Here is a 57,671-nt window from a genome sequence, read left to right as displayed (position 1 = left end):
AATCGCTGCCGGAAGGTGTGGTCATCGAACCATTCCTTGACCGTACCAAATTGGTTAACAACGCCATTCATACCGTTTCAAAAAACCTGATAGAAGGTGCTTTGATCGTCATTTTTGTGCTTATCCTTCTTTTAGGAAACCTAAGGGCGGGGCTCGTTGTGGCATCGGTCATCCCGCTAGCAATGCTGTTTGCTGTCAGTATGATGAACCTTTTTGGTGTTTCCGGTAATTTGATGAGTTTGGGTGCGATTGACTTTGGGCTTATCGTTGACGGGGCGGTGATCATTGTGGAAGCAACGCTTCACCATATTGTAGGAAAGAAATACACCCACCGGCTTTCACAGAACGAAATGGACCGGGAAGTTTACGAGTCTGCCTCCAAGATCAGGAATTCAGCAGCATTCGGTGAAATTATTATTTTGATTGTTTACCTGCCAATCCTGGCACTGGTGGGCATAGAAGGTAAAATGTTCCGGCCTATGGCGCAGACCGTAAGTTTTGCGATCCTGGGCGCATTTATCCTGTCTCTGACTTATGTCCCGATGGTTTCGGCGCTGTTTCTGAGCAAAAAGAATGAGCATAAGGCAAACATTTCTGATAAGATCATTGCTTTTTTCCATAGGTTGTATGTGCCTGCGCTGGCTTTTGCCCTGCGTCAGAGGTTTATTATTGTAGCGAGTGCCTTTGGCCTTTTTGGGATCAGCCTTTGGATCTTTTTAAATATGGGCGGCGAGTTCATACCGCAACTTGACGAAGGTGATTTTGCCATTGAGATGCGGGTTCTGACCGGGAGCTCGCTTTCTGAAACCGTGGACGCTGCCCAGAAAGCCGCGGGCGTACTCAAGAAGAATTTTCCTGACGAGGTTGTGGAAGTAGTAGGAAAAATAGGATCCTCGGAAATTCCGACAGACCCTATGCCGGTAGAGGCGGCGGATGTGATGGTCATTTTAAAGGAGAGATCAGAATGGACAAAGGCCGCTGGCCGTGAAGAGCTGGCAGAAAAGATGCAAGAAACCCTTACCCAGACCATTCCAGGGGTAACATTTGGATTTCAGCAGCCCATCCAAATGCGTTTTAACGAGCTAATGACCGGGGTCAAGCAGGATGTTGCCATCAAGATTTTCGGAGAGGACCTGGATGTGCTGGCTGAGCAGGCGGCCAAACTTGGAAAACTGGTTGGTTCTGTCGAAGGGGCAGAAGATTTATATGTGGAAGCGGTAAGTGGGCTTCCACAGATCGTAGTCGGTTTTGACCGTGACCGCTTGTCCAAATTCGGTATTACCATCGAAGATGCCAACCGGACACTGAACACAGCCTTTGCCGGAAGCAGCGCAGGGTTGGTATATGAAGGAGAAAGAAGGTTTGACCTGGTAGTAAGGCTCAATAATGCGAGCCGCCGTACATTAGATGATGTCAGCGCCTTATTTATTACTTCCCCGACGGGTCAGCAGGTTCCTTTGGATCAGGTAGCCACCGTGGAAATGAAAAATGGCGCAAACCAGATCCAGCGTGAGGATGCTAAACGCAGGATCACGATCGCCTTTAATGTACGCGGCCGCGATGTGGAAAGTATTGTAAAGGAAATCCAGGCCAAAGTAGACAGCCAGTTAAAGCTTCCAACCGGCTACTATGCAACTTATGGTGGGCAATTCCAAAATTTGCAAGAAGCAAGCACGCGTTTGAGTATTGCGGTCCCAATTGCTCTGTTGCTGATTTTTGTGCTGCTGTTCTTTACATTTAACTCACTTAGACAAAGCCTGTTGATATTGACTGCCATCCCACTGTCAGCGATTGGCGGAATATTTGCGTTGTGGCTCAGGGACATGCCTTTCAGTATATCGGCGGGTATTGGCTTTATTGCCCTTTTTGGAGTAGCGGTACTCAACGGGATTGTGTTGATCGGTGAGTTTAATTTTTTAAGGAAGGAAGGGGAAACCGATCTTCGAAAGGTTATCTTCCAGGGCACTGAAACCAGGCTACGCCCGGTATTGATGACGGCCCTTGTTGCATCCCTTGGTTTTTTGCCTATGGCTCTTTCTTCCAGTTCTGGGGCCGAGGTACAACGTCCCCTTGCAACCGTGGTAATTGGAGGATTGGTTTCGGCGACCCTTTTGACACTGCTTGTGCTGCCGGTACTTTATCTGATTTTTGAAAAACGGTTTGGTAAAGCTGCCTTGATCAAGCCCGTCTCATTGATTCTTTTAGCGGCAGTTGCCAGTATATGCGCACCATCAGCCAAGGCACAGGATTCCACGGGTTCAGTTAGAAAGATTTCGTTGTCCACAGCTATTGAGGAAGCGTCCGCTAAAAACCTTGAAATAAAATCAGGTGTTTACCAGATTGATGTCCAAAGGGCATTGCTGGGAACGGCCAGGGACCTTGCCAAAACCGACGTTTCATGGATGGGTGGGCAGTATAACAGCAGAAAGTTTGATAATCAGTTTAATGTAAACCAGACACTTTCCCATCCAGGGGTGACTGCCAAACGACGGGCCTTATTGTCCGAGCAGGTAAATGGTATCCAGACCAGGCTGGAAGTAACAAAAAACGAACTTGTCCGTCAGGTTAAAAGTACCTATTACAGTTTGTTACTGATTGAAAAGCAGCGCGACCTTTTGTTGCAGGAAAGATTGCGCGCACAGCGCTTTGTGAAAGCCGCAGAGCTCCGCTTTAAAACCGGGGAGGCCAATCAGCTCGAGTCTTCGGTAGCGCAGAGCGAGCTTGGCGATATCGAGTCCCGCATCATACAGAATCAGGGGGATAAGCTAAACCTGCAAAAACAGTTACAGACACTGATTTTTAGTTCTGACGCCGTTGCACCCGATGTGGATACGCTGACAAGGCGAACCCTGGCAGGCCTGACACTGGACACTTCCGGGATCAACAGCAATCCATATCTAAAATTTTTACAGCAGCAGATTATTATTGATCAGCGTACAACCGCATTTCAACGCACAAGTCTTCTGCCGGATTTCAATATCGGTTATTCCAACCAGTCCTTGATTGGAACACAGACATTCAATGGCAATGATGTGTATTACGGGAGTGGAAAACGTTTTCATGCCTTTCAATTTGGGGTTTCCATACCGATTTTCAACGGAGCTTCCCGCGCACGCATCAAAGCTTCCGAGCTTAACGAAAAAGTGAGCCGGAACCAACTTGATCTGACCAGCTTACAGTTGACCAGTTCACTCCAGCAGGCCATACAGACTTATCAAAGCGCAAATCAAAGCCTTGACTTGTATGAGCGGAACACATTGGTTTTGGCTGACGTGATCCGCAATAATGCAACCAGGGCCTATGAAGGCGGGGATATCGGCTATGTGGAATTTGCCCAGTCACTTAACAGGGCGTTGAATATCAAATCTACGTATTTGAACCTTCTGGACTCCTATAACCAATCGGTGATTGAGATAGAGTTCCTGTTAAACAGACAATAAAATCAGTGCATTAATTAGATCGTAAATCATGGTTTATATAGAAAAGGTAATTAAAATGAAAAATATCATCGTTGTTTTATTTCTTCTGGCAGCTTTATCTTCCTGTGGCAAATCTGAGGGGGAAAAAGCTGAAACCGCTGAAAAAACGCCCACGGCAGAAGAAAAACCGGCAGAGACCAATACGGTAGCGCTTACAAAAGCACAATATGAAACGGCTGGGGTAGAAATCGGAACGACAACGACCCGGAACATCAGCGAAGTGGTGACTGCTAATGGTAAAATTGACATCCCACCTCAAAATCTGGTCAGCATTTCAGCGCCAATGGGTGGTTTTGTCAGAAAGACCGACCTGTTGCAGGGAACGAAGGTTAAAAAAGGCCAGATTCTGGCCACCATTGAAAATCCGGATTTTATCCAGATACAGCAGGACTACCTGGAAACCCAGAGCAGGCTTGAATATGCGCAGCTCGAATTCAATCGTCAAACTGAGTTGAGCAAGGAAAATATCAATGCCCAAAAAATCCTGCAACAGGCCGGTTCTGAGGTAAAAAGTCAAAAGGCGAGATTGGAAGGATTGACAGAAAGGCTTAAAACGGCTGGCATCAGTCTAAAAACCTTAAATAGCGGAACGATCGTTAACAGCGCTTCGATTTATTCCCCGATCAGCGGGTCAGTTACCGCAGTAAATGTCAATATAGGTAAATATGTCAACCCGACCGATGTCATGTTTGAGATCGTTGACACAGATCACTTGCACGTGGAGCTTTCTGTTTTTGAACAGGATATCCCAAAGATCAGGCTGGGCCAGTTGGTCCATTTTACGGTCAGCAATAATGCAGATAAAGAATATACAGCCAAAGTGTATCTGATCAATCAAAAAATCAACGAAGACCGCACCGTTAGGGTGCATTGCCATCTTAGTAAAGAGGAACCAGGGCTTCTCCCTGAAAACTTTGTAAAAGCAATTATTGAGACCGGGGCTAGCCCTGTAACTGCGCTTCCTGAACAGGCTATTGTCGACTTTGAAGGTAAATCTTACATATTTATCCAAAATGCTGCCGTAAAGGATTCGGCTGGAACTGAAATGGCGTTCGAAATGACAGAAGTCGTCAGGGGCGCGTCAGAAAACGGGTACTCGCAGGTTAAGTTTCAGGAGGGCTTTGATGGTAAATCGGCCAGGATTGTTTTGAAAGGGGCTTATGCCTTGCTGGCAAAACTTAAAAATGCAGAGGAAGAAGAATAGATTTTAGTTATGTATGCATTGATCAGAACGCTAATTCTTAAAAACATGGAGGAAGATAAAAATAACGAGAAGAATAAAGCGGCCGCCACAAAAGGCAGCACGCTGGATCCAAACCAGGCCCAGGATCATCAGGGTGATGCCCATGAAGGTCATGAACATGAAAGTCACAAGGAAGGGGAAAGTAAGGAGCATACGCATGAACACGGGGGTATTTTTGGAAAAAATACCGAGCTTATTTTCGCGTTGCTCTGCGGGGCTTGCCTGGGAATAGGGTTTGGTCTTTCCTATGTTGATTCCATCCCGGATTGGGTTAGTTTGGCATTTTATATTGTGGCCTACTTTTTCGGAGGGTTTTTCACCGCCAAAGAGGCGGTTGAAACGATTGCGAAAGGAGGTTTTGAGATTGATTTTTTAATGCTGGTAGCAGCCATTGGGGCCGCTATTCTGGGAGAGTGGGCGGAAGGGGCCCTTTTGCTATTCCTGTTTAGTTTAGGACATGCGCTGGAACACTTTGCGATGGGCAAGGCCAGAAAATCCATTGAGGCCCTGACAAGCCTGGCACCTGCGGTTGCACTGGTTTTAAGGGATGGAAAACAACAAGAGGTACGTATCGAAGAGTTGAAGCTTGGAGAAATAATCATCATCAAACCCAACAGCAAAATCCCCGCAGACGGGGTGGTCGTTAAAGGGGAGGGTAGTGTCAACCAGGCCCCGATTACCGGAGAAAGTGTTCCTGTAGATAAATCGCCTGTTGCCGATGCGGGCAAAGATTACAGCCAAGAGAAGAACATTGAAGCCCAGTTCCGGGTTTTTGCCGGAACTATTAATGGTGGGTCGGTTCTGGAAGTGAAGGTGATCAAGGAAGCCAAAGATTCGACCATTTCCCGTTTGGTGAAAATGGTCAATGAAGCAGAAAAGCAAAAATCGCCTACCCAGCTGTTTACAGACAAGTTCGAAAAGTATTTTGTACCTGCTGTTTTGGTACTTGTCACGTTGTTATGCTTTGCATTTCTTGTTATTGACGAGCCTTTTAGCAAAAGCTTTTACAGGGCCATGTCTGTGCTGGTAGCAGCAAGCCCGTGCGCGCTCGCCATATCTACACCCAGTGCTGTTCTGAGCGGAATTGCCCGTGCAGCCCGTGGGGGCGTACTGATTAAAGGAGGAGGGCCACTCGAAGACCTTGGAGAGCTTAATGCGATTGCCTTTGATAAAACGGGTACACTCACAGAGGGAAAACCCAAATTGACCAATGTAATCCCGCTTAACAATATCAGCGAGGAAGAACTTTTAAAAATTGCCATTGGGGTAGAGAAGCTTAGTGATCATCCACTGGCAGCAGCCATAGTGAAGGGGGCGGAAGAAAAAATAAAAGGGATCCAGGCAGATGAAGCCAGAAATGTTCAGGCTGTTACCGGCAAAGGAGTGAAAGCAGAAGTGGGTGGGAAGCAGGTCTGGATTGGAAACAAGGCCTTGTTTGAAAACGAAAAAGACGGTATCCCCAAGGATTTGGTCAGCCAGGTGGAAGAATTGGAAAAAGGGGGACATACTTCGATGCTTGTTAAAAGAGAGGCCGACTTTATCGGTATACTTTCCCTGATGGACGTCCCGCGCAAAGAGGCGCAGCATGTGCTGAAAGAGCTGAGCTCTTTGGGTATCAAAAAAATGATCATGCTTACCGGGGACAACCAACAGGTGGCAGAAGCGATCGCCAAACAGATCGGTATTACAGATGCCTGGGGGAATTTGATGCCTGAAAACAAAGTCGAAGCTGTTTCAAAGCTTGCAGAATCAGAGAAAAAGGTAGCAATGGTTGGTGATGGGGTCAATGATGCACCGGCGATGGCTAAAAGCACAGTGGGAATAGCCATGGGTGCTGCCGGGTCCGATGTGGCGCTGGAAACCGCCGATATTGCGCTGATGGGGGATAAGCTGGAAAGCCTGCCGTTTGCCATCGGCCTTAGTCGTAAAGCAAGGGGCATTATCAAACAAAACCTATGGATCAGTTTGGGCGTTGTAGCGGTCTTAATTCCGCTTACCATTTTGGGCATTGCCTCCATTGGGCCTGCCGTAATTGCCCATGAGGGATCGACTTTGATCGTTGTTTTTAATGCATTAAGGCTTTTAGCTTATAAAAATGACTAAGGACATTTTATCGGAATAATAGATCTGTAAAGAAAACAATTCGCTGATATGGTCTCTTCGAAAGAAATTGTTTTTACTTTAATTCCTGTACTGCTGTGGTATATCGGCGGAATGATCGCCTATTTCAAGCCGCCAGGTGCGGCATTGAAAAGCATTATCCTTCATTTTGCGGCCGGGGTTGTATTTTCCGTAGTTGCCGTAGAGCTCCTGCCGGATATGATCAAGATACACGATGCGAAATCAATCATTATTGGCTTTTCGTCCGGAGTGGCAGCCATGCTGCTCATCAAATATTTTACCGGGAAAATCCAGCCAGCTGTAAAAGTAGCAGAAGTAAACGGTTTGCCATGGGGTGTACTTATAGCCATGGGTATTGATCTGCTGATTGACGGGATACTGCTGGGCATTGGCTTTGCAGCAGGGGAGAAGGAAGGGGTGCTGCTTGCGGTTGCCCTTGCCTTAGAATGTTTATCGCTTGGAATTGCCACAGTAACATCTCTGTCGGGATCATCGCCCTCTAAAAAGGTCATTCATCTTACCCTTCTGGCTATGGCTTTGGTATTCATTTCAGGCTCAGCGCTGGGACTGCTATTACTGCACAATACCTCTGACAACGTGCTAGAGTTAATACTTTCTTTTGGGTCAGCGGCTTTGTTGTTTCTGGTCACCGAGGAGCTGCTCGTGGAAGCCCATGAAGAAAAGGAAACTGCTTTTTATACGGCCTCCTTCTTTACGGGTTTTCTCATTTTTATGATCCTGGGAATGATGCTTTGAGTTTATGCCACCTTTTTAACCCGCTGTACCTCAATGAAATTCATAAATCGTCTGGATGCACACCATAAATTGTACATAGCCCTTGCAGCTGGATTGATTGCATTTCTACTGGCTATTGGAGCGTTTTCAAAGCCCGTCCATATCATGGTTACCTGGCTTGCTTATTGTCTTACCAGTCTGTCGCTATCGTGGATAACCATTTTGTCATCTCATCCGGCTGAGGTCAAACATGAGGTCCATGCCCAGGATTCAAGCCGGACGCTGATTTTCTTATTTGCTGTTGCTGCGGCGTTTGTAAGTCTTTTTGCCATTTTAATTCTCTTACAAGGTACTGGCCAGCAGTCAAAATCGGATCTGACGGCTCACATTTTACTTTCACTGGCCAGTGTCATCAGCTCATGGTGGCTAGTTCATACCACATTTACTCTGAGGTACGCCCATTTGTATTACTGCAATATTGAACACGACCTAAAAGGTAAAAATCAAAAGCCAGAGGGACTTGAATTTCCGAATGAGAAAGAGCCCGACTACCTTGATTTCACCTATTTTTCATTTGTGATCGGAATGACCTTTCAGGTTTCAGATGTACAGATCACATCAAAAAGAATTCGAAGGCTGGCATTGATGCATGGTGTTCTGGCTTTTGCTTTTAACACGGTTATTGTTGCATTAAGTATCAATATCGTTGCCGGACTGATGCAAAAATAAGGTTCAACTGCTGCAACGATTTAGAAATTACGCTATCCCTACTAGCCATGAAGATCATATATTTCCTCTTTTATTTAACTATTTCAGCCGCTGTTCAGGCGCAGCAATCCTGGTTTAAAACCGATACGGTTACCAGAGTAAGGGTAAAAAACGTGCAGCTACTAAATCCCTGGGCAGGAGGCCTTAATGCTTCACAATTCACTAAAATGCATCTGGATGGGGATGGCATTGAAGATCTGGTGGTTTTTGACCGTACCAATAGCAAGGTGACCACATTTGTTGCTGCACCTAACCCGTCAGAGGCATCGGGTAAAGTTTTTTTACATGCACCGTCTTATGAACAACTATTTCCTGCCATCTACAACTGGATGGTACTGGCAGATTACGATCGGGACGGTCATAAAGATCTTTTTACCAGCTCACCCTTAGGTATCAGCGTTTATAGGCAGCTGAAAACAGAAGGCAGCTGGTCATGGCAACTGGTCAGGGAAGGTGTAAGCACCAAAGGTTTTTCTTCCAATCTTAATTTACAGGTATCCGGTGAGGATATCCCTGCAATCGTCGATATAGATGATGACGGGGATTTGGATGTGCTTACTTTTGACTATTCAGGAACCTTTATAGAGCTGCACCAGAATCTGAGCATGGAGCGGTTCGGCAGGCCCGATAGCTTGGGCACGCAGGCTGATCCTGTCTATTTCCGCAATGGTGATTGCTGGGGAAATTTTCATAAGGACGCCAATCTGGACTTTGTATTCGGGGCAGATTGTGGTGTGGTGGATTATTCAGGCGGACGTATTATGCATGCAGGAAATTCCATCCTTGCTAGTGACTTAAACGGGGATAGTACCAAAGACTTGTTAATCGGTCATGTAAGCAGTGATTATATTTCCTTTGTCAGCAACTCCAATGCAGGTCTTATTGCCAACTACACATCGTCCACTAATTCCTATCCTGCAAAGGATCCAGTTTCCATTTCCATGTTTCCGGCAGCCTATTTGGAAGATGTTGATTTCGACGGATTGAAAGACCTTATTGTTTCAACCAATGTTGGATCCTCAGACAACAATTCGACCGATTTTAAAGCTTCGAACTGGTATTATAAAAACACGGGTACCCAGCAAAAGCCAGAGTTCAGCCTTATGCAAAAGAACTTCTTGCAGGATCAAATGATTGATGTGGGTGAAAATGCGGCTCCATCTTTTTTTGATATAGATGGCGATGGAGACCTTGACCTGATCATAGGTACAGGAGGAAATCCAGCAAGCACTGGCTTCCGTGGGAGCCTGTGGCTGCTTAGGAACACCGGCACTGCCACAGAGCCGATCTATGAAATGGAGTCCGAAAACTATTTGGGGTTGTATGATGCTTTCGCCCTCTATAACATCAAGCCTAAATGGGCTGATTTCAATGGAGACGGGACCATAGACCTTGGGTTTTCATCCGTTTCGTCTGGCGGCTTAAAGCCTGAATTCAGGTATATACCCAACCGGGGAAGGACGGCAGCGGCCCTGCTAAACATACAAGATGCCATCTTGCTACCCATGCCAACTGATCTACGGATCGGTGATGTCCCTTTTTTCTATGACAGTGACGGGGATGGCGATCTGGACCTATTGATAGGAAAAACACAAGGCAATATCTATTACTATATCAATACCGCGTCAAGGGGTCGTTTTGAATTCAAACTACAAACCGAAGCTTTCGCAGGAGTCTCACTTAATTTTCAGGGACGTTTCGCGCAGGTATCAGTAGCGGACTTTGACCTGGACGGGCTAGCAGATCTGATGACTGCCGATCATACCGGGACAATCCGTATTTTTCATAGTGCGCGTTGGGGGCAGTGGACACAGAGAGAGAGCCTGCTGGTTGAAAATAATGGTACGGCAACGGCACCCGTTTATGGGAATTACCTTTTTGCCCATGCGGGCGATTATAATGGGGACCGAAAACCAGATATCGCAATAGGCACTAACGCCGGGGGGATAATATTGCTTAACAATATATTACCTGTTACCCCTCCATTGATAGGGGTGGGCGAGCATCAGGTAGTGGTTTATCCCAACCCGGCTAGCCAGTATATTAAGATTGTTTCATCTGAAAATTCACTATTAAAAATAGTGAATGTGAAGGGGAGCGTTATTGCAGAAAATATTGTCGTGATGGCAAATGTTGAAAAGGAAATATCTTCTTCATTTTGGCCATCCGGATTGTATTTATTGGAATTTGTCGGTAAAGCCAGCAGCGTGACAAAAAAAATAGTGGTTCAATAGCCAATATGCTGATAGCTGTTATAATGAGCTGATTGATTCCATTCGTATGAAGACTATATGGTTCACCGTTTTAATGGCTGTTTTACCATTGGTTCTCGCCGACAGATCACGCTCATTGGCCTGGGCATCTTAGACTTATTGTAGAAATTAAAAGGAACTATATCATGGAAAAAAGCCGGAACAACGAGCCTGAAAAGCAGGAGCCAATTGATACAGAATTAGCAAAAAAACAACAACACGAAGGCCATGACTATGCGGAAGGGGAAGATCATGATCAGGAAGATGATGATGACCACGACCATAGCGAAGGCGACGGGCACGATCATAGCGGTCAAGGGGGTAGCGAGAGCCTGATCAAAAGCCGGTGGGCATTATGGCTGAGCCTTGTGATCCTGCTTGGTTTTTTGCTGGTAAGCAAAGTGCTCGAAATCCAGGTGGCAAAGCCCGTCGAGATTGGGTTAATGGTGGCAGCCTATGTGCTGGCAGGCTACAAAACAATTCAAATTGCGTTCAGAAGGGTCAAGCGCGCAGATTTTTTCAACGAGTTCACCTTGATGACAACTGCCACGCTGGGGGCGTTCTATATTGGCGAGTTTGCCGAAGGCGTTGCTGTGATGATCTTTTACGAGCTGGGCGAGCTCTTTCAGGACCTGGCGGTTAACCGCTCAAAACGTTCTATTAAAGCCCTGCTGGACGTTCGTCCCGATAAGGTGACTGTCAAGAGAAGCGGGGGTAATAAGGTCATTAACCCCGCTGATGCTGTAATTGGCGATATCATTATGGTCAAACCAGGTGAGAAAGTCGCCCTGGACAGTGAATTGCTAACGGAATCGGCCAGTTTCAATACCGCTGCGTTGACGGGTGAGTCCAAGCCCGATACCAAAGAAAAGGGAAGCGCAGTGCTAGCCGGGATGATCAACCTGGACAGGCCGATTGAGCTAAAAGTGACGACTGCTTTTAAGGATTCGAAGCTTTCCAGGATACTGGAAATGGTGCAGGATGCTACGGCCAGAAAAGCACCGACACAGCTTTTTATCAGCAAGTTTGCCAAGATTTATACGCCTATTGTTTTCTTTTTGGCTCTGGCTATTACGGTGCTACCGTACTTTTTTGTTGATGACTATGTGTTCAATCAATGGCTTTACCGCGGGATGGTGTTTCTGGTTATTTCCTGCCCATGCGCGCTGACGATTTCTATTCCCCTGGGCTATTTTGGCGGCATCGGCCTGGCTTCCCGTAATGGGATTTTGTTTAAAGGCTCCAACTTCCTGGATGTAATGACCAAGGTGGATACCATTGTCATGGATAAGACGGGCACGCTTACCAAAGGGGTATTCAAAGTACAGCAGGTTGTTAGTGATATGGAAAAGGAAGAATTCCTAAGATTGACCGCATCCTTGGAGAATGTATCCACGCACCCGGTGGCAAGGGCGGTTATCGAGTACCAGCAAGGTAAAAAATTGGAAGATCCTACCGATGTAGAAGAGATAGCAGGGCATGGCTTGAAAGGCAAGGTTGCAGGTAGGGAGCTGCTAGCCGGTAATCTGAAACTGCTGGATAAATTTTCAATCTCTTACCCCGATGATATCAAGCAGATCCAAGAGACAATCGTCGTTGTAGCCGTTGACGGCAAATATTCTGGCTACATTACCATTGCCGATGAAATCAAGGAAGATGCCGCGCAGGCCATCAAGGATATGCATGCCCTGGGTATCAAGACGGTAATGCTTTCTGGCGACAAGAATGCTGTTGCCCAAAAAGTGGCCAAAGAACTGGGCATCGATGAAGCATATGGGGATTTGTTGCCGGAAGGGAAGGTTGAGAAAGTGCAGGCCTTCAAGGATGCGGGTAAACGTTTGGCCTTTGTCGGGGACGGAGTCAATGATGCCCCCGTTGTCGCCCTTGCCGATGCAGGCATTGCAATGGGCGGGCTGGGATCTGATGCGACTATTGAAACAGCGGATGTAGTTATCCAGAATGATCAGCCGTCCAGGATTGTTTCCGCCATCCGGGCTGGTAAGATCACACGCTCCATTGTCTGGCAAAACATTATCCTTGCCATGTCTGTAAAAGCAATTGTCCTTCTGTTAGGTGCAGGCGGGATCGCAACTTTGTGGGAAGCTGTTTTCGCCGATGTTGGCGTAGCGCTACTGGCTATCTTAAATGCTTTCCGAATTCAAAGAAAAAATATCTAACCTACTCTGATGCAATAGCAAACCTCCGGGCTACAACCGGAGGTTTTTTTATGCCAAATATTTGCTTTATAAAAATTTAAACTACCTTTATATAAATTTTAGGCTTATCTAAAACTTTGTTAAGAAGAATCTAAATGAATAGACGGTTACTTATTTTTGCTATCATTCTCGAAGCCATCTTGATCGTGTCGTGTGAGCGTATTACGCCACGGGTACCGGCTGACGACCAAATCCTGGATGGTCCTATCGATGGGCTTTCATCAGCGGAGAAGACCCGGTTTTTAGCAGGTGATGTGGCTTTCAATGATGAGATATTTACCAGGGAAACCGGTTTAGGTTCTGTCTTTGTAGCCACGAGCTGCGGAAGCTGCCATGCCGGTGATGGAAAAGGGACACTATTTACGACCCTGACCCGGTTCGGGCAAACGGATGAAACAGGCAATAAATTCCTGCACCTGGGAGGGCCACAGCTACAAAACAGGGCGATTCCTGGCTATACACCTGAGTCGATCCCGGCCGGTGCTACTTTTTCCAGATTTACGCCCCCTTCCAATACGGGGCTTGGGTTTATCGAGCTGGTTTCCGATGAAGATATTTTGGCGATGGCCGATCCATCTGACTTGGATAAAGACGGGATATCGGGCGTGCCCAATTATGGTGCCCTGCCTTCATTCATCAATGCCTTACCCAATGCAATCCCTAAAAATGGCAAATACATCCATCGTTTCGGAAAAAAAGCGGCCGCTTATAGCCTGCTTCACCAGACGGTGAATGCATACAGCCAGGACATTGGGATCAGCTCTGCTTTTGCACCCAAGGATGTCTACTCAGGCCAAGAGATAGATCCAGAGATTTCAAACCTGACGATTAACAATGTGGTCTTTTATTTACAAACCTTAAAAGCGCCTATCCAAAGGGACCAAAACGACACGCAGGTACAGCGGGGCAAGCAAACGTTTATAGACTTGGGTTGCCAGGGCTGTCACAAGCAAACCTTGAAAACAAGTCTTTCCCCAATAGCTGCCCTTTCCAATAAAACCTTTCATCCCTATACCGATTTGCTGCTCCATGATATGGGTAGCGGACTCGATGATGGTTACACCGAAGGGAGCGCGAAGACCTCTGAATGGAGAACGCCGCCCCTGTGGGGGCTTGGTCTGTCGCCCAACTCCCAAGGCGGCCAGTACTTTTTGATGCATGATGGCCGGGCAAGAAGTATTGAGCAGGCGATCCAGATGCACGGTGGGGAAGCCGGTGCGAGCCGGGACCGTTTCAAAAAGCTGGCTCAGGGTGAGCAGGCAGATCTTATCAAATTTTTAAAATCCTTGTAAAATGGACAGAAAACAATTCATTAAGGCGTGCGGCATTTCTTGCCTTGGATTCTCAACTGCAACGCTTTCGCTGACCGGCTGTGCCAGCGTCTATTCGGTTCAAGGCACAGTTTCGGACAAGACGATTTATTTTCCCAAGGATTCGTTTTTTCAAACAAAAAAATCAGGGGAGAAAATAGCGCGTCAGGTTGTGGTCGTCAATGTGGAAAACCTGAAATTCCCTGTGGCCGTCTATGATGATGGTAATGACAAATACACCGCAGTTTGGCTTAAATGCAGCCATCAGGGCAATGAAGTCAGCGTGCACGGTGACTCGCTTTCATGCTCTGCACACGGCAGTGAATACGACCGCAGTGGAAAAGTGACCAAGGGTCCTGCAAAAGAGGATTTACGAAAATTCAACGTCCGCAGTGATGAAAACTCGGTATACATTCTATTGGCATGAAGAAACAATTATTTTCCCTTTATCTGCTCTTTTTTTGCCAGGTCCTTTACGGGCAAACCGATACAAGTTTTTTCTTTACCCGTGTCAAGCAGGATTCCAGTAAGCTGAAACTGAATATGGATGCTGTTTACAACCGGCCGTTCTTGCAAATGGGAAAGTTGCCGGTTTCACTGGGCGGGTACCTGGAAGCCAATAGCAGCTATTTTAGCACCGATGGGATAAGTGATGGCCTTTCTTTTCAATTGCCACGGCTAACGATGTTTATGTCGGCAAGTATCCGGCAGCGCATCAAGTTCATGACTGAAATTGAATTTGAAGAAGGAGGCCGGGAAATCAATATCGAATTTGCTGCATTAGACCTGGAATTCAATCCGCTATTTAATTTGCGTGGCGGGGTGATCATGAACCCGATCGGCTCTTTCAACCAAAACCATGATGGCCCCAAATGGGAATTTGTCAGCCGGCCTGTTTCATCGACAACCATCATTCCCAGTACGTGGAGCAATGTGGGCTTTGGGGTGTTCGGCAAGTATTCCCGAAAGGACTGGGTTTGGGCCTATGAGGCTTATCTTTCCAACGGGTTCGATGACAATATTATTAATAATAATCAGAACCGGACCTGGTTTCCGGCCAGTAAGGCCAATGGGGACAGGTTCGAAGAAAGCTTTAATGGTGTCCCATTGAAGACCGTCAAAATGGCCGTTAAACATAGAAAGGTCGCCGAAATTGGGCTGTCGTGGATGGGGGGCGTCTATAACAAGTTTAAAGACGACGGGATTATCCTTGACAAGAAAAGGCAACTTAACTTTATTGCCCTGGATATCAATTCAACTATTCTGAAAGACACCTACCTGAACGGTGAATGGGTTTGGGCATATGTGGATGTTCCCGATACCTATATCCAGCAATTTGGCAACCGCCAGCAAGGCGGTTTTTTGGATATCGTCCAGCCCATAAAAAAAGGCAAAATGCTCGGCTGGTCTGAAAGTGTGCTCAATGTTGCGCTCCGCCTGGAATATGCCGATTACAATGTTGGGAATTTTCAGGAGCTTGGGCTCAGGATAGCGGATCATATGTATGCGTTGGTCCCGGCGATCAGCTTCAGGCCATCTGCGCAAACAGTCATCAGGGCAAATTACCGGTATGAACGGCATACAGATTTATTAAGAAATCCGGCCTCGCAAACTGCGGGTTTCCAGTTTGGTTTTTCGACGTATTTTTAGCTTTGCATCCAAGAAAAAATCAGCTGCAATTCCATCAGAAAAATGACGATGGTATAGAGCTGACTTTAAGGGTAAGTACTTGAATAGTTAAGTGAAGATATTGATTATAGCTAGTTTAGCAAATAATTTAATTATCAGCTTATAATTAGGTCCATTCAACTATCGATTTAGTGTCTGAACAGTAAAAAAACTACCATTGATAGACTTACTACGATAGTGAGCTAAATGGGTCAATGGGAGCATTGGCGCCTTTGCCAGCTTACCTGCTGTCAAAAAAAGCAGATAAGCCGGTCAAAGGACTTAAAATTTTAAGGTTTATAATTGACCTGCTTTAATGTCTGACAAAAATAGGAAATAGTTTTGTGCTATGGTTAATTTGAATTGCATGATCATATTATTATTATCTGGAATGCCTTCATCACTGTTTTGAATTATAAAAGGGAAGATCAGACAACCCAAACGGCCTTATACCCTAAATGATCATCTGGCCTGGGTTATAACTTGATCTGTAATTTTATGCAGATAGTTAGTGCTTTACATGACAAAAAAAGATGTAGGAGCCTCTTGGGTCGGTAAGTTTTTATCGCCTATTAGCTCTTTGATATTGATTTCAATGGTTGTGGCAATAGTTGTTACCGGCGTGTCGGTTGGTACATTTTCAAAAGGGTCCTGGAGTATAATAGCTGTACGCTCAATTGCTATAAATATGATGGGAATCAATGCAGTTACAAAAATCTCAACAAGATAATATTTGTCATCCAGGCCAAATGGTAATAGTGTTGCAAAAACATAGATTAAAAAATGGACTAGCAAACTATATGATTTCGGAAATATTGTATTTTTAATTCGCTCACATTTTCCCATGGCATCGCACAGGCGGCTTAAAGTCGAATCAAGTTGTACTTGTTTGTAATCCCCGATCTGTAGCTGTGAAAGTTCGATACTGTGCCGGTTTAGAATACCATTTGGGATATTAATTTCTACAATGTTCTGCTCAGTCAAGTATTGCTGCACCTTTTGGGAGAAAGGCAATCGGCGTAGCGACTCACCTAGCGCATAACACCAAATGATCTGGCGGTACGCAAATGATTCCACAGACTTTTTCCCATCCGGGTTATCTGTGACAAACTGCTTTACTTGTCTGATCAATGTTCTTGAATCATTTACAATTGCTCCCCAGACTATTCTGGCCTCCCACCATCTTTCATATGCCTGGGCTGTTCTGAATGCAAGCAGCAGCGATAGTGCTGTACCAATGATGGCTGAAACTCCCAAGGGTACAGATATTTGGGCAAGTACTCCGTATTGGTCAGCAGTTGCAACCAGTATAGCATAGAAAAGTATTACGGAAATATCAAAGCTAATTTGTTTAATAAAGGAGAAAACCGATATTTTTTTATTTAGAAGCATTTTTAGAACAATCGTCGTTTTTATGGTTTATACCTATGGTGCGGACGCTGCCAAGCCGTTTTTGTACCTGATTTAAAGGTTAACAAAAAAGTCTGTATACCGAGCTAGTTGAATACCGGAATGTATCTCACCGATAGCCAAACCCCGGTTGTCGTTAAATTGATTTTTCCGTAACCAACTTTTTTTACAGGGATTCTCGCATAAGGTTCTGCAATTAAGAAAAGTTTTTTGGAAAGCCTATATTGATAACCGACTGATACATTAGCATGGCTCAGCAAATACCATCCGGTCTTTACTTGATAATCATACCATTTAATATTTGTACTGTAAGGAGGGTAGTTGTATACATATTTTTCGTTAGCCATATAATAAGATGAAACGCCCGCTGTAACAAACCATCGTGAAAGTTTTTTTTGGGTAATGTCAAATCTCAGGTTAAAAGGGATTTCCAGCATTTTGCATGTTCCATCTACACTGGTAGGCAAGATTTTTTGCTTCCAATTGGAAGGCCAGGTATATTCACCAGCCTGGGCATTGTATATTTTTTTACTTCTTGCCAATCCTAGCTGAAAATACATTCGATTTGAGATAGAATACTCGGCCATCAAAAAAACGGCGAAGCCAGGCTTTGCAAGGTTTTTGATCTTCACCGCACTAAGATCCGGAGAGTAGCCAAAATAAAAAGCCAGCCTATTTACGAATTGGCTAGTTGGTGCCGGGCCAGCTTCCTGCTCGAATTCCTCGCTTTTTGGATGTTCTATTGATGGAAAATTTAATCTAACGTTGCTAATAGAGAGGTGGTTATCTATGATACTTATAGGTATTGAAGGTTTGGGCCTTTCTTGATTTTGTATAGTGAATACGGTATCATTTACGCTGATGCCCATCTTTGGTTGATCAGTTTTAGGCAAGTCTTGGTTGGCCGTATAAATAGTAACCGCTTCCACTTGCTGGACAATAGGCTTTTGGTTGTATGCCAGCTTGATTAGCGGTTTTGGTTGTAAATTATGCAATAATCTTTTTTTGGCAACACTGGGGATTGGTACTGTAAAATTTTCACCAGGGACGTTTGAGTCAATAACTTTGGATTCAGCGGCTAATATATCTGCCGCATCAATATCACTTCTTCTTACTGATCTGGATACTAACGTGTCTTTTGTTACCAACTTTGAGTTGCGACTTATGGCATTATTAGACTTCTGAAAACCCTTATTGGTTTTTGGATCTTTTTTATCTGCTTTGGATGACGCTAAGCTATTTGCAGAAACTTTGGCGGGCTTCGGAGGGTCACGTTTTTCATCGCTATACGAGTAATACAGTGCCCCTATAATAACCAGCACTGTAAAAATTCTAAGCAGCGGCCATTTAAAAATGCGATGGAGATCGGTTTTTCGGTTTGCATCATCCAAGCGCTTGCTTAAAGCGTTCCAGTTGTCTTGCTCAAAATTAGGATTTAGCTCGTTCATTGACTTCCTGAAGAGCTTATCCAATTCGTCATCTGGTAACTCTGTCATATTGTGTGGATATTTTCGAAAGGTCCTCAGAGTTTTTCTTGCTTGATCCAACCACTGTTCCGGAGCCTGTCATGATGCCGGTTTTTCAGCAAGCTCAGTGTGCAAACACCCATCAATCACTTATCAGTTAATATTGAATTTATCAAGCTCACCCGTATTTTGACCTGTACCTGTTATCGATTGATAAAGACTGTTCGACTTTGGGTTGTTTAAATCAGAGATAGATAGCTCTTAACCTTGCCTGATGTGTGGTTTCACACCAAAGGCATATGTCCATAGATTAGTTACAAACTGTTTGAACAACAGATTTTAAATCTTACGGCCTCTTTGGGCCCTGCGGGCAACCGCAGAGTCGGCAGATTAAACTCGCGCATACCATTCATTTTAGCTTTCTACGAGTATTTATGGTAAAGAGTTGCGTATAAAGTAATAAAATTACAGGCGAGATCCTTCGGGGATAAGCCTGTAAGTGTCAAGCACGAAAACGGTGAAGATTAAAAGGTTCACCTGAAATTTTAAGAATTTTATTGGATATAGTTGAAAAATGAGTTTTACTAACTGTTCAAAAATTATACGTTGTGGCTTGGTGATGTCTGTGATGCTTTTTATCCTGGTCTTACCAATCGTGAATGCCCAGGCCGAAAAGGTTCATGATGAAGGTGATAGCACAAAAAGGCCAAATTATGTTTTATTGCGTGCAATATTTGCAGGTCAATCGGCTGTCTATGCCGGCAGTATTTATGGACTTAGTAAATCATGGTATAAAGACCCGCTTACCAAATTTAGAATCCAGGATGATAGCCGTGACTGGCTGCAGATTGACAAAGTTGGTCACTTTTATACATCCTATCAGATTGCACGCCACACAGCTGCACTTTACCAAAAGGCTGGATTGAGTAAAAAGCAGATTTTGATTTATGGGGCAATATCCGGGGTGCTTTTTCAGACACCAATAGAAATCCTGGACGGATTTTCGCCCGAATACGGCTTTTCGCCCGGGGATATGGTTGCCAATGTTTTTGGCTCAGTTGTATATCTGGGCCAGATAGCGCTGTGGGATGAAATCCGTATTCAACCCAAATTCTCATTTCAATATACTTCACTGGCAGCCATGCGACCGGAACTTTTAGGTTCTACTTACTCCCAACGATGGCTTAAGGATTATAATGGTCAAACATACTGGCTTTCATTTAGCCCCCGATCTTTTGGAGCAAATACATCATGGCCTGCCTGGCTTTGTTTTTCAGTCGGTTATGGTATTAATAATATGGTATCTGCGCAAAAAAACCGTAGTCAGCAGCTGGGCTTTGATCCCTATCGGCAATACTATGTATCTATGGATATTGACCTGACCAAAATTAAAACACGCAGCAAAATTTTAAGGACACTTTGTTTTATGGCCAATTCGGTTAAAATTCCTTCCCCATCTCTTCAAATGGATAAAACCGGAGTCCGCTTAAAGCCTTTGTTCTTTTAATATGGAAATGCTTTTTTGCCATTTTGTGATCAGTTTTAGGGGCTGATTTTTTAGATTTCGAACCCTGTCTGTGTATTTCTTAAAATGCAGGGTATGCCCATCATGCATATATGGACTGTTAAGCCAAGGTTGCGAAGGTTGAATTTATATTGATCATCCTGTTTTCCGGCTATTGCTGCTCTTCCCAAATTATTAATCTTGACGAGAGTCAGGCCATACTGAGCTATCATCTGTGAAGAGTTCACCCTGATGGCAGGAGTTCTGTTTGCTCACTCACCCAATAGTTTTTATTGCGGGTTTCTCTCACTACCAAAGTTCCTTGGAGGCAGCTTCCACCGAATATTATTTTTAAACTTTTGAACAGTCATACCCGTGAAATTGCGTTTACTGCCAAATGTTATTTTGCTACCACTTCAAGCTAAGTTACGGCAATAGAGATTCTTTGTTTGGGCATAGTTTTTTAGCTACAGCCTTAAAACTTATATCTCATGGAACATAATCATCATAAAGAAGCAGCTTACCATTTTGGTGAGGCTGCCAAGCACCATCAAAAGGCTCAACAGCTGCATGAATCGGGGGAGCACGAGCAAGAAGCACATGAAGCTTATTTGGCTTTTGGTCACCATACTTTGGCAGACCACCATGCAAACGCTGCAGCCGAACATCATATTCAAAGTCATGAGCAAGGTCATAGTGATCCAATTTCATGATTTTTTAATTTCAGAAAAATGGGGGTGTGTCTTGTAGACACTCTCATTTTTTTTACCTCATTCTGTATTTCGATAAACTTGTTGCAAGTTTTTTGATCTGGTCAAAGATTGTAAACTGCACCTTGCATTGTTGGTAGCAGTTAACTAAGATTTTATGACAGCATTATGCTTTCGTTTTGTCATTTATTGGTATGAAAATAACGCCAGCCCAATAATTACAGCAACTGTGTACTCTGGTCAATTTAGCCAAATTACATAGTCGCTGTATTTACTATTTTCCAGTACTTTAAACTGACGTAGCCATTTTTTCACAAGCCTGGGCGCAGTTCCGGCAAGCTTCTGCACACTCACGGCAATGATCCATACCCATCTCTGCGTGTTTTTCACATTCATCGGCACACGCATTACAAGCGTCTGCACAAACCCGGCATAGATGCGCACTAAAACTGCTACCAAGGCTCATCACTTCAGCTGCACTTCGGCAGATAGCAGCGCACTCTAAATCAAGCTGGATGCACCTTGCCATATGTTCTACCTGCTCTTCTTTTAAACATTCAGTCGCGCAGTGGCTGCAAGCAATAGCGCATGCCACGCAGGCATCGATACATTCTTTAAATTGTTGATGTGCCATAAAATTTAAGGTTAGATTGGTGATTAGTTATTTCTGTTAGCCAATAGCCAGGTCTGGAAATCGGCTATTTCTTTGTTCTGCTCCTGGATGATCATAGAAGACATTTCTTTAAGATCTGCGTTCTTGCCCATCGATAAGTGCATCTGTGCCATCTCAGTGGCGCTTTTGTGATGTTCTATCATCAATGTGGCAAAGTCCTGATCTATGTTGCCGTTGATGATTTGCAGATCAGATTGTTTTCCCATCCGGTCCATTCCCTCCATCATTTTCATATGGAAGTCCATGTTCATGGTTGTAGGTGTAGCCTTGGTCAAAAACGAATCTAGCTGAGCTATTTCTTTTTGTTGTGCATCGATGATCGCTTGTGCTTTGGCTTTCATTTCGCTGTTGCTTCCAGATGCTAATTCCAGTTTGGCCATATCAATGGCACCCATATGATGCATTTTCATCATGGCAGCAAAATCAATATCAGGATCCTGGGTGGGCTTCATGGTTTGCATCTCATCCATCATGTCGTGCATAACGGTCATCATTTGATTATCGTCATGAGCCTGGATGGCAATTTTGTTGTCATCATCGTCATCGGAGCATGCAGTTGAAAAGGCCATCATGGCCGCAAGCCCTAGAATTTTGTACGCTGGTTTCATGGGTTTGTCATTTTAAATTAAGAGTTAATATAGTTTCCGATCAGCCCCATAACTTTAAAACAACTATGCCAACAGCGCCTGGATATTGATAATAGGGTTAGTCGATCTTCTCAATCACAAAACCCGCATCCTTCACAGCTGAGATGATTTGATCTCCGTTACCGTCACTATTTACAGTCAGGATTTTTTCCGGATTGTTGATATCCACTTCCCATTGATCGACCCCGGCGGTTTCATTTAAGCCTGGTGTGACTTTTGCTACACATCCACCACATTTGATATTAGTTTTAAATTTTAAAGATTCCATTGGTTGTTATTTGAATTATATAATCACACTACTAAACTTGCTTATAAATACTAAAGTTTTGCTGCTTTCAATCTCAAACTATTGCTTACAACAGAAACTGAACTAAGCGCCATTGCTGCTCCTGCAATCATTGGATCCAGTAAGAAGCCGTTGACAGGATACAACAGACCTGCTGCAAGAGGTATACCGATCAGGTTGTAGATAAAGGCCCAGAAAAGATTCTGTTTTATAGTTTTAACTGTTTTAGCTGAAAGCCGTAATGCTTTGGGCACCATGTTCAAATCAGATGTAATTAGTGTCATCTTTGCTACGTCCATAGCAATGTCTGATCCTTTGCCCATGGCAATGCTAACATCTGCCTGCGCCAGGGCATGACTGTCATTGATCCCGTCGCCAACCATGGCTACAATTTTTCCTTCTGCTTGCAGCTGTTTTACGAACTCTGCTTTTTGTGAAGGCATTACGTCTGCTCTGTAGTGTTTCAAACCTACCTGCTCTGCTACCGCAGCTGCCGTTTGTTTATTGTCACCAGTAAGCATATAAACCTGAATGCCGCGGTTTTGCAGCGTTTCAATGGCCTGACGTGAAGTAAGTTTGATTTTATCGGCAATGGCTATGATGGCTAGTACCTGCTTGGAGTCTGCAAAGAAAATTACCGTTTTGGCCTGGTGCTGCCATTGTTCTGCTTCAAGGGAAAGTTGATTGTTTATGCTGATTGTATTTAGCTCCATTAGTTTGCGATTGCCGATAAAATACCGGGTCCCCTGATAAAATGAGCTTACTCCCAAACCGGTTATACTTTCAAATTTCTCCAAACGCAGGGCTTCGAAACTATCTTCTTTGAGGCTAACAACTACCGCTTCTGCTAATGGATGCTCAGATTGAGCCTCCATAGCATGCAAGATTTGTTTGTATAACCTTTGATCACCGTTTATTACATTCCAAGAAATGTCTGTGACAATGGGCTTGCCCTCAGTAATTGTGCCTGTTTTATCCAGAATAACCGCATTTACCTTATGGCCTAGCTCAAGACTTTCGGCATCTTTAATTAGGATGTTATTTTCTGCGCCTTTTCCAATACCTACCATGATTGCGGTAGGTGTTGCAAGCCCAAGGGCGCACGGGCACGCAATTACCAGCACTGTCACAGAAGTAAGTAATGCATGTGTAAAAGCGTTTTCTGATCCAACCAGCATCCAGGTCAGAAAAGTCAGCGCAGCAACACCGATCACGACTGGCACGAATATACCGGCTATCTTGTCCACAAGCTTTTGAACCGGAGCTTTACTTCCCTGAGCGTCCTGGACCATCCTGATAATCTGGGCAAGGATTGTATCACCCCCTACTTTCTGGGCTTTAAATTGAAAGCTACCCTTCTGATTAATTGTCCCTGCAAATACTTGTTCTCCCTGGCTTTTTTCCACTGCCACGGGCTCCCCGCTGATCATGCTTTCATCCACAAATGAGCTTCCATCTGTCACAACTCCATCAACCGGGATTTTTTCGCCAGGCCTGACCAGCAGGATATCACCAACCTTTACTGCCGCGATTGATATTTCCTGCTCTACACCATTGACAATAGCCCTGACCGTTTTAGGTTGCAAGCCTATCAATTTCTTTATCGCAGACGAAGTATTGGACTTTGCCTTTTCTTCCAATAGTTTTCCAAGGGAAATAAATGCAATGACAACAGCTGCTGCTTCATAATATACGTGAGCATGCAAGCCCCTGTTATGCCAGAATTCAGGATAGATGGTGTTAAAGGCACTAAACACAAAAGCAATCCCAGTACTTAGCGCCACCAGGGTATCCATATTGGCTTTTCCATGCGTGGCCTGCTTGAAGGCATTCATAAAAAAGCTTCGTCCAAGATAAAATACCACTGGCGCTGAAAGGGCCATCATAATCCAGTTGCCGTAAGGCAGCGCGTCCATAAAGAACATCCCAATTACGACAATCGGAAAAGAAAGAAGGGCAGCCCAGAGCGTACGTCTTTTTAACTGCTTATAGTGACTGAGCTGAGCATCTTGCTGCTCTTGCTGTGGGTCTTGCGAATCAACAATCAGATCGTAACCAACAGAGCGGATTAGATTCTGTAAGTCAACAGGCTTAACGGTCTGGTCATATTCAGCCCAAGCTGTCTGATTGGCATAATTAACGCCAGCATCGTGGACTCCCTTGGCGGATTTAAGCATGCTTTCCACACTTACCGCGCAGGCCGCGCAGGTCATTCCAAGGACCGGAAAGGTTTTCTTTATATATTTATCCGAAGCTTTTTTAATGCTTGAATTATCTGAAATAAGTGCTTCCATTGTCTTGATTTATTTATACAAAACTAAGCTGAAGCACATAAGATTTTATTACACAATTAGCTATTAGGTGTGCATATTTTTGTGAATTCAACTTCATCAGAAGACGTTTAGTGCAGCCAACTTACTGAGAAAGTGGTGGCTGATCTTATCTTGACCGATTGCGTTTATTTCGACCGGCTGTATAAAAAGACTTTTGGTATTTTGTTCCTTCTTTCCAGCCGCTCATTTAAATCAAGCCAGTCCCTACACAGGTAAACAGGCCGGAAAGATTCCAGCCTGTTCTTAACAAACTCATCAAATTGTTGATTTGTCATAACCATAGCATTTAATTTACCCTAAGTAGCTTTGCATTAATGGCAACCACGATCGTGGATGCACTCATCAGGACTGCTCCCATCGCAGGGCTTAACATAAAAGAGGGATATAGCACACCGGCAGCCAACGGGATTGCTATGACGTTATAACCGATTGCCCAAGCCAGGTTTTGTACCATTTTTCTGTAAGTAGCCCTACCGAAGGTGATCATTTGTACTACATCCATAGGGTCGCTGTTTACCAGGATAATATCGGCGGTTTCAGCTGCCACATCGGTCCCCGAACCAACGGCAATGCCAACATCGGCCTGTGCGAGTGCGGGCGCATCATTTACACCATCACCAGTCATGGCAACAATCTCTCCCTTATCTTGAAATTCCTTAACCTTATCCTGCTTTTGATGGGGCAACACATTAGCCAGATACCCATCCATGTTCAGCTTTCTACTGACCGCTTCCGCTATTTTCTCATTATCACCGGTCAAAAGAAAGGTTTTAATATTCATCTTTTTTAGCTCAGCAACGGCCTGTGCTGCGCTTTCCCTGATACTATCCGCAAATGTGATCAGGCCTACCGGTTTACCGTCGATAAGAATAAAGTTTACTGTGTCGGTCGCCTGGTCTACCTGATCCGGAATAGCAGGCACAGGGTTGTTTTCCTGTTCAAAATAATTGGGGCCGGCAGCCACTACTTTTTTTCCGTTTACTGTACCTGTTACGCCAATACCCTGCATGTAGTTGAAATCGGTAGAAGCCCACAGCTCTAATCCTTTCTCTTTTAGCTTGCGCATGACCCCATGTGCAATATGGTGTTCGGAGTTTTGCTGAATTGCCGCCGCATATTGCAATATCTGATCGGATGAAAACTGATCTCCAATGGGTATGATCTGCTGAATTTCATGGGAGCCTTTGGTAAGTGTGCCGGTTTTATCAAAAATAATAGTTGTAAGCTTGCGGGCATTCTCAAAAGCGGTACGGTTCCGGATTAAAAGGCCATGCGTTGCTGAAAGCGTTGTTGAAATAGCAATAACCAATGGGATCGCAACCCCTAGTGCATGCGGGCAGGAAGTCACCATAACCGTAACCATTCGTTCCAAAGCAAATGCCAGATCCTGGCCGTTTGTATACCAGACAATAAAAGTGACCACCCCAACAGTAATGGAAACCAACGTTAACCATTTGGCAACCTTATCAGCCAGGTTCTGCGTATTGGATTTGGTACTTTGCGCCGTCTTGACCATGCTGATTACCTTTTGCAGGTAGGTGTCATCCCCTGCACCGGTAACATGGATTTTTAGGACTCCATCGCTATTAATCGCGCCTCCAATTGCTTTATCATCTTTCTTTTTCTGCACCGGAACGCTTTCCCCGGTCAGCATACTCTCATTCACATAGGAACTGCCTTCCAAAATCACACCATCGGCTGGTATCTTTTCTCCGGGTTTAACAAGCAATACATCACCACTGCGAAGGTCTTTTAAAGGGATGTCTGTTACCTGGTTGTCTTTTTCGAGATGCACCATTGAAGGCAGCAAAGCGACCAGCGATTCCAGGGCTTGCGAAGCAGCCATCTGGGATTTCATTTCCAGCCAATGACCAATCAGCATGATATCAATCAGGGTGGCAAGCTCCCAAAAGAAGTCCATCCCTTCCAGTCCGAAAACCACGGCCACACTGTACACATAAGCAGTTGTTATAGCTACTGCAACCAGGGTCATCATGCCCAAATTTTTACTTTTAAGCTCCCTGATAAGGCCTGTCAGAAACGGCCAACCTCCATAAAAGTAGATGACAGTGCTAAGTGCCAAAAGCACATACTGGTCACCGGGAAAGGTCCAGTCGATTCCGGCCATCTGCTGGATCATATGCGATAACAACAAAATAGGCACAGTGATGGCCATACAGATCCAGAAGCGTTTTAAAAAATCTTCTGTGTGATGCCCTGCATGTTTGTCATGGCCTGCATGCTCATCATTTTGCGGTGTAGGGGCATGCTGCTGATCAGCAGATTCCGGTATAGAATGCATGCTTTCCGCCGGCTTCTTCGGATGATGCTCGTGGTTATGGTGATTTTCCATCGGTTTAATTTTGTTTTAAAACTGGCATAAAAACGCACTTTGAGCCAACAGCAAACATCTTATGGTCAGCTCCTTAAAATCTTGGCATCGTAGTGTAGATTTTGAAAAAAACCATGACACAATGAAATATTACGTATTCCATTTGATTAGAACCTTAGTAGCAAGCCCCCACCCAGTTTGTACCTGGAATCATAGCCTCCGGATAGGGAAATGTATTTACCAAGCATATATTCCAGATCCAAATGGTATTCTCTATCTGTATTGATACGCCAGTTAAAAAAAAGTTTGGGCAGCAGCCATTCTTCCCCTTCAAGTGCAAACCTTACACGTCCTTTTGAATTTACACGCAGATCAGCATCGATGAAAAATGGCAGGGTATACCGGACTCCAATCACAGGCAAGTCAAAATCCTGCGCAAATGTTTGCTCCCCGTTGAATATATTGTAATACCGCTGTTTTACAGCACCAAAGCCAATATAAGGCCGCAGCCAGTCTCCAATGTACCGTTCATAACTGATATTGGCCTCATATTGCGACCCGTAGTTATAATTTCCTTCAAAGCGGATGGCATTGCTTTTATTAATAAAATTGGCACGGGCTTCGGCCATGTGTGATTTGGCGGCAATGCTTCCGTAAAAAAACCACATCTTGTCCTCTTTCAGTAACTTGTTGAGAGGGTATCTGGCCAGTGAAGTATCACGGGTACTTCCCTGATATTCTACGATACGCGCCATGCCACTCATCATGTGATAAAGTATGTGGCAGTGAAAAAACCAATCCTTCTCTTCAGTTGCATCGAACTCTATCGTAATGCTTGTCATTGGAGGAACATCCAGTGTATGTTTTAAAGGAGAAAAATCGCCGTTTTTATTAAGCACCCTGAAATAATGGCCATGCAAGTGCATAGGGTGGTTCATCATTGTGGTATTTTCGAGCTCAAACCTGACAACTTCGCCCTTTTTGATACCAATCTTATCTGCCTGGGAGAGTACCTTGTTATTTATAGACCACACATAACGGTACATACTGCCAGTCAGTTTTAAATGGACAGTCCTAACAGGCTTGGAGCTGTCAAAGGTTGTTTTCTGTTGGGCGCTCAATAAATCATAATTGAATATGGTCAGCGAGTCGGCTTTACCCATGTCCATGCCTTTCATGTTGCTGTGATCCATTTTGCTCATGTCCATGCCCTCCTGCCCTTTTTCTGGTTTTGCCGCAGGCTCCTTCTTCTGGGAAGGCTGCATGTTCATTTTGCTGTGGTCCATTTTGTTCATGTCCATGCCTTCATCCTTTTTTTCTGGTTTTGCCGCAGGCTCCTTCTTTTGGGAAGGCTCCATGTTCATTTTGCTATGGTCCATTTTGCTCATGTCCATACCTTCATGACCTTTCTCTGGTTTGGTAGCAGGTTCCTTCTTTTGGGAAGGCTCCATGTTCATTTTGCTGTGATCCATTTTATTCATGTCCATGCCATCACCCCCCTTTTCAGGTTTAGTAGCAGGCTCCTTCTTTTGGGAAGGTTCCATGTTCATTTTGCTATGGTCCATTTTGCTCATGTCCATGCCATCACCCCCCTTTTCAGGTTTAGTAGCAGGCTCCTTCTTTTGGGAAGGTTCCATGTTCATTTTGCTATGGTCCATTTTATTCATGTCCATGCCTTCATGCCCTTTTTCTGGTTTCCCAGTAGGTTCCTTCTTTTTTGAAGGCTCCATGTTCATCTTGCTGTGATCCGTTTCACCCATTGCTGAATGGTTCATTCTATTAGGAAAATTAACAGCCATGCTCATCATCATTTCATCCATATTCCAAACGTTTGGCCTGGGGATCGGTGCCGCAGACAGGGTGTCACCTTTCCCTAAATACAAGGAAGCAAATCCAGAGACATCTTGCGCAGTTGCCCTGAACTCCATCGTTTTATCTTTTGGTACAGTCAGCAGAAAATCGTAGGTCTCTGCAATCCCCATTAGCAGCCGGTCAACTTTAATCGGCTTTACGTCAATGCCGTCCGCGGAGATCAGTTCGAGTTTTCCTGCCCCGCCGTGCAGATAAAAATAGGTTGAAGCCGAGCCGTTAATGACACGTAACCGGACTTTATCACCCGGTTTTAAACCCGGAATACTTTCTTTGCGTTTTCCATTTGCCAGAAATGCGGCATAGTAAACATCAGACAGGTCCATGGGCGGCATACGCTTCCAGCCGTTTTTTAGCCTGTTGCCCAGTCCTTTATGCTGTATTAACTTATCAAGGCTTTGGGCATACCCTTTTTTAATTGAATACCACTCACTAGCCGGGTCATTCCTTTTTAAGGCATTCAGCACACGCCGGGGGTTTTCATCGGTCCAGTCCGACAACAAAAGCACAAACTCCCTCTCTACTTCATAAGTTTTCTTTCTAGGCTGGATTACGATTGAACCATACAAGCCACTTTGCTCCTGGAGCATGGTATGGGAATGGTACCAAAACGTTCCGCTTTGAATAAGGGGAAAGGTAAATGTGTACTGCCCGCCCGGCTCGACCGGGGCTGTTGTCAGATAAGGAACACCATCCTCCTTATTGGGCAGCAGCAGACCATGCCAATGGATCGATGTTTCATGGCGCATCAGATTATGAACATGGATTACGGCGGTGTCCCCTTCGGTGAAATTTAAGGTTGGTGCAGGGATTTGCCCATTCATAGCGAGCGCAGAAACCTTGCGTTTGCCGCTAATATTGGCAGTTGTGTCATTTACATATAAATGGTATTCGATCCTTCCCCCTTTTGAGCTTGCCAAAAAGGGTTTTTTAGCCAACGCTGGCTTGGATGATTCAGCACCACCATGCTGGTGTTGTGCGAAAACACCCACCAGGGGCATTATTGATAGTAGTATAGTGATTAGTTTCATCGGAAGTGTTGTTAGGTGCATTAAAATTGGTTCAGGGCAATGCCCTGAACCTGGTATGGTAGACTTTAAACATTCCGGTTAATTCACCGTCTCTTTTACTTCTCCGCAGGAAATCATCTTATCCCCCATATATGGATTTTTAATCTCTTTTTGAGCAGACAGCCAATATCCGCCTTTATCTTTATTAGCCATCGGGCAAAAATCCACATACAGTTCTCCACTGCTCAATCCGGATTTTTTAACCAGGGGAATAAATTCGTCACTCAGGGTGGAATACAAAACCCTTTGGGCTTCAATACCTTTAGCCTCTGTAATTTGGGAAGCTATTTTGGCCGTCGCACCCCCTTGTGAGACCTGACCCATACCCGCTTCGATGGCGCTGGAAGCAATTTTTGCTTCTGCTGCATCCGAATTGATTAGGGCCGTGGTCAGGTGTATGTAATGCTGGTAGACTGCATTAAGCTTATCATCTTTCAATATAACTTTACTTGTTTCTTTACCGCCCATATCCATGCCTTCATGATGCGCATGGGCCGTTGAATCCTGATGGGAACCGGTATTACTTTCTTCATTTTTACCGCCGCATGCGGAGAGTACAATTACTATGGCTACTGGCAATGCCCATTTGGTTACGTTTTTCATCTTAATAAAATTTATAGTTAATAAAATTGGTTACTCATGTTGATGTAGGGCCATTGGGTCAGATCCTTTTTTTAATACATATTCACTGTATAAAAGATAAGCACCTGTAACAACCACCTTTTCATTTTTGGCAATGCCTTCCTTGATTTCAACCAGGTCAGCATTCTGCATGCCGATTAAAACCATGCGTGCCTGGAAAGTGCCAGGCTTCGTTTCAATCCATACATGCGTTCCTTTTGCGTCACGGATCACCGCATCGACAGGCAAAGTCATTGCATTAATCATATCACTGGTTTGCAGGATTATATTAGCCTGCAATCCTGGCTGCCACCGGTTCGCTGGGTTTGGAATAGTGCCCCGGACCTGCATCAGCTGGCTGCCACTCTGAATGGCAGGTGTAATGAAATCGATCCTTATTTGCTGGGGTTTGTCTTCCCAGCCTGCAACCTGGACCTGGACCTTTTGCCCTGTACGGATGCCTGCCGCTTCTGCTGGATAGATATCGGCTTCGACCCATAAAGAAGAGTAGTCTTCAAGGCGCAGCACCGCGCTGCCCTCAGACACATACTGCCCTTCCGTTACTGATAACTCTGAGACAGTGCCATTCATTGGTGCCCTGTAGGTGATAAAAGGGTCTTGCTTCTGCATTGCCGCTAGGCCCTGGATATCTTCTTCACTTTGGTCATACAACCGGAGCTTCTGCCGGGCCGCTTTTTCAATAGCTATGAAGCGAGCATCAGCAGGAAACTGCTGCACTTGGGCATGTGCCAACAGATATTCCTGCTGAAGTGCAGAAAGTTGCTCGGAGTATATTTTGTAAAGCGGCTGTCCTTTCAATACAGCTACACCGGTTTCTTTGACATACAACACCTGGATACGGCCAGCTGCACGGCTGGATACAACAGCGGTTTGATCTGGGTTCACAGCAAGGCGGCCATTAAGTCTTTTGGAATTCGACAAAAGGCCGCTGCCAACTGTCATCGTCGTTATATTGGCCAATGCTATTTGGCTCTCACCCAATATGATAGCGGCATCCTTACTGCTTTTATCAAAAATGACCAGGTCCATGCCACATATGGGGCAGCTGCCTGGTTTGTCCTGGATTATTTGCGGATGCATAGGACAGGTATAAGTCTTCTGCCCAGCTGTGGCGGCTTGCTTTTTTTTATCATCTTGGCATGCCGTCAGAAACATCCCCGGAGCAAAAGAGGCGACAGTAGCAAGCCTCAAAAATTCTTTTCTTTTCATATCCTTAATTTTCAACGATACTGTTATCCTTAATAAAGCTCTCACTGTCGATCAGATAGGATACGTTTGACGCGACTTTCCAATCCTGGATATCAGAGAGGATCTGTACCATACCATCTATAACTGCGCCGGATTTAACGTGCATGGGTAGCAGCACTTTACCTTGTTGCTTGAATACAATAGCCTTGCTGCCGGTTTGCCAGACCGCTTTTTTGTCGAGCCATAACCCATTTTGAAAAACGATGGGAATACTTGCGGTCAGAAGTTGCCCGGGCGTCAGATTTTTGCCTCTGAGATAGACCCTGGCCAAGGTGAAACTCTCACCACTTCGAAGAACCGGCTGGATCAATCCAATCTTGCCACTGACCATATTTTCCTTCTCATTGCCCGCATAAAAGAGCAGCTTTTGTTGTGGCTTGATGCGGGAAGAAATAGCAGGCGATAGCGCAAATTCTGCAATCAGCCCTTGGGATGTATAAATCGTAAATAAGGACTGCCCGGCAGTAATATATTGCCCAGGGCGCAGCAGCACCGGTGAAGACACTGCTGATGGTGAAGTAGGGGTCGATGAAGCAGCTGTGCTGCCACCCATTTCATCCATTGCCGTACCACCATTGCCAGAAGGTGCAGCCATAGGTGCGCTAGCTTGTGTCAAACTGGCTGATTGTTCCAGGATATATCCATTGGCCGGGCTGTAAACGGGTACCCTATATAACACATTTCCTGACTTGATAATGTCTTCGATTTGCCTAAGGCTTATTCCCAGCAGCATCAGGCGCTGTTTGGCTTTTTGCAGTAAATCCGGGCTGCTTCCGTCACTACTGAGCATCAAAAGCTCTCTTTGGGCAGATGCCAGGTCCGGAGAATAGACCTCCATTACCAATTGCCCTTTTCGGACAGGCTGATAGTTATATTTAATCAGTAACCTTTCAATGCGGCCACCCACCCGTGATGATAGCGAAACCTGGCTGCGGCTATCATAAGTTACCACTCCTTGCGCCTGTACAGAAAAAATACGCATGCCACTTTCCGCATTAATCAAAGGGATACTGGCAATCACCTGCGCGTTTACTGGCTTTAACAAAGCATTGAAACTACTGTCAACAACCAACTCATTATTTGTTTCTTTTACCACCAGGTCCATGCCACAAATCGGGCACTTGCCTGGTTTTTCCTGGATTACCTGTGGGTGCATCGGGCAGGTATACAGCTCTGTATCCCCGTGGGCCACATGCCCACTTTTTTCGGATTTATTTTCACAGCCCATCAAAACCACACTGGCCAATAACAGTACCGTTAAAAGGCTACCGATATAGTTCTTTCTCATAGTCCACGATCATTTCGTACAATTTCAATTTCTCGTCAAGCACATTCATTTGCATCATTGTCAAGGCTTCCCAGGCGTCTATCACAACAGGCAGCTGCGCTTTATTTTCCTGATAATTGGCAAAGTAAGCGTCCATCGCCTTTTGAAGGGCCGGGATGATTTTTTCTTGCATCGTGCTGACCCTGGTCTGCATAGACTCGATCTCTGATTGCATGCCATAAAGCATTCCCTGGGTTTCTACCAGCATCGCCGAACGCTCCTTTTGCATTCCTTGGATGCTGAGCTGCATGCCTTTGATATCGGATTTGTACATTTTAGATGACCAGGGGGCAATAGGGATACTAAGCATTCCCATCACGCTGTAAGCATTAGGCATCATTGCGTCGAGCGGGTACATATGGTCAAAGCGGATTTTAAAATCCGGCTTTTTCTGTTGTTTCATGCTTTCAATATTCAGCTGCATTGATTTGATACTTTCATTCATTTTAAAGACGTCCATTCGCAGCTCAGCAAGTGAAGCGGTATCGTAGTGCATGGCTGCCCGAAAGGAGGGGATGTACGTGGTGTCAATCTCAAAGTATTGGTTGCCAGCTACATTCATGAGGCTATTAAGCCATCCTCTTGCCTTCCCAATAGTACCTTCCTGCATACGGATCATATTCTGGTTTTCCAGGATTTTCGATTCTGCCCGGTAAACCCCTCCGAGTTGTGACTGGTTATAGGGATACCTGACTTCTTCAATCTTCTTCATCATTACCATGATTTTCTCATTCTCTTCTAGTACACCTACACGCTGCCGGGCAATAAGCCAGTTGAAATAAAGCCGCTTTGCCTGGGCCTTATAAGCATTGAGGGTAATATCTCGGTTGGCCCTTTCGACATTGCCTTGGGAAGCGATATATCTTCTTTTTGCATTCAGCTTGGACAGGTTAGGTATATCCTGCTCAATCTGCAGCATCAGGTTTCCCTTATCACGCGATTCCATGATCATTTGATTGGGGTAGGGGGTCATAAAAGTCCCCAGCCCAATCATGGGAGGCATCCATGCCGTAGCTGCATCACCGCTATGTTTGTAACTGTCCGCTTTGAGTCCATAAGACTGAAGCATTAGGTTATTGTTATCAATGCGTTGTAAAATCGTATCTAGCCTAAGTACCGGTTGCTGCTGTGCCCAGGTAGTAAGCGGCAGCAGAAACACGATTAACCATTTCACATAATTAGTGTTGTGTATCATGGATTTGTAGTTTTCCGTATTTACGTAGCTCATACTCCTTTGTCATTAAAAATATCAGTGGTGTTACCAGTAAGATGTGCGTAGATGATGTAAGCACGCCTCCGATCATCGGCAGCACGATAGGCTGCATCACATCCGTTCCAACTCCATTCGCCCAAAGTACGGGCACCAATCCAAAAAGCGATACACACACGGTCATCAGCTTGGGGCGCAGACGTTTTACGGCCCCATGGATTACATACTCGCGCAGGTCCTCTTTAGTAATTGATTCACCAGAGTTTCCTTTTTTATTGACTAGCTGCTGCATGGCATCATTTAGATAGATGACCATAACGATACCGGTTTCTACGGCAATGCCAAACAGGGCAATGAAGCCCACCGCTACTGCCACAGAGAGGTTGACTCCCCAGAAATAAATCATATAAGCCCCACCAATCAAAGCAAAAGGGACTGTGATCAGGCTTAAAAATGCTTCCCGAAGGGAATGAAAAGCAAAATACAGCGAAAAGAAAATGATCAGCAGCACGATTGGCGCAATCCACAGAAGCGTCTGCTGCCCACGGATCAGGTTTTCATACTGCCCGCTCCATTCCAAATAATAACCCGGTGGAAGTACGCCATTTGTTTTACTGATCTTTTCTATGGCTTCCTGGACAGTCCCCCCAAGGTCCCGGTCGCGAACATTGAACAATACCGCGCCACGAAGCATCGCGTTCTCCGAAGCGATCATTGGAGGGCCGTTCTCGAAGACGACATCAGCTACGGCTGACAAGGGTACTTCCCCCATGGAGGCAGACATCAACGGAAGCCTTTTGATGGTTTCTACACTGTTACGGTAATTCTGGGCGAGCCTGACGCTGATAGAAAACCGCTTTCTACCTTCGATCGTGTTCCCGATCGGAGAGCCCCCTAACGCGAATTCAACAGCCTGGTTTACATCATCAACGCTGAGCCCGTAACGGCTAAGATCTTCCCTTCTTGGGTTGATAGCCAGGTATTTACCACCTGTTACTGGCTCTACGTAAAGATCACTGATACCTGCTGTGCCTTCCAGTGTTTTTTTGACCCTTTCAGATACATTAGCGATGGTGTCCAGATTCTGGCCATAGACTTTTATTCCTACATCTGTACGAATTCCAGTTGAAAGCATATTGATCCGGTTGACAATAGGCTGTGTCCAGCCGTTGATCACGCCCGGTATCTGAAGCTTGGCATCAAGCTCGGTAATAATATCTTTTTTTGTAATCCCGGCTCGCCACTCTGACTTTGGTTTCAGTTTGATGATCGTCTCAATCATGCTGATCGGGGAATTGTCAGTGGCAGTACTTGCCCTTCCCGCCTTACCTAATACCTTATCAACCTCAGGTACTGATTTAATGATTTTATCCTGAACCTGCAGGATTCTTTTGGCTTCCGAATTTGAGATATCTGGCAGCGTTATAGGCATAAAAAGGATACTTTGTTCATCCAGCGGCGGCATAAACTCCGATCCTAGACTGGCTAGCAGCGGTATAGTAATCAAAAGTGCCATGATGTTAATAGCCAGGGTGGTTTTACGCCATTTCAAAACACCCCTTATGACCGGCTCATAAACACGCTCAAGGATCCTGTTTACAGGGTTAGCATGATCGGGCCGGAACTTGCCTTTCATGATAAAAGATATTAATACCGGCGCCAGGGTAATAACCAGCAGAGCGTCCACGATCAAAATAAACGTTTTCGTATAAGCTAGGGGGTGGAATAGCTTACCTTCCTGCCCTGTCAGCATAAATACGGGAAGAAATGAGGTAATAATAATGACCGTTGCAAAAAACACCCCCCGGGATACCTGCTTACTTGATTTTTCAATAATTGCCAGGCGCTCCTGTTCAGAGATCCACTCAGGCCGTTTATCTTTTCTTTTCTTAAACCATTTCATAATGATGTTGTTTTCTGCTCCTGCTGCCACTGCTCATACCGCTGAGAAAGATGCTTATAGGCATTTTCGCTCATAATGATGCCGTTGTCGACGATTACGCCGATAGCCAGGGCAATTCCTGTTAAGGACATGATGTTGGATGAGATACCAAAGGCATTCAGTAAAATGAAACTGGCAGCAAGGGTAATGGGAATCTGGATGATGATGCTCAATGCACTGCGCCAGTGAAAAAGAAAAATAATTACCACCAGTGATACTACGATCATTTCCTCTATTAAGGTGTGCTTGATAGAATCAACCGATTCCTGGATCAGCTCTCCACGGTCATAAACAATATCAAATTTTACACCTTTCGGAAACCCTTTGGCAGCTTCGCTCATTTTTGCTTTCACTTTCTCAATGACAGCTGCTGCATTTTCACCGTAACGCATCACTACAATGCCGCCTACCCGTTCGCCTTCCCCATCCTGGTCAAAAATACCCAGCCGGGTTTCACCCGTCATCTGCACAGAAGCTATATCAGAAACCCTGATGGGTATACTGCCTTGGTTTTTGATTGGTATATTCTCAATTTCCTCGATGGATTGGAGGTACCCAGACGTCTTGATGATGTAGCCTATATCACTTAATTCAAATTTCCTTCCTCCGGATTCATTGTTGTTCAAGCGGACCGCGCTCATTACCTGTGGTATAGATAAGCGGTAGTAAAGGAGCTTATTAGGATCTACCGTGATTTGGTATTGTTTCTGGAAACCACCAAAGGAAGCAATTTCGCTTACCCCTTCCACATTTTGCAAAGCGAATTTGATATACCAGTCCTGCAAAGCCCTTTGTTCGCCTAAATCCATTTCAGGGGCATCCAGCGTGTACCAAAGGATATGTCCTACGCCTGTTCCATCAGGACCAAGCTGTGGGCTGACACCCGTTGGCAGCGATCTGGATACCGTACTCAGCCGCTCCAGAACGCGCTCACGTCCCCAATATACGTCTACATCATCATTGAAGATGACATAGATAAAACTCATCCCAAACATGGAAGTCCCGCGTACATATTTAATCTTGGGAAGCCCTTGAAGATTGGTAACCAATGGGTACGTAATTTGATCTTCAATTAATTGCGGCCCCCGCCCCATCCACTCGGTAAAAACAATTACCTGGTTTTCCGATAAATCAGGAATGGCGTCAATCGGGTTTTTCTTAACGGCAAACACGCCCCATATGAGCAGTGCTGCCGATAAGACCAGTACAATGAACCGGTTATGTAGCGACCATCCTATAATGCGATGTACCATACAATTTCTGTATTTTACCCTTAACAGGCCCTGATTTAATGATTATGTTGTTCGAGTAAATAGCCTTTTGCCCCAATACCGTGCTTATGGACCAGTTCCGCACCATGATGACCGGTATAGGCCACAAAGAATGCGGCTGCACTCATGACGATGGCCATAGAAACGTTAACCCACAGATTTCTTTTCAGGAAAAATATGTTGACAGACTGTACCAGCAGGGCTATCCCTGACAGCCACTGTGTGTAAGATGCATACTTCTCATGCTCTTCGAGTATAGCTTGAATAGCTGGTGCCAGCTGCGCGGTATGCGCATGAAACCAGGTCGATGATGCGTAAGCGCCGATAAAGCCAAGCAGTAAAAGTGCCCATGCCACTGTTGTGATCTCTTTTTTATAAAAAAAAAGGCCTACCCATTGTAGAAGTGCTGCAACAATCAAAAGAACGATTGGAAAGTGGACCACTAAGGGGTGCAGTGTCGGAAACTCGCCAAGGCCATGCTGATGATCACTATCCGGGCTCATAGCCGCTTGCATGGCTGTGCTATCATGCGCACCATGCTCGTGTTGCAGTGTAGGTGTAGCCGACTGGACCGAGTCGACCTTAGCCTTACCGTGCTTTTTTCCATTGTGGGCGAATAAAGATGCACCAGCCAGCAGCAACAAGCATGTCAGCAGAAGGGCTACTTTTGTAATTGACTTCATTAGAAATATCTGTTAAAATGAATGTATCTCAGATCCTACTTTTTGACCAGCTTCATATGGCATTTTGAGCAGGTTTCCCCTTCTTTTCCAGTGACCTCCGGGTGCATTGGGCAGGCATAGGCTGCTGCCGTCGAGACAGGCTTTTTCTTCATGTTGGCATCCAGGCCATTTTCAAAACAATGCAGCGAGCAAGCCATGCCTTTATAACTGGAATGTACATCCCCGATCTTCTTCCCTGATGCGTCGTAAATCTCACAGGTTTCACCTTTGTCTTTTACGGTAAGGTATATCTCACCATTTGCATTGTAATAGGTTTTCCCATCTTTACCCATCCGTCCCATTTTTTTATTGGTATGGGCATCAACCAAATTGCCTTCTCCATCCACGAATGCCACTTTATGACCCTGGTAGTCCTTTACAATCTTGTCTTTTGTAACTGAGCCGATGGTAGCCCCGCCTGCATCAGTGATCATACCGTCTCTGGCAATGCTCATCGGCTGCTTGTAATTGGATTGGGCAAGCAGCATAGCAGGGAAGGCAAAGATTGCTACAAAGAGCAGAGCGGATATTTTATTAAATGGTTTCATTGTTTTATTTAGTTATGGTTAAAATATATTTGATCATTGCTTCAATACGATTCCGTTCGGCTTTTTGCCCACAGCGATATCCTTGATCTTGGTATGGCTGAGCGTATTGATAACTGAAACACTTTGTGCCATTTGATTGGTTACGTAAGCCGTATTGCCATCCGCGGTAAAGCCAACAGCATGTGCGCCAGCCGCAGTATCAAAGACCCCGGCATGCATCCATTCTTTCATAGCGCCGTCCCATTTCCAGAAATGCACCTTTCCATTGTCCGGATCGGTGACCCATAATTCTTCTTTTTTAGCTAGATGTGCGGCACTGCCCGGCATAAAACCAAGCGCGATCGTCTGAATAACCTTATCTGTTGCAATATCAATGACACTGATGCTTTGGCCTTCTTCGTTGTCCACATACATTTTCCTGTCGTAACCTATCCATGCAGCGACCGGGTTGTCGCCAACTGAGATCGTTGCTGTTACGGCTTTGCTGGAAGGATTGATCACTGAGACATTATCATCGCCACTATTGGCTACGTAGACCTTGGAACCATCTGAAGAAAATGTCACTTCTGCGGGCTCCATACCCACAGGGATTGTATTTTTCAAGGAGTAGGTAGCTGCGTCGTAGACAAGCACTTTTCCTTCCATTTCCATTTGGGAAGTCCAGATCTCTTTGCCATCAGGAGAATATACTGCGTTGTGGTTCATGACGGGTACTTCCAGATCTTTCAAAACAGTACCCTTTACCGCATCCAAAACAAGCACCCTCCCTGTCATGCCTTCCATGCCTCCTGCATGGCCAGCGCTCAAATCCATTCCAGGAACTGCAACAGTCAGCCTATGCTCACCTAAACTTTGCAGGTGATAGATGTGATGTGGCCACATTGCCATTCCCATAGAACCGGTCATCAGATCCAAAGTCTCGGAAACTTTTTGATCCGATAGCCGGATCACAGAAACCGTGGCATCTTCTCCATTGACCACATAAGCAGCGGGATAATCGATATTCTCTTCCATGGGCATATCATCCATAACATGTTTACGACAGGCAGAAAATGAGGTGATAGCAAGCAGCAGCACTGCGCCATAGGTAATGCGTAGCATAGACTTTGTGTGTTAATAAATTGAAAGAAAGATTAATCAGTGCTGACAGGAGTGCAACACAAAGAGCCCGGCAAATAGATTTGCCTGGCACAGAAAGGACACGAAATTTTAAATCAGATAACTGCAGTGCAGAATATAAACCGGGACTGGTTTACTTCGGGGAGGGGCATTACTTTGATTGCTCGTCCCAAAAACATTCGGGTAAGATGCTGCCAGAAAATCATATGTTACCCCTTTATTTAACATTGCCACAGAAAGCAATGGGTTACTGAGCGTATTATCTGTCAGTTTGTAGGAATCGTCGGTCTTTACTTTTTTAAACTCGTCTTTGCAGCACCCGTTTTTTGTGGACTTGTTTTTATCCATCCCACAATTTTCACAGTGCCCCTGATCTGCTTTTGTAACCTCCAAATTGACCACTTCCCCCATGCAGTAATGCAGGTGTAAGGTAACACCGGTTGCAGTACCCAGGTATAGAAAGGTCAAGAAAAGTACAGTAAGCTTTTTCATGATGGACTCAAAGTGCAAAGCTTGAAAATATTTATCTTACTTCATTATACAATTGTGGGTCAGACTTACATAATTTTTGGATTGACAAGCATTAACCAATATCACCTGTAAGTTCTTACTAATTTAGGTAAAAATTAAGCAAATATCAACCATGAATATATTTTTAGCAAAGCTCGGACTTTTGATTGCCCTTCCCGTCTTTCTGATTTTTCAAACAGATCTGCCCGAACCTGGGCGGGCGGATGCTGAATATAATTTAGGTATGGGCAGTCAGCCAGAAATAGCTATTGATCAAAATGGAACGGTCCGGATTGTATATGGAGTCAAAAATGGGGATCAGCGGGACCTGTATTTTGTATCATCAAATGATGGGGGAAAATCCTTTTCCAAACCTACCCAGTTAGGCAGCTTTTCCAAAATGGGCCTTGGGATGGGCAGGGGACCGCAGATCACAACAACAAATGACTATACAGTTGTTACAGTTGGTGACCATCATGGTGATTTATTTGCAATGCGACTTTCCAATTCAGATAATCAATGGTCTGCCCCGGTGAAAATCAATGATGCGGATACAACCGCCAAGGAAGCTCTTTCTGGACTAGGTGCCGGTAAGGGCAACGATGTATATACTGTCTGGCTGGATACGCGGCTGGGCAACAATAATCTATATGGATCACTTTCCGAAGATGGCGGATTAACCTGGGAAAAAAATCAATTAATTTATCAGGGAGAGCAGAAAGGCATTTGTGACTGCTGTAAGCCATCCGTTTCTTTTGATCAAAACGGCAGTATGTACGTTATGTTCCGAAATAAGCTCGATGGGGCCCGAAACATGTACCTGATCAGCTCAAAGGACAATGGCAAGCATTTTGGTAAAGCCCAAAAACTTGGAACAGGGGACTTTATGATTGATGGCTGTCCTATGGATGGCGGCGACTTGGCAGCTGATGAGAATGGGAGAGTTACCACGGTCTGGAGGCGCCAACTGGAAGTCTATGTAGCCGAGCCTGAAAAGCCGGAAGTAAAACTGGGAGTTGGCCGTACCCCTGTAATTTTGCAAACTGGCAAAGGGCCTGCGATTGCCTGGCAACAGGATGGGGCTATTCAATTTCGCGCCACCGATGGGCAAAAAGCCGTTTCGATAGGTAAGGGTCAATATCCCAAACTTGCCATGATGGCTGATAAAAAGACCTCACTTTGTGTTTTTGAACGTGATGGCCAGATTTTGGTAAAGCCCATTGTATTATAAATTATGATTGTAGAGAATCAGTAGAGAATCATTGGCATACTTATTGAGCACTATTCCAATATAAATTTTAACCACCGAAAACAATGAAAAAATTACTTGCCTTAATGGTAGCAGTTCTTTTTTCCTTTAGTGTATATGCACAGGATAAAGAAAAGAAAATGGACAAGATGCATGCATCTATGAAAGATTGTGTAATGATGCACGATGGAAAAATGATGGTTATGAAAGGCGGTGAGATGACTGCAATGACTGAGGATATGACGTTGAAAAACGGAACAATGATTATGAAAGATGGCACCGTAATGATGAAGGATGGTACCAACAAGCCGCTAAAAGAAGGAGAAATGGTCGATATGGATGGGAAAATGGGTAAGATGGACATGGACATGAAAAAACACAAGCCAAAAAAATCAGGAACCAGGTAAATGCCTGTTCATTTCGATAAATGAATGCTCCGTTGAACACCTGATTATGGTTATACAGCGGAGCATTTTTGCGTATTGTCCGTATTTCATAGTTGTTAAAACCCGATAGGGTTAAAACAGTTGCCTATGATTTAGAAAAGGCCGTGGGCAAGGCTTTGTAGCAGTTCCAACATATAGGAAGGCAAAGAAATCTTAAAACCGTATTTAATCATTTGCTTAAATACTTAATTAGTCTGTATCTTAGCTGTCTAATTGATGTATATGAGAGATCAGCAAAGTTGTATCCGGGTTTTTGAAGATCAAGAAAAAATTCAGCAGTACACGGAAAAGATAAATGACTTTCAGCCATTTTTTGGGCGATTGGCCCAGGTGATGGATTTAGCAGGAAATGAAAATCGTTTAAAAATCATTTATCTTCTGAGAGAAGAGAACAATCTATGTGTCTGTGATCTATCCGACATTTTAAGTATGAGTATTCCTGCCGTTTCCCAGCACTTACGTAAGCTTAAAGATGCACAACTGATCCAAGCCAGAAAGGTTGGGCAAACCGTGTTTTATTCCCTTCGGGAAGAATCCTCAGATATTTTGCATTTGATTTTAGCACATCTCACCACTTTACAAAAGTCGTCAGAGCTAGCGGTTAGTCTAAGTTAAAAATTGAACTATGAAAACGACAGGATTGATCGGACTCTTCACCGCATTTGCTTCTTCTCTCTGTTGCACGGTTCCGCTGTTGGCGGTGACATTTGGTGCTTCTGGTTCAACCAGTGGGCTTGTCTGGCTTGAAACATTTCGTCCGTTTAGCATTGCCCTGACGATTGGGGCATTAGGTTGGGCCTGGTATAATCAATTAAGAAATAATAAAATGAAAGATTGTGCGTGCGAACCGAGCAAAACCTCCTTCTGGCAAACGAAGGGGTTCCTAGGCATGGTAACAGCAATAGCGCTGTTACTGCTTGCCTTTCCGTCCTATTCAAATCTGCTTTACCAAGAGAAGGGACAGGAAGTTTTACAACCTGCACAGGATGGGCCGAAAAAAGTGGTTTATGTAACCATAAAAGGGATGTCTTGTGAAAGCTGTGAACATCACGTCAAAAAGGAGGTTGCTAAATTGAAAGGCGTTTCACAGGTTGATGTCTCGTACTCAAAAGGGGCGGCCACCGTCAAATTTGACAGTAAGAAAACCTCAATTGCTGATATCAAAAAAGCGGTCGATGCGACCGGTTATAAAGCGACAAGCACAAAAACACTATAAAAATGGTTGACATACTTGAGTCTGTAATTACGTGCCCGAATTGTGGGCATCAAGAGACAGAAATCATGCCCACGGACGCATGTATGTATTTTTATGAGTGTACTTCTTGTAAGCTCGTCTTGAAGCCTCTAAGCGGCGACTGCTGTGTCTTTTGTTCTTATGGGACTGCAAAGTGCCCACCAGTTCAACAGCAAAGAAGCTGTTGCAATTAAGCCTCTATATGAACTACATTGATACACGTGACCCTATTGCCGTTGCAGTAGTCAACGCTATTCAAACAGGGGATATACCAAAACTTACACAATTACTGGCCGATAATCCTGGGTTATCAAAAGCGAGGCTTGGTGATAATGACCCTTGTGGCATGTCGCGTACGTTACTACACGTTGCCACAGACTGGCCTGGCCACTTCCCTAATGTAGCTCAGACAATCAAAACGCTTGTTGAAGCCGGAAGCGACGTGAATGCACAATTCACCGGTCCACATATTGAAACTCCCCTGCATTGGGCGGCCAGCAGCAATGACATCGAGGCGCTTGATGCTTTGATTGATGCCGGAGCCAATATAGAAGCCGAAGGCGCAGTCATTGCCGGGGGAACCCCGCTTACTCTGCAAGAGCTTTTGGACAATGGAAAGCTGCACACAGGCTTGTCGAGCTCGGCGCACGAACTAATTTAACGGATGCCGCTACCCTTGGCTTAATGGATCGATTAGAGGGTTATTTTACTGAAAATTCAAGACCCGAAAAGGAAGAGATCGACCGCGCTTTTTGGGGCTGTTGTCATGGTGGACAGAACACAGCAGCTGCTTTCTTACTTGAACAAGGAGCCAATGTAAACTGGATACCCGACTGGGAAAATCTATCACCCCTGGATGCTGCACAGCGGGAAGGAGCAGACGAACTGGTTGAGTGGCTACATAGGCAAGGGCAAAATCAGCGAGCGAGTTAGCATAGATTCCTGCCTGCCTTTCACAGATGACGCATGCAATTCTCGGCGAGCAAAGCAATATCCTTCAAGTCCCTGTTTCCAGGAAATTTAGCTCAAATCGCAGTCTTGCGGCATCCAGTCCTATTTAGGGTAATGAAATACTTATTACCTTTTTACTTTTGAAAAGACATACAGTGTTTCAGTTGCGATCTGTTTGCAACGCTCGTCGTATTTGGCGGTCTCCTGCGCGCTGCCATCAAAGGCTTTTGGGTCATCATAAGGAACGGCAACCCTGGCAGCTGCTCCTTTCACCACAGGGCACGCTTCATCAGCCTGGGAGCAAGTCATGATAGCGCAGAAATTACTTTGAGGGTTGCTGGCATCGTCATATTTCTTTGAAAATGCTTTCAAAGGTTCAGTTCCGGCGCCGTAGCTGACATGATAAACCGGGTTTTTGCCTTCTGATGTTTTCGTTACATCAAAACCGGCCCGCTTGCAAGCAGCAACCGCCCGCTCATTGAACGCGCTGGCCTCAGTACCACCAGAATATGTTTTCACATTAGGGATACCGTAATATGCAGCAGCAGTTGCGCCCCAAATTTGGCCGAAATGACTGCGGCGCGAATTGTGGGTACAGATGTAGGTAAGCTGCACAGGCTGGTCGGCTTTAACCTGCTTTTGGATAAAGCTGGCGATTTTATCGAGCTCTTCTCTTCGCTCGTCCGGAATTTTTGAAATATCGTCTTTAATCGTGTTGATGTAGGAAGACAGCTTGGGATTTAGTGCTTTTTTATTGTCGGGGTTGCTAGCTGGCATGATTGCGGCAGTGGTAAAAAAGGTTATTAGTAAAAGATGGAGCAGGCTCATATTTATAAGGTAAGTTGTAGTCAATCGTAAAGATACGATAGAATTTATCAGACAATTGCAATATTAATCGTAATATTGCAATTGTCTGAATGCTATCTATATTTGCAGCATGGGAGTAACTAAAACCGAAATATTCACAGAGCAGCAGAACCGTATCGCGGATCTGGCCAAGGCGTTTTCTCACCCGGCCAGGGTTGCGATCCTGCAACTGCTAATTTCCAGAAAAGCCTGCGTTTGTGGTGATTTGGTAGATGAGCTCGAACTTGCCCAGGCAACCGTTTCCCAGCATTTGAAGGAGCTTAAAAGGATTGGGATCATCCATGGCGAAATCAATCCACCAAGGGTATGCTATTGTATAAATCCGGTCGTGTGGGCCGAAGCACAGCAAACATTTGGTTCGTTGCTAGATACATTTGCCCTTAGTGAATCCTGCTGCAATTAGCAGGGTATTTTTTTGAAAATATCAATCGTAATAATACATTTAACCAATAGAAGCTATGAGCCAATCAAATCCATTAACCTGGGGTGATTTCAAAAATGCCCTTAAACAAAATCCTGATCTGCACCTGCAATTCCAATATGAGGAAGGCAAGTTTGTGGACAGCTCTTACCACATTACCGAGATCAAACAAGCACCGATTGTTTCAGTTGATTGCGGCGGGGTAATGAACAGCTGGACAGAAGTGATCGTGCAGCTATGGGAACCCTCAGAGAAAGAAGTAGACCGTTCAATGAAAGTTGACAAAGCGCTGAAAATTGTTGACCTGGTTGAAAAATACCTTCCCCTGAACCCAAGTGCAACCGTTAAAATTGAATTTGGCAATTCCAGGTTTGATACACGCCAGATGTACCCCGGAGAGTTTGCGTCCGATGGTGAAACATTCACTGTTAACCTAGTTACTGACTTTACCCAATGCAAGGCACTTACCCGAAACGAAAGCTGCGGCACGTCGCCCGCTGAAGCTTCATGCTGCGCGCCTGCCCCTGTTAAACAGGAATTGGAACTGGTCACTTCCGATGGTGACAGCTGCAAGCCTGGCTCAGGGTGCTGCTAATCAAAACAACCACCTATGAAACTACAAATTGATAAAGCAGGGCCTGCAGACAAAGAACTCGTAATCAGCCTGCTTAAAGAAGCAGACCTTCTTACTGATGACTTGCCTGCTGGTTTGGAACATTTTCTTTTAGCCAGACAGGAAGGGTCACTTGTTGGTGTCGCTGGAATGGAGCTGTATGGAGAAGTTGCACTATTACGCTCCATTGCAGTTCGTCCTAATCATCAGGGTAAGGGCATTGCCCGTAAATTGGTCGAGCAGCTTCTGACACGTGCTGACACGCAAAAAATTGAAGTGGTATATCTTATCACAACCACAGCTGACCATTATTTTGACCGTTATCATTTTGCGGGCGTAAACCGTGAGCAAGTTCCAGATCCAATTCAGCAAACCAGGCAGTTTAGCGGCCTTTGCCCAACATCCGCTATCGTTATGAAAAGAGATTTAAAGCATCCAACCGCATGAATAACCCACGTCTTTCTTTCTTAGACCGCTACCTGACCCTGTGGATCTTCTTAGCCATGCTGATCGGCGTTTCAATTGGCTATTTCTTGCCCGGCACACCTGATTTCATCAACCAGTTTAATTCAGGATCAGGTGTGAATGTTCCGTTGGCCATTGGCCTTGTGCTGATGATGTACCCGCCACTGGCCAAGGTGCGTTATGCAGAGCTGCCAAAGGTGTTTAACAACACCAAGATCCTGGGGCTTTCGCTGCTTCAAAACTGGATCATTGGCCCGCTGCTCATGTTTGGCCTGGCCGTTATCCTCCTTCCTGATAAGCCCGAGTACATGACCGGCCTGATCATGATCGGCATTGCCCGCTGCATTGCCATGGTCATTGTCTGGAATGACCTCGCCAATGGCGACCGCTTGTATGCAGCAGGACTAGTGGCTTTCAACAGCATTTTTCAGGTCTTGTTTTATTCGGTGTATGCCTATGTTTTCGTAACGGTATTACCGCCGCTTTTCACCTTGAAAGGATTTGAAGTGAATATTACCATCGGCGAAGTTGCTCAAAGTGTTTTCATTTATCTGGGCATTCCTTTTTTGGCAGGTATTATTTCCCGGATAGTACTAACAAAGGTGTTTAGCAAAGAATGGTATGAGACAAAATTCCTTCCGGCCATCAGCCCGATCACATTAATTGCCCTGCTCTTTACGATTGTGGTCATGTTTAGCTTGAAGGGCCAGCTGATTGTCAGTATCCCTTTTGATGTACTGCGCATTGCGCTGCCGCTTACGATCTATTTTGCGATTATGTTTTTCTCCGCTTTTTACCTGTCCAAACGTGCGGGGGCTGATTACGCCAAATCAACATCGCTGGCCTTCACTGCCGCAGGTAACAACTTCGAGCTAGGGATCGCGGTCGCTATCGCTGTATTCGGGATTGATTCAGGAGCTGCATTCGCTGCTGTGATCGGCCCACTAATCGAAGTGCCGGTATTGATCCTAATGGTCAATTTTGCTCTCAAACAACAGCACAAGTTTTCCAATTAACAACTTTTTAAATGAGAATTGCCCTTTTTTCAGACATTCACGCCAACCTTCCGGCTTTGGATGCGTTTTTCAAAGATGTTGAAACCAGAGACATTGATGCTATTTATTGCCTGGGTGATTTGGTTGGTTATAACATTTGGCCTAATGAAGTTATTGACGAAATCAGAAAGCGTGGTATTCCTACTATTGCCGGTAATTACGATTTTGGCATCGGAAGGAGCAGCGATGATTGTGGCTGCGCTTACAAAACAGACGAAGAAAAAGAAAACGGAAAAGTGTCGATTGCTTACACAAACGAAATTGTCAAAGACGAGCAGCGGGCTTATTTAAGAACCTTGCCGGCACACATCCGTCTGGAATTTCAACTTAATGAGAAACCGTTATCAGTTCTTCTGGTGCATGGCAGCCCGCGACGGATCAATGAATACTTGTTTGAGGACCGCGATGAAAAAAGCATGCTGCGGATTATGGAACAGGCCAGCGCAGATGTGATGCTTTTCGGGCATACCCACAAACCTTATCACAGGATCCTGGGCTCAGTCCAGCCAGACGGTACAGATCATTTCCGGCATGCAATCAATATTGGTTCTGTCGGTAAGCCAAAAGATGGTGACCCAAGAGGCGGCTATGTAATCCTGCATATTAATGCAGATGCACTGGCATCAAGTAAGGAAAGCATTACGGTAGAGTTTATACGTTTTAACTACGATGTTGAAACAGCAGCCAAGGCCGTAGAAGGCAGCATCCTTCCCAATGCCTATGCAGAATCATTACGTCTGGGGAAATGAAAATAGCACTACTCTCTGATATCCATGCCAATCTTCCTGCTTTTGAGTCGGTGTTAGAAGATCTGGAAAAACAACAACCTGATGCGGTTTACTGCCTGGGCGATCTTGTTGGCTATAATGTATGGCCTAACCAGGTAATTGGTTTGGTGCGCAAACATGGCATTGCGACCATTGCAGGAAACCACGATCTGAAAGTTTCTAAGATAATGCCTTCCGAGAGTGATTGCAGCAAAGAAGAAAGCAGTGAGTACGCCTACAAGCTGGTTGGCAGAAAGGAAAGGGACTACCTGTTAACACTTCCCAGGCATTTGCGAATAGAGTTTCAGCTTAATGATCAGCCATTGAACATGCTGCTTGTCCATGGAAGCCCAAGGAGCATCAATGAATATCTTTTCCAGGATCTGCCTGACCAGTACATGCAGGAACTTGTCAGGGAATATAAAGCGGATATCCTATGCTTTGGGCACTCGCATAAACCTTATCACCGCGTCATTAATTCTGGTAAGAACAGCAGTGAGCATTTTCATCACCTGATTAACACTGGTTCTGTCGGTAAACCCAAGGATGGCGATGCGCGTGCTTGTTATGTACTAGTCACGATTGATCAGACAGCCGGTAAAATAGATCAGGACGCTGTTCAGGTTGAATTTGTAAGAATCAAATATGATGTAGAAAAGGCAGCGCAGGCCGTAGAGCTGAGCCTTCTTCCTGATGCTTTTGCAGATAATCTCAGAAAAGCATATTAACCTTCAGCAAAAGTAAAGGCTAAATAAACCGGCTGGGAAAGAATGAGAAAGCATATTGCCGAAATGAAATTGCCCATGTATGCGTCTTTCAGCTTGAGCTTCGCTTTAATGGGTGATGCATTTCTATATTCTTTTCTGCCAATAAATGCTTCCAGCATCCACGTTCCAATCATTTGGATAGGAACCATCTTGTCAATCAACCGCTTTACACGGATTTTGCTTAACCCACTTATTTTGCGCGTTTTCAGTCTTGTGGGCTTTCGTATACCTATAATCGTTGCGGCAACGGTATCCGTATTGGCCACAGCTGGCTATGGTGCAGGTTTTGGCATAGCGATTTTAATACTGCTTAGGGTCTTGTGGGGCATATCGTATTCTGTCCTTCGCGTTGGGGCAATTACCTATGCTATGGATTATCCTAAGAAAGGCTTGGCACTGGGAATGAGCCAAAGCATCATCGAATCAGGCCCACTACTAGCATTGTTGGTTGGGCCGCTGCTTTTTGAAGTAATCAGCCCTGGCTGGATCTTTTTAGTGATTGCGCTCCTTTCGACACCAGGAGTTTACTTCGCATTCAAACTCAGAGAAAGGGACAGCCCTCCAGCTTGCCCATTAAACTTCAAAATATCATTGCCATCCGTCTTTAACCGGTTAGCATTCTTAGGGGCTTTTGCAGCGGAAGGTATGCTCGTGGTTTTAATTGGAGCTCTGTTAATGAATGCGCATCCCTATTGGTCGGCAGTTGAAATTACTGCCGCTGCTGCGGGATTTCTTATTTTCCGACGGATCTGCTCGCTTTTAATTTCACCTTTTGCGGGTTGGTCCGCTGACCGGTATGGGCTTGCTAACATCTACTCAGGTTCAATTCTCTTGATCTGCATGGGTTTGCTGCTGGCAACAAGCGGCTGGGTAATGCCGGGATTGATCCTTGTATTCACGTTTTATAATGTCAATGCATCACTAGCAGCTGGCGCGGCATCCGCCGGGCAAGACGATGTGACGCGCGCAGTATCAATCAATGCCACTTTCCGAGATGCGGGTTCCGCGTTTGGTGCATTAGCGGGCGGCTTTTTATTGACTAATAATCATTTGAGCCTGATCTTTACGGCTATCACTTTGTTAATTATATTTCTTACTTGGATGTATTACCGAAAGGCATTGGCACTCCGTATATAACGCTGCCTTACAGCTATTGTCGATATTGAATACCTTCTAGATTTAATGGTGGTCAAAGCATACTAATTCAGACATCAGGATGCCCAGCTTTTTCCGAAATCAAGTGACGACACAGATTCAGAAGGCTATCCATGTTAGATGGCTTTATATAATAGTCGAGGGCACCTAATTTTTTAGCAAAGTCAATCATGTCTGGATTCCCAGATGTCGAAAGCATAACTGTTGGTAAGGAAGCTAAGCGAGGAATGATTCGCAAATTCGATAAAGTTTCCAAGCCGTTCATTTTCGGCATGTTCATGTCCAGAATGATAAGACATCTATCTAATACTGTTTGCGACTGCAGAACCGTGAGAAGTTCCTGCCCATTCTCTGATTCCACAATTTCGATGCTTGGATCTATGGCTTTGATTGCCTCTTTCATTAGTAGGCGATCATCAGCATCGTCGTCGGCCAAAAACAAAGTTGTACATCTCCTCATATGCAAAGATAAATATTTTCATCAAATCACTATTTCTACCGAATTGGCTATGAACAAGGTAATTCAAGACTCATTATGTAACCGCCGGAAGTGGCCAAATTAATCGGTGGTTATTTCTGCTAATCTGGTTTTCATTCCCTTGTAGGTTATTTTTCGCTAATTCGGGCTTTTAAGATTACAGGTTAGCGGTTCGTGAAAACTAATTACAGAATATTATGACATAGCACGATAAACTGTAAAATGTTCGCGCGGAGATTAAAGTCTTAATTTGGTATGATTATTAATTTTGCAACTTCTGGTTCCTGAAAAGCATTAGATCTGATCAAATGATTTTCTATGGTTGTTTGGTCTTCGCCATAAACGTATGAACTGAATTCGAAGCTTCTCAAAAGCATGCGAATATAGGCAGTTGGATCATGTTGCCTGGTAAGTTTTCGCAGCGCGCCCATATAGTCTTCACGATATACAGTAGGAATAATTATCTTGGAAACCCCTTTTGAAGAAAGTTCAGCATTCATCATTACCCTGGCAATTCTGCCGTTTCCGTCAAGAAACGGATGAACTTCGCTAATCATAAACATCATGTAAGCTGCTTTGGCAAAAGGGTCTTCTAGTAGCGAATACCAATCAAACCCCTTTTTTAAAGTACCGGCCACCAACTGCCAGTCTACAAACTCCGTATTGCCAGCCCGATTATTTTTGTCCTTGAACTGTCCGGGCTTTTTAGATAGTCGTGCTCGTAGCAATGTGGCGTGCCTGCTTCGCAACAGTTGTAAAAGTTCATTGGGTGAACTGGGAGTTATCGCCATTTCGTGCCGATCTGAAACGATTTGATAAGTGCCCAATATATCGTGAGAGTCTTCATCGCGTTCAGGCAACGGTGTTTCAGTCTGGATAATCTGCTGAGCTTCATTAACAGCAAATTCTGTCCCTTCGATATAGTTTGAGAAATAGCTTTCAAAAAAGCCAAAGTTTCTATAAGCTTTTAATGAGAAGTTTTTGTCAGGATAAGCCGGGAATGTTCGGCCGCTCAAAGCTGCATACAATATTTCGAATAATGTAATTCTTGTAGGGTCAAAAGGATCTCCTAATGACCGTGCTATGGCGATGGGGGAATGAAGACTTTTAGAATCACCCGTTGTCAAAAGCGTCCCTACCAAATTGTTAAGTTTAATAAATTCTTTTTCCATCCCCAAGGCTGGGGCCAAGCTTCTAGCATTGTCTCGTATAACATTGACAGCATCTTCCCCCCTGGATCTAATAATCAGGTCAAGCCTTTCCTCAATTTCTGAGATTGAAAGAGTTTTTGAAAGATCCTCTCTAGTTCGGGTTTCCTGCATATTTTCTAAAAATGCCCGTGCTTCCTGCGAAGCGTATAAATTTTCAAAAAATACATTGTCATTTTCCTGCCGGGGAGGGCCTTGCTGAAAGTGGATTGTAAGACCAGGTAACCGATTCTTACGTGTATAGGTATACGTCACAAATATATGCTCACCATTAGCTGGAACAAATTCCAATGCGCTACGATGACTTAGGATTACACCTGGAAATTGGTTGGATAGTATTCTGAACCAATTTCTTTTTATAATAACTTCGGGCTGCTCTTCTAGGTTTGACGTATAAATGCGAGGAGCTATTTTACGGATAACTCCCTTTTTCTCCAAAGCGCTGATTTTGGCAGATTCTGTCTTGTTTGAAGACCCAAAAAGTACTTCCTGTAATCTTATCATCGGAATTCTTTCTATTAATTGCGCAATATAAAGCTCCTACTTGGAAATTTTTCTATTAAGCGAGATATTCAATAGAAATTTTTCTATTAGTGTACGGTGGACTTAAATGATTTTGGTTATGGTCCAGAACTTGCGTTGCCAAACCACTTTTTCCCTATCATTATTAATACTCTGCCGATTGCTACACTTTCTATATGTGGTGCAAGGTATTTCGCAATTAAAATAGCTGCTACAACAACTGCTAATATTACGAATACAGCAAAAAGAAGGAATATCCTGAAATCCTTCCGGTGAATACGGCTAGCTTTTAGGGAAGGGTTACGTAAATTGACTTCTATATTCTCAATTATTTCTGAGCTTACCAATCTCTCTGGTTCCATGACTTCTTAGTTTAAACTTCTGAGATGAAATTACTGCCGGCCTGTTTTAATCCGTAGGACAGGCAATGCGCACCCATTGACCGAACCAGCAAGCAAAGTAGTCGTAGGGTATGCTAAGTATTTTCGACAATGCGAACAACCACGATTCAAAGCTCAGAAGACACATTCAAAGACTTTTAGGAAAGTTGCACACCCCCGTGGGTAAATTCTTGAATTGTTTTGTCCACATACATACGTCCGTATACATGTGGACAAAATGCCAATAAATCACTACTTTTAACCGTATGAAAAGAGCCGTTGCCTATTTTCGAGTATCAACAGATCGCCAGGGAAAGAGTGGCTTGGGCCTGGAAGCGCAGCATGAAGCAGTGCACCTGTTCGCACAACATCAAGGCTACCAAGTCACAGCAGAATTTACTGAAATCGAGAGCGGGAAGAAGAATGAGCGGCCAGAGTTAATGGCTGCCTTATCGTTGTGCAAAAAAGAGAAAGCGATGCTGATCATTGCGAAGTTGGACCGACTGGGCCGGAATGTGGCTTTCATTGCCAACTTAATGGAGAGCAAGGTTGAGTTTCTGGCAGTCGATAACCCACATGCAAATCCCTTAATGATACATTTACTAGCAGCATTTGCTGAGCATGAGCGGAAGCAGATTAGTACTCGGACGAAAGAGGCATTGCAGGCTGCGAAGCGCCGCGGTGTGCAGTTGGGTAAACACGGCCGGGAAATCGAGAGCAAAAAGAATTCGAAAGCGGCTGATCAGTTTGCGGAAACGATGCAGCCGATCATTAACAAATTGAAGACAGAGGGTTTTATAACCGTTCGAGGAATCTCCGACGAGTTGAACCGGCGAGGTGTTGAGACGTTTCGAAACGATGGTGAGCAATGGCACCGAACCACAGTGCATCGCTTGCTTAAACGTCTTCATATTTGAAACATTAGCTGTATCACAAAGTCAGCCAACGGCGTGAACTACCAAATTCACTTCGAAACTGTAAACTTTTTTTAGGACGCTACATAAATATGAGACGTTGATTTGTGAGATGACAATTTGAGAAGTTTTCAATTTTTCAGAGTGCAAAATGCTCTTCACAAGATAAGTTTCCCCTACCCCATTATGGTTTAGATCTGTCGCTCCGATCGGACGTTTTAAGCGACTACATTATAAATCGAATTATTAGTTAATATGGACTCAATTGGAAAACTGGTATTTCAATGAGAGAATTCCCTGGAAATAGCCGATAAATGGATCTGATTGAGCAGATCCTGCGCCAGGTTGGTAATTACGGTCCCTTCTCCCCAGATAATTGTTCTCTCGAAGAACAAACGATTTTTGGACCCCCCAATCCAGTATAAGAAATCGGGTTAAGTTATGTTGAAATCCAATGGTGGCAGCAGGGAATAAGACTGTTCCTTTCCTTGAAACGGGCGTATAAGTGTCTGTAAACTCCGAATCTGAAAACTCTCGCTGTAAAGCTGTCTGCCGGTACTGTGACAACACAAAGAATGCACCTACGAAAAAATGGTTTCTTTTCTGTTTTCCCGAAATCGATGTGGGATAGAGTCTTGCCCCGGCTTTAAGAAAAGTCCCTGATGTTTGTCTCTGGCTAACCCCATCGTACACTTTATAATCTATCAACCCAATATGGCTAGTTTTGAAAGTACGGCCTAAATTCAGGTTCAATGAATATCCTGGATGATGTCTAAATTCCGAACTGATCTCGGCGGACTTGGCTATAATAGGTGGAATGTTAATGCCTACACTGGTTTTCCATTGAGCATGACATGTCGCGGATGTCAAAAAGAACACTGATAAGAATAGAAGCCTCATAGCGTAGAGTTGATTTTTTACAACTATGACACTAATAAGTTCAATTTCGTTGCTGTGCGCATAAAAAAGTCCCATCTCCTTGTACTATACCAAGAACTTCGTCAAAAGTCGAGAAGCCCTCTTGTTCTGTGTTCCGTCACTTAACATAAAAAGTGTTATACAAACACCAGGAGCCATTTCTGGGGTTAATGCTGTTTTTTCCCACTCCACAGTCAGTATAATAAGTTGCATTTTTCTCTGAAAATGTGCCTAATGGTCGTCAGTTTACAACATTTGGGAGCCCTTTCGTATCTAAAGGTTTCGACAGCTACTAAACCGATAAATAAATAGTCAAATATTTTAACAAATTATTTATATAAAATATTGACTGTTTGTAACCAATATTTTACATTTATATAATAATATTCCTACATAAACTATGGAAACCTCTCAACGTTATCTTAGTGGGTAATAGGGCCTCTTCAATCTTTGTTTGACTTAAGCTGAAATTCGCCTTCCTTCCATTAAGTGAGTTATGTCAGGTTCTAGTAAAATGAACATTGTCATTTATAATAATATGTTCAAAATCATTACGATCCTTGTATTACTTCTGTTTATGGATTCATTTGCAATAGCGCAGAATTTCCTTTTAGACAAAAATCAAAGCGGGTCTTTTTTAGCTGGACAAATAGCTAAAAGTGATAATAAATTTTCAAAAGCATTGTCTATTGGATACACTATTGACGGCAGAATCGATCTCTCATTGTCTGCGTCGCATGTGAATGGTCCCCACATTGGGACACATCTTATTGTCAATCCAATGGTTAGTTTTATAATTATTAAACAGAATCATATTCCACTCAGCCTGAGTGTTTATTCGGAATATCAAACGAAAAAATATACGCGTACAGACGCAATTAAAGACCAGACGTGGGCGGTTGGGAGTGGTTTATATCATAAGTGGCTTATCGGGAAGACCTTTTCTATCAATCCTGGTATCTATTTCCACCGAAGTTTTACAAATCGATCTCTTGATACATATAAAGAACATTTGAATTCAAATGGCTTTGGGTTACAAACTAGTTTTTTGATTAAGAATTTTCAAGTCACTCCTAAGGTTTCCCATTTTCGGGAGGAAACTGTCTTTTCGATTGAGATTGGTGTTATATTCTTTGGAGCTAAAAGTATTGAATCTCTTAACTAATATAAACTTAATATGTATGAAAAAAGCTCTTCTTTTTCTACTTGCACTTTCGTTTTCTGCTTCGATTCAAGCTGCCAGAGGTATTATTATTAATGGAGCAATCTATAACAGCGGAGAAACTGCCTACATTGGATGTGGTGAAAATCAAAATGTTCAAATTAATGCTTGGACATCCACAACAAATTCGCCTCTTACTATTCTTGCGGGTATTACATTACCATCGGGATGGACTTCAAGTTATTGCGGTAATAACTGCTCAAACCTGACAACTAATGCCTCATCAGGAGGTCTACTTAAATTTCAATACCTAAGCACATCAGGCGAACAGGAATGGGTTCAAGTGACGATCTCACGAACACCGTTGAATCATCTCATTAATGGCCCAGCTACTGTTTGCTCATCGACAGCAACCTATACCTTTTCCGGTTCTTTTTATACCGGTAGTCCTTCCTGGTCTAGCAGCAATACATCGGTTCTGACGATCAACTCATCTACTGGGGTAGCAACAGTCCATGGATCTGGTCCGGTCACAATTACAGCAACTGTTAATACAGCATGCGGCCCTTTTCCGACATCAAGAGCTGTACATGTTGGAAAGCCTACTATCACAGCACTGCAAGTGAGTACATTTATGTGTAACGGAGCTGCTCAAGAGCTTACTGCAACAATATCAGGTAGTCCGACTTTTCGACAATGGGCTGTGACTAGCGGAAATGCATCTAATGCATACCTTACCGACTACGGGAACGGAAGGTGTTATTTCAATTCTTATGTAAACGATTGTTATGGCTTACAGATACAAATGACAAATGCATGTGGCTCTTCACTTGATGGAGTAACAATTTGTGTCGATAACTGCGGTGCGCGGTACACCGTTTTTCCTAATCCAGCTAACGATTTTATTGATCTCAAGATCGAAAATTTTCGAAATTCCAAAGCTATGCCCAACCAAATTAATCTGTATAGCGAAGGATCGCAAGCTTCAATTAAAGCCCTCACCAACGAGCAAATAGCAAAAAATATTAATAATATAGGGGTGCTTCGTATTCCAGTCAATGGTGTACCGAAGGGAACCTATTACTTGCATATTCTATCAAGTGACCAGAACGGGAATAAAATTGAAAAAGTAAGGGTAGCAATTGACTAGTTATGGTAATTACTGTTAAACTAGATGCATTCTACTTGGCATCAATCGTACTTGAACTTTATCGAATATCTTTTATTTATAAATCGATTTGACTATGCGAACACGAAATGGGCCAAAAGATTCTGCTTAACTTTAAAAGTTCGACAACTTATCTAGTTCTAAAAATAATTTGTTGTCGGACATAGTTGTTGCAAAACCTGAATTAACTAAACATGACTTAGATATGAAACCAACATTTCGAACTCTGTCGAGCGTTTTGGCAATAATTAGTATGTCCACACTGTCTTGTGATGATCGCGTAAAGCACATAGATGTTTG

The 57,671-nt window shown here is 44.3% G+C and carries 51 protein-coding genes (1 of these 51 running past the window's edge); 29 read left to right on the top strand and 22 right to left on the bottom strand.

The genetic code is table 11. The annotated features are described in order from the left end of the window. From FEN17_RS26630 to FEN17_RS26585, 10 genes are all read left to right on the top strand, one after another. A protein-coding gene (locus FEN17_RS26630; RefSeq protein ID WP_138368475.1) for a CusA/CzcA family heavy metal efflux RND transporter crosses the window boundary here: on the top strand, window positions 1–3,440 show its 3' portion. Its footprint begins 949 nt before the window's first position; only the last 3,440 of its 4,389 coding nucleotides appear in the window; its start codon lies beyond the left edge, outside the window; it ends in the stop codon at window positions 3,438–3,440. A gap of 55 nt (window positions 3,441–3,495) precedes the next feature. Further along, window positions 3,496–4,683, top strand: a complete 1,188-nt coding sequence (locus FEN17_RS26625) for an efflux RND transporter periplasmic adaptor subunit (RefSeq protein ID WP_138368474.1) — start codon at window positions 3,496–3,498, stop codon at window positions 4,681–4,683. A gap of 45 nt (window positions 4,684–4,728) precedes the next feature. Further along, the gene (locus tag FEN17_RS26620; protein ID WP_138368473.1) at window positions 4,729–6,825 is read left to right on the top strand and encodes a heavy metal translocating P-type ATPase; all 2,097 of its coding nucleotides are present in this window, start codon (window positions 4,729–4,731) and stop codon (window positions 6,823–6,825) included. Between the two features lie 48 nt (window positions 6,826–6,873). Then, a complete protein-coding gene (locus FEN17_RS26615; RefSeq protein WP_138368472.1) occupies window positions 6,874–7,599 on the top strand; it encodes a ZIP family metal transporter in 726 nt (241 codons plus the stop codon). 33 nt (window positions 7,600–7,632) lie between these two features. Further along, window positions 7,633–8,307, top strand: a complete 675-nt coding sequence (locus FEN17_RS26610) for a DUF1345 domain-containing protein (protein ID WP_138368471.1) — start codon at window positions 7,633–7,635, stop codon at window positions 8,305–8,307. Between the two features lie 47 nt (window positions 8,308–8,354). Beyond that, window positions 8,355–10,580 carry a T9SS type A sorting domain-containing protein gene (locus tag FEN17_RS26605; RefSeq protein ID WP_138368470.1) on the top strand — a complete coding sequence of 742 codons (2,226 nt, stop codon included), beginning with the start codon at window positions 8,355–8,357 and terminating at the stop codon, window positions 10,578–10,580. A gap of 164 nt (window positions 10,581–10,744) precedes the next feature. After that, a complete protein-coding gene (locus FEN17_RS26600) occupies window positions 10,745–12,775 on the top strand; it encodes a heavy metal translocating P-type ATPase (protein WP_138368469.1) in 2,031 nt (676 codons plus the stop codon). Window positions 12,776–12,909: 134 nt separating this feature from the next. Continuing rightward, the gene (locus tag FEN17_RS26595) at window positions 12,910–14,106 is read left to right on the top strand and encodes a di-heme oxidoredictase family protein (RefSeq protein WP_138368468.1); all 1,197 of its coding nucleotides are present in this window, start codon (window positions 12,910–12,912) and stop codon (window positions 14,104–14,106) included. A gap of 1 nt (window position 14,107) precedes the next feature. Next, the gene (locus FEN17_RS26590; protein ID WP_138368467.1) at window positions 14,108–14,551 is read left to right on the top strand and encodes a QcrA and Rieske domain-containing protein; all 444 of its coding nucleotides are present in this window, start codon (window positions 14,108–14,110) and stop codon (window positions 14,549–14,551) included. Next, on the top strand, window positions 14,548–15,774 hold the full coding sequence (locus FEN17_RS26585) for a hypothetical protein (RefSeq protein ID WP_138368466.1): 1,227 nt from the start codon (window positions 14,548–14,550) through the stop codon (window positions 15,772–15,774). The genes FEN17_RS26590 and FEN17_RS26585 overlap by 4 nt, the downstream gene beginning before the upstream one ends. 534 nt (window positions 15,775–16,308) lie before the next feature. Here FEN17_RS26585 and FEN17_RS26580 read toward each other — a convergent pair. Continuing rightward, complete coding sequence (locus FEN17_RS26580; RefSeq protein ID WP_138368465.1) at window positions 16,309–17,184, bottom strand: bestrophin family protein; 876 nt, start codon at window positions 17,182–17,184, stop codon at window positions 16,309–16,311. A 104-nt stretch (window positions 17,185–17,288) separates the two neighbouring features. Next, window positions 17,289–18,698, bottom strand: a complete 1,410-nt coding sequence (locus FEN17_RS26575) for a porin family protein (RefSeq protein WP_138368464.1) — start codon at window positions 18,696–18,698, stop codon at window positions 17,289–17,291. Between the two features lie 544 nt (window positions 18,699–19,242). Between FEN17_RS26575 and FEN17_RS26570 the strand changes: the two genes are divergently transcribed. Beyond that, a complete protein-coding gene (locus FEN17_RS26570) occupies window positions 19,243–20,175 on the top strand; it encodes a DUF2279 domain-containing protein (RefSeq protein WP_229209009.1) in 933 nt (310 codons plus the stop codon). Window positions 20,176–20,663: 488 nt separating this feature from the next. Next, entirely contained in the window at window positions 20,664–20,885 is a 222-nt protein-coding gene (locus FEN17_RS26565; RefSeq protein WP_138368463.1) for a hypothetical protein, read from the top strand. 286 nt (window positions 20,886–21,171) lie between these two features. Here the strand turns inward: FEN17_RS26565 and FEN17_RS28070 are convergent, their stop codons facing one another. The 16 genes from FEN17_RS28070 to FEN17_RS26480 all read right to left on the bottom strand — a co-directional run bounded on the left by FEN17_RS28070 (window position 21,172) and on the right by FEN17_RS26480 (window position 40,613). Beyond that, a complete protein-coding gene (locus FEN17_RS28070) occupies window positions 21,172–21,516 on the bottom strand; it encodes a four-helix bundle copper-binding protein (protein WP_138368462.1) in 345 nt (114 codons plus the stop codon). Window positions 21,517–21,539: 23 nt separating this feature from the next. Continuing rightward, the gene (locus FEN17_RS26555; protein ID WP_138368461.1) at window positions 21,540–22,163 is read right to left on the bottom strand and encodes a DUF305 domain-containing protein; all 624 of its coding nucleotides are present in this window, start codon (window positions 22,161–22,163) and stop codon (window positions 21,540–21,542) included. Window positions 22,164–22,260: 97 nt separating this feature from the next. Further along, complete coding sequence (locus FEN17_RS26550; protein ID WP_138368460.1) at window positions 22,261–22,470, bottom strand: heavy-metal-associated domain-containing protein; 210 nt, start codon at window positions 22,468–22,470, stop codon at window positions 22,261–22,263. 50 nt (window positions 22,471–22,520) lie between these two features. Continuing rightward, on the bottom strand, window positions 22,521–24,782 hold the full coding sequence (locus FEN17_RS26545; protein WP_138368459.1) for a heavy metal translocating P-type ATPase: 2,262 nt from the start codon (window positions 24,780–24,782) through the stop codon (window positions 22,521–22,523). A gap of 325 nt (window positions 24,783–25,107) precedes the next feature. Further along, window positions 25,108–27,174 (bottom strand): heavy metal translocating P-type ATPase, encoded by a 2,067-nt coding sequence (locus tag FEN17_RS26540; RefSeq protein WP_138368458.1) that lies wholly within the window; start codon window positions 27,172–27,174, stop codon window positions 25,108–25,110. 146 nt (window positions 27,175–27,320) lie between these two features. After that, window positions 27,321–30,053 (bottom strand): multicopper oxidase domain-containing protein, encoded by a 2,733-nt coding sequence (locus FEN17_RS26535; protein ID WP_171038009.1) that lies wholly within the window; start codon window positions 30,051–30,053, stop codon window positions 27,321–27,323. Window positions 30,054–30,131: 78 nt separating this feature from the next. Continuing rightward, window positions 30,132–30,695 (bottom strand): DUF3347 domain-containing protein, encoded by a 564-nt coding sequence (locus FEN17_RS26530; RefSeq protein ID WP_138368456.1) that lies wholly within the window; start codon window positions 30,693–30,695, stop codon window positions 30,132–30,134. Window positions 30,696–30,725: 30 nt separating this feature from the next. Further along, a complete protein-coding gene (locus FEN17_RS26525; protein ID WP_138368455.1) occupies window positions 30,726–31,943 on the bottom strand; it encodes an efflux RND transporter periplasmic adaptor subunit in 1,218 nt (405 codons plus the stop codon). Window positions 31,944–31,947: 4 nt separating this feature from the next. After that, window positions 31,948–33,270, bottom strand: coding sequence for a heavy metal-binding domain-containing protein (locus tag FEN17_RS26520; protein WP_138368454.1), 1,323 nt, complete (start codon window positions 33,268–33,270; stop codon window positions 31,948–31,950). Further along, the gene (locus FEN17_RS26515; protein ID WP_205748192.1) at window positions 33,248–34,504 is read right to left on the bottom strand and encodes a TolC family protein; all 1,257 of its coding nucleotides are present in this window, start codon (window positions 34,502–34,504) and stop codon (window positions 33,248–33,250) included. Before FEN17_RS26515 ends, FEN17_RS26520 begins: the two co-directional genes overlap by 23 nt. Continuing rightward, a complete protein-coding gene (locus tag FEN17_RS27810) occupies window positions 34,488–36,422 on the bottom strand; it encodes an efflux RND transporter permease subunit (RefSeq protein WP_138368492.1) in 1,935 nt (644 codons plus the stop codon). The genes FEN17_RS26515 and FEN17_RS27810 overlap by 17 nt, the downstream gene beginning before the upstream one ends. Further along, window positions 36,419–37,714, bottom strand: coding sequence for an efflux RND transporter permease subunit (locus tag FEN17_RS27805; RefSeq protein WP_138368452.1), 1,296 nt, complete (start codon window positions 37,712–37,714; stop codon window positions 36,419–36,421). The genes FEN17_RS27810 and FEN17_RS27805 overlap by 4 nt, the downstream gene beginning before the upstream one ends. A 35-nt stretch (window positions 37,715–37,749) precedes the next feature. Beyond that, on the bottom strand, window positions 37,750–38,415 hold the full coding sequence (locus tag FEN17_RS26500; RefSeq protein ID WP_138368451.1) for a DUF2231 domain-containing protein: 666 nt from the start codon (window positions 38,413–38,415) through the stop codon (window positions 37,750–37,752). 35 nt (window positions 38,416–38,450) lie between these two features. Beyond that, entirely contained in the window at window positions 38,451–39,002 is a 552-nt protein-coding gene (locus tag FEN17_RS26490) for a heavy metal-binding domain-containing protein (protein WP_310589787.1), read from the bottom strand. Between the two features lie 33 nt (window positions 39,003–39,035). Further along, window positions 39,036–40,103: a YncE family protein gene (locus FEN17_RS26485; protein WP_138368450.1), complete on the bottom strand. Its 1,068-nt coding sequence runs from the start codon at window positions 40,101–40,103 to the stop codon at window positions 39,036–39,038. 108 nt (window positions 40,104–40,211) lie between these two features. Next, window positions 40,212–40,613: an HYC_CC_PP family protein gene (locus FEN17_RS26480; RefSeq protein ID WP_138368449.1), complete on the bottom strand. Its 402-nt coding sequence runs from the start codon at window positions 40,611–40,613 to the stop codon at window positions 40,212–40,214. Between the two features lie 151 nt (window positions 40,614–40,764). Between FEN17_RS26480 and FEN17_RS26475 the strand changes: the two genes are divergently transcribed. The 7 genes from FEN17_RS26475 (at window position 40,765) to FEN17_RS27560 (ending at window position 44,493) form a co-directional block, all read left to right on the top strand. Further along, window positions 40,765–41,862: an exo-alpha-sialidase gene (locus FEN17_RS26475; RefSeq protein WP_138368448.1), complete on the top strand. Its 1,098-nt coding sequence runs from the start codon at window positions 40,765–40,767 to the stop codon at window positions 41,860–41,862. Between the two features lie 83 nt (window positions 41,863–41,945). Next, window positions 41,946–42,287 (top strand): DUF6799 domain-containing protein, encoded by a 342-nt coding sequence (locus FEN17_RS26470; protein WP_138368447.1) that lies wholly within the window; start codon window positions 41,946–41,948, stop codon window positions 42,285–42,287. 261 nt (window positions 42,288–42,548) lie between these two features. Beyond that, window positions 42,549–42,941, top strand: coding sequence for an ArsR/SmtB family transcription factor (locus FEN17_RS26465; protein ID WP_138368446.1), 393 nt, complete (start codon window positions 42,549–42,551; stop codon window positions 42,939–42,941). Window positions 42,942–42,951: 10 nt separating this feature from the next. Next, window positions 42,952–43,542 carry a mercuric transport protein MerTP gene (merTP, locus tag FEN17_RS26460; RefSeq protein ID WP_138368445.1) on the top strand — a complete coding sequence of 197 codons (591 nt, stop codon included), beginning with the start codon at window positions 42,952–42,954 and terminating at the stop codon, window positions 43,540–43,542. A 2-nt stretch (window positions 43,543–43,544) separates the two neighbouring features. Then, window positions 43,545–43,754 carry a GDCCVxC domain-containing (seleno)protein gene (locus FEN17_RS27745; protein ID WP_138368444.1) on the top strand — a complete coding sequence of 70 codons (210 nt, stop codon included), beginning with the start codon at window positions 43,545–43,547 and terminating at the stop codon, window positions 43,752–43,754. An 8-nt stretch (window positions 43,755–43,762) separates the two neighbouring features. After that, window positions 43,763–44,221, top strand: coding sequence for an ankyrin repeat domain-containing protein (locus FEN17_RS27565; RefSeq protein ID WP_229209008.1), 459 nt, complete (start codon window positions 43,763–43,765; stop codon window positions 44,219–44,221). A 23-nt stretch (window positions 44,222–44,244) separates the two neighbouring features. Continuing rightward, on the top strand, window positions 44,245–44,493 hold the full coding sequence (locus FEN17_RS27560) for a hypothetical protein (RefSeq protein ID WP_205748190.1): 249 nt from the start codon (window positions 44,245–44,247) through the stop codon (window positions 44,491–44,493). A gap of 144 nt (window positions 44,494–44,637) precedes the next feature. On the opposite strand, the gene FEN17_RS26445 is transcribed toward FEN17_RS27560, so the two are convergent. Then, a complete protein-coding gene (locus FEN17_RS26445) occupies window positions 44,638–45,339 on the bottom strand; it encodes a low molecular weight phosphatase family protein (protein WP_138368443.1) in 702 nt (233 codons plus the stop codon). Window positions 45,340–45,448: 109 nt separating this feature from the next. On the opposite strand from FEN17_RS26445, the gene FEN17_RS26440 reads away from it, so the two are divergent. Genes FEN17_RS26440 through FEN17_RS26410 form a run of 7 tightly spaced genes read left to right on the top strand, consistent with a single transcriptional unit; the run spans window position 45,449 to window position 50,603 of the window. Beyond that, window positions 45,449–45,781: an ArsR/SmtB family transcription factor gene (locus FEN17_RS26440; RefSeq protein WP_138368442.1), complete on the top strand. Its 333-nt coding sequence runs from the start codon at window positions 45,449–45,451 to the stop codon at window positions 45,779–45,781. A gap of 55 nt (window positions 45,782–45,836) precedes the next feature. Beyond that, window positions 45,837–46,394 (top strand): DUF6428 family protein, encoded by a 558-nt coding sequence (locus FEN17_RS26435; RefSeq protein ID WP_138368441.1) that lies wholly within the window; start codon window positions 45,837–45,839, stop codon window positions 46,392–46,394. Window positions 46,395–46,409: 15 nt separating this feature from the next. Next, on the top strand, window positions 46,410–46,859 hold the full coding sequence (gene arsN2, locus FEN17_RS26430; protein WP_138368440.1) for an arsenic resistance N-acetyltransferase ArsN2: 450 nt from the start codon (window positions 46,410–46,412) through the stop codon (window positions 46,857–46,859). Next, the gene (arsB, locus tag FEN17_RS26425; protein WP_138368491.1) at window positions 46,856–47,893 is read left to right on the top strand and encodes an ACR3 family arsenite efflux transporter; all 1,038 of its coding nucleotides are present in this window, start codon (window positions 46,856–46,858) and stop codon (window positions 47,891–47,893) included. Before arsN2 ends, arsB begins: the two co-directional genes overlap by 4 nt. An 11-nt stretch (window positions 47,894–47,904) precedes the next feature. Next, entirely contained in the window at window positions 47,905–48,681 is a 777-nt protein-coding gene (locus FEN17_RS26420) for a metallophosphoesterase family protein (protein WP_138368439.1), read from the top strand. Beyond that, window positions 48,678–49,427 (top strand): metallophosphoesterase family protein, encoded by a 750-nt coding sequence (locus FEN17_RS26415; RefSeq protein WP_138368438.1) that lies wholly within the window; start codon window positions 48,678–48,680, stop codon window positions 49,425–49,427. Before FEN17_RS26420 ends, FEN17_RS26415 begins: the two co-directional genes overlap by 4 nt. Before the next feature lie 42 nt (window positions 49,428–49,469). Beyond that, complete coding sequence (locus FEN17_RS26410) at window positions 49,470–50,603, top strand: MFS transporter (RefSeq protein WP_138368437.1); 1,134 nt, start codon at window positions 49,470–49,472, stop codon at window positions 50,601–50,603. 67 nt (window positions 50,604–50,670) lie between these two features. Here the strand turns inward: FEN17_RS26410 and FEN17_RS26405 are convergent, their stop codons facing one another. The 3 genes from FEN17_RS26405 to FEN17_RS26395 all read right to left on the bottom strand — a co-directional run bounded on the left by FEN17_RS26405 (window position 50,671) and on the right by FEN17_RS26395 (window position 53,191). Beyond that, on the bottom strand, window positions 50,671–51,057 hold the full coding sequence (locus tag FEN17_RS26405; RefSeq protein ID WP_171038008.1) for a response regulator: 387 nt from the start codon (window positions 51,055–51,057) through the stop codon (window positions 50,671–50,673). 287 nt (window positions 51,058–51,344) lie between these two features. Continuing rightward, entirely contained in the window at window positions 51,345–52,811 is a 1,467-nt protein-coding gene (locus FEN17_RS26400; RefSeq protein ID WP_205748189.1) for a Fic family protein, read from the bottom strand. Window positions 52,812–52,927: 116 nt separating this feature from the next. Next, a complete protein-coding gene (locus tag FEN17_RS26395) occupies window positions 52,928–53,191 on the bottom strand; it encodes a hypothetical protein (protein ID WP_138368434.1) in 264 nt (87 codons plus the stop codon). A 284-nt stretch (window positions 53,192–53,475) separates the two neighbouring features. Between FEN17_RS26395 and FEN17_RS26390 the strand changes: the two genes are divergently transcribed. The 3 genes from FEN17_RS26390 to FEN17_RS26380 all read left to right on the top strand — a co-directional run bounded on the left by FEN17_RS26390 (window position 53,476) and on the right by FEN17_RS26380 (window position 57,353). Beyond that, the gene (locus tag FEN17_RS26390) at window positions 53,476–54,126 is read left to right on the top strand and encodes a recombinase family protein (protein WP_138368433.1); all 651 of its coding nucleotides are present in this window, start codon (window positions 53,476–53,478) and stop codon (window positions 54,124–54,126) included. Between the two features lie 1,492 nt (window positions 54,127–55,618). Then, entirely contained in the window at window positions 55,619–56,206 is a 588-nt protein-coding gene (locus FEN17_RS26385; RefSeq protein ID WP_138368432.1) for a hypothetical protein, read from the top strand. A 16-nt stretch (window positions 56,207–56,222) separates the two neighbouring features. Then, complete coding sequence (locus tag FEN17_RS26380) at window positions 56,223–57,353, top strand: T9SS type A sorting domain-containing protein (protein ID WP_138368431.1); 1,131 nt, start codon at window positions 56,223–56,225, stop codon at window positions 57,351–57,353. The last annotated feature ends 318 nt before the right edge of the window (window positions 57,354–57,671 follow it).

Origin of the sequence: Dyadobacter luticola (genome assembly GCF_005860805.1) — a bacterium.
GTDB lineage: Bacteria > Bacteroidota > Bacteroidia > Cytophagales > Spirosomataceae > Dyadobacter > Dyadobacter luticola.
The sequence above is the reverse complement of the archived record's forward strand: the minus strand, read 5'-3'. Positions and strand labels throughout refer to the sequence as shown.

Excerpts from the sequence above, each read along its gene's own strand:
- FEN17_RS26525 (WP_138368455.1), bottom strand. The coding sequence starts at position 31,943 with ATGAAAAGAAAAGAATTTTTGAGGCTTGCTACTGTCGCCTCTTTTGCT.
- FEN17_RS26480 (WP_138368449.1), bottom strand. The coding sequence starts at position 40,613 with ATGAAAAAGCTTACTGTACTTTTCTTGACCTTTCTATACCTGGGTACT.
- FEN17_RS26570 (WP_229209009.1), top strand. The coding sequence starts at position 19,243 with ATGAGTTTTACTAACTGTTCAAAAATTATACGTTGTGGCTTGGTGATG.
- FEN17_RS26515 (WP_205748192.1), bottom strand. The coding sequence starts at position 34,504 with ATGATACACAACACTAATTATGTGAAATGGTTAATCGTGTTTCTGCTG.
- FEN17_RS28070 (WP_138368462.1), bottom strand. The coding sequence starts at position 21,516 with ATGGCACATCAACAATTTAAAGAATGTATCGATGCCTGCGTGGCATGC.
- FEN17_RS26590 (WP_138368467.1), top strand. The coding sequence starts at position 14,108 with ATGGACAGAAAACAATTCATTAAGGCGTGCGGCATTTCTTGCCTTGGA.
- FEN17_RS26420 (WP_138368439.1), top strand. The coding sequence starts at position 47,905 with ATGAGAATTGCCCTTTTTTCAGACATTCACGCCAACCTTCCGGCTTTG.
- FEN17_RS27810 (WP_138368492.1), bottom strand. The coding sequence starts at position 36,422 with ATGAAATGGTTTAAGAAAAGAAAAGATAAACGGCCTGAGTGGATCTCT.
- arsB (WP_138368491.1), top strand. The coding sequence starts at position 46,856 with ATGAATAACCCACGTCTTTCTTTCTTAGACCGCTACCTGACCCTGTGG.
- FEN17_RS26535 (WP_171038009.1), bottom strand. The coding sequence starts at position 30,053 with ATGAAACTAATCACTATACTACTATCAATAATGCCCCTGGTGGGTGTT.
- FEN17_RS26610 (WP_138368471.1), top strand. The coding sequence starts at position 7,633 with ATGAAATTCATAAATCGTCTGGATGCACACCATAAATTGTACATAGCC.
- FEN17_RS26395 (WP_138368434.1), bottom strand. The coding sequence starts at position 53,191 with ATGGAACCAGAGAGATTGGTAAGCTCAGAAATAATTGAGAATATAGAA.
- FEN17_RS26595 (WP_138368468.1), top strand. The coding sequence starts at position 12,910 with ATGAATAGACGGTTACTTATTTTTGCTATCATTCTCGAAGCCATCTTG.
- merTP (WP_138368445.1), top strand. The coding sequence starts at position 42,952 with ATGAAAACGACAGGATTGATCGGACTCTTCACCGCATTTGCTTCTTCT.
- FEN17_RS26625 (WP_138368474.1), top strand. The coding sequence starts at position 3,496 with ATGAAAAATATCATCGTTGTTTTATTTCTTCTGGCAGCTTTATCTTCC.
- FEN17_RS26490 (WP_310589787.1), bottom strand. The coding sequence starts at position 39,002 with ATGAAACCATTTAATAAAATATCCGCTCTGCTCTTTGTAGCAATCTTT.
- FEN17_RS26475 (WP_138368448.1), top strand. The coding sequence starts at position 40,765 with ATGAATATATTTTTAGCAAAGCTCGGACTTTTGATTGCCCTTCCCGTC.
- FEN17_RS26485 (WP_138368450.1), bottom strand. The coding sequence starts at position 40,103 with ATGCTACGCATTACCTATGGCGCAGTGCTGCTGCTTGCTATCACCTCA.
- FEN17_RS27805 (WP_138368452.1), bottom strand. The coding sequence starts at position 37,714 with ATGGTACATCGCATTATAGGATGGTCGCTACATAACCGGTTCATTGTA.
- FEN17_RS26415 (WP_138368438.1), top strand. The coding sequence starts at position 48,678 with ATGAAAATAGCACTACTCTCTGATATCCATGCCAATCTTCCTGCTTTT.
- FEN17_RS26380 (WP_138368431.1), top strand. The coding sequence starts at position 56,223 with ATGAAAAAAGCTCTTCTTTTTCTACTTGCACTTTCGTTTTCTGCTTCG.
- FEN17_RS26620 (WP_138368473.1), top strand. The coding sequence starts at position 4,729 with ATGGAGGAAGATAAAAATAACGAGAAGAATAAAGCGGCCGCCACAAAA.
- FEN17_RS26390 (WP_138368433.1), top strand. The coding sequence starts at position 53,476 with ATGAAAAGAGCCGTTGCCTATTTTCGAGTATCAACAGATCGCCAGGGA.
- arsN2 (WP_138368440.1), top strand. The coding sequence starts at position 46,410 with ATGAAACTACAAATTGATAAAGCAGGGCCTGCAGACAAAGAACTCGTA.
- FEN17_RS26540 (WP_138368458.1), bottom strand. The coding sequence starts at position 27,174 with ATGGAAAATCACCATAACCACGAGCATCATCCGAAGAAGCCGGCGGAA.
- FEN17_RS26555 (WP_138368461.1), bottom strand. The coding sequence starts at position 22,163 with ATGAAACCAGCGTACAAAATTCTAGGGCTTGCGGCCATGATGGCCTTT.
- FEN17_RS27565 (WP_229209008.1), top strand. The coding sequence starts at position 43,763 with ATGAACTACATTGATACACGTGACCCTATTGCCGTTGCAGTAGTCAAC.
- FEN17_RS26530 (WP_138368456.1), bottom strand. The coding sequence starts at position 30,695 with ATGAAAAACGTAACCAAATGGGCATTGCCAGTAGCCATAGTAATTGTA.
- FEN17_RS26545 (WP_138368459.1), bottom strand. The coding sequence starts at position 24,782 with ATGGAAGCACTTATTTCAGATAATTCAAGCATTAAAAAAGCTTCGGAT.
- FEN17_RS27745 (WP_138368444.1), top strand. The coding sequence starts at position 43,545 with ATGGTTGACATACTTGAGTCTGTAATTACGTGCCCGAATTGTGGGCAT.
- FEN17_RS26575 (WP_138368464.1), bottom strand. The coding sequence starts at position 18,698 with ATGACAGAGTTACCAGATGACGAATTGGATAAGCTCTTCAGGAAGTCA.
- FEN17_RS26470 (WP_138368447.1), top strand. The coding sequence starts at position 41,946 with ATGAAAAAATTACTTGCCTTAATGGTAGCAGTTCTTTTTTCCTTTAGT.
- FEN17_RS26410 (WP_138368437.1), top strand. The coding sequence starts at position 49,470 with ATGAGAAAGCATATTGCCGAAATGAAATTGCCCATGTATGCGTCTTTC.
- FEN17_RS26615 (WP_138368472.1), top strand. The coding sequence starts at position 6,874 with ATGGTCTCTTCGAAAGAAATTGTTTTTACTTTAATTCCTGTACTGCTG.
- FEN17_RS27560 (WP_205748190.1), top strand. The coding sequence starts at position 44,245 with ATGGATCGATTAGAGGGTTATTTTACTGAAAATTCAAGACCCGAAAAG.
- FEN17_RS26550 (WP_138368460.1), bottom strand. The coding sequence starts at position 22,470 with ATGGAATCTTTAAAATTTAAAACTAATATCAAATGTGGTGGATGTGTA.
- FEN17_RS26520 (WP_138368454.1), bottom strand. The coding sequence starts at position 33,270 with ATGAGAAAGAACTATATCGGTAGCCTTTTAACGGTACTGTTATTGGCC.
- FEN17_RS26565 (WP_138368463.1), top strand. The coding sequence starts at position 20,664 with ATGGAACATAATCATCATAAAGAAGCAGCTTACCATTTTGGTGAGGCT.
- FEN17_RS26445 (WP_138368443.1), bottom strand. The coding sequence starts at position 45,339 with ATGAGCCTGCTCCATCTTTTACTAATAACCTTTTTTACCACTGCCGCA.
- FEN17_RS26600 (WP_138368469.1), top strand. The coding sequence starts at position 10,745 with ATGGAAAAAAGCCGGAACAACGAGCCTGAAAAGCAGGAGCCAATTGAT.
- FEN17_RS26465 (WP_138368446.1), top strand. The coding sequence starts at position 42,549 with ATGAGAGATCAGCAAAGTTGTATCCGGGTTTTTGAAGATCAAGAAAAA.
- FEN17_RS26500 (WP_138368451.1), bottom strand. The coding sequence starts at position 38,415 with ATGAAGTCAATTACAAAAGTAGCCCTTCTGCTGACATGCTTGTTGCTG.
- FEN17_RS26585 (WP_138368466.1), top strand. The coding sequence starts at position 14,548 with ATGAAGAAACAATTATTTTCCCTTTATCTGCTCTTTTTTTGCCAGGTC.
- FEN17_RS26580 (WP_138368465.1), bottom strand. The coding sequence starts at position 17,184 with ATGCTTCTAAATAAAAAAATATCGGTTTTCTCCTTTATTAAACAAATT.
- FEN17_RS26440 (WP_138368442.1), top strand. The coding sequence starts at position 45,449 with ATGGGAGTAACTAAAACCGAAATATTCACAGAGCAGCAGAACCGTATC.
- FEN17_RS26385 (WP_138368432.1), top strand. The coding sequence starts at position 55,619 with ATGGATTCATTTGCAATAGCGCAGAATTTCCTTTTAGACAAAAATCAA.
- FEN17_RS26400 (WP_205748189.1), bottom strand. The coding sequence starts at position 52,811 with ATGATAAGATTACAGGAAGTACTTTTTGGGTCTTCAAACAAGACAGAA.
- FEN17_RS26605 (WP_138368470.1), top strand. The coding sequence starts at position 8,355 with ATGAAGATCATATATTTCCTCTTTTATTTAACTATTTCAGCCGCTGTT.
- FEN17_RS26435 (WP_138368441.1), top strand. The coding sequence starts at position 45,837 with ATGAGCCAATCAAATCCATTAACCTGGGGTGATTTCAAAAATGCCCTT.